This is a genomic window from Aquimarina besae, from assembly GCF_042434905.1.
GTDB lineage: Bacteria > Bacteroidota > Bacteroidia > Flavobacteriales > Flavobacteriaceae > Aquimarina.
Genome location: NZ_CP170199.1, coordinates 4588701 through 4646371, shown reverse-complemented (window position 1 = coordinate 4646371; position 57671 = coordinate 4588701). Strand labels below are relative to the sequence as shown.

The 57671-nt window shown below is 33.5% G+C and carries 57 protein-coding genes (1 of these 57 only partly in view); 34 read left to right on the top strand and 23 right to left on the bottom strand.

Annotated elements, in window-relative coordinates; genetic code table 11:
• Nucleotides 1-6: 6 nt before the first annotated feature.
• The 9 genes from ACE94K_RS20545 to ACE94K_RS20505 form a co-directional block, all read right to left on the bottom strand.
• Nucleotides 7-873, bottom strand: coding sequence for an AraC family transcriptional regulator (locus ACE94K_RS20545; RefSeq protein ID WP_378176907.1), 867 nt, complete (start codon nt 871-873; stop codon nt 7-9).
• A gap of 232 nt (nt 874-1105) precedes the next feature.
• Nucleotides 1106-1267 carry a hypothetical protein gene (locus ACE94K_RS20540; RefSeq protein ID WP_378176905.1) on the bottom strand — a complete coding sequence of 54 codons (162 nt, stop codon included), beginning with the start codon at nt 1265-1267 and terminating at the stop codon, nt 1106-1108.
• 45 nt (nt 1268-1312) lie between these two features.
• Nucleotides 1313-1438 carry a hypothetical protein gene (locus ACE94K_RS20535; protein ID WP_378176903.1) on the bottom strand — a complete coding sequence of 42 codons (126 nt, stop codon included), beginning with the start codon at nt 1436-1438 and terminating at the stop codon, nt 1313-1315.
• A gap of 580 nt (nt 1439-2018) precedes the next feature.
• Entirely contained in the window at nt 2019-2177 is a 159-nt protein-coding gene (locus ACE94K_RS20530; RefSeq protein ID WP_378176901.1) for a hypothetical protein, read from the bottom strand.
• A 38-nt stretch (nt 2178-2215) separates the two neighbouring features.
• Nucleotides 2216-2584, bottom strand: a complete 369-nt coding sequence (locus ACE94K_RS20525; protein ID WP_378176899.1) for a hypothetical protein — start codon at nt 2582-2584, stop codon at nt 2216-2218.
• Nucleotides 2585-2650: 66 nt separating this feature from the next.
• Entirely contained in the window at nt 2651-3163 is a 513-nt protein-coding gene (locus ACE94K_RS20520; RefSeq protein ID WP_378176897.1) for a GTP cyclohydrolase, read from the bottom strand.
• A gap of 13 nt (nt 3164-3176) precedes the next feature.
• Nucleotides 3177-3887, bottom strand: coding sequence for a hypothetical protein (locus ACE94K_RS20515; RefSeq protein WP_378176895.1), 711 nt, complete (start codon nt 3885-3887; stop codon nt 3177-3179).
• A 4-nt stretch (nt 3888-3891) separates the two neighbouring features.
• On the bottom strand, nt 3892-6015 hold the full coding sequence (locus tag ACE94K_RS20510) for a M3 family metallopeptidase (protein ID WP_378184338.1): 2124 nt from the start codon (nt 6013-6015) through the stop codon (nt 3892-3894).
• Nucleotides 6016-6153: 138 nt separating this feature from the next.
• Complete coding sequence (locus ACE94K_RS20505) at nt 6154-8634, bottom strand: M14 family metallopeptidase (RefSeq protein WP_378176893.1); 2481 nt, start codon at nt 8632-8634, stop codon at nt 6154-6156.
• A 208-nt stretch (nt 8635-8842) separates the two neighbouring features.
• Here ACE94K_RS20505 and bshC point away from each other — a divergent pair, with 208 nt between their 5' ends.
• Complete coding sequence (bshC, locus tag ACE94K_RS20500; RefSeq protein ID WP_378176891.1) at nt 8843-10438, top strand: bacillithiol biosynthesis cysteine-adding enzyme BshC; 1596 nt, start codon at nt 8843-8845, stop codon at nt 10436-10438.
• A gap of 31 nt (nt 10439-10469) precedes the next feature.
• Here bshC and ACE94K_RS20495 read toward each other — a convergent pair whose 3' ends face one another.
• The 3 genes from ACE94K_RS20495 to ACE94K_RS20485 form a co-directional block, all read right to left on the bottom strand.
• Nucleotides 10470-12146 (bottom strand): serine hydrolase domain-containing protein, encoded by a 1677-nt coding sequence (locus ACE94K_RS20495; protein ID WP_378176889.1) that lies wholly within the window; start codon nt 12144-12146, stop codon nt 10470-10472.
• A 120-nt stretch (nt 12147-12266) separates the two neighbouring features.
• A complete protein-coding gene (locus ACE94K_RS20490; protein ID WP_378176887.1) occupies nt 12267-12803 on the bottom strand; it encodes a helix-turn-helix domain-containing protein in 537 nt (178 codons plus the stop codon).
• 196 nt (nt 12804-12999) lie between these two features.
• Nucleotides 13000-13914: a M12 family metallopeptidase gene (locus ACE94K_RS20485; RefSeq protein WP_378176885.1), complete on the bottom strand. Its 915-nt coding sequence runs from the start codon at nt 13912-13914 to the stop codon at nt 13000-13002.
• A gap of 316 nt (nt 13915-14230) precedes the next feature.
• Between ACE94K_RS20485 and ACE94K_RS20480 the strand changes: the two genes are divergently transcribed.
• Nucleotides 14231-15241: a ThuA domain-containing protein gene (locus ACE94K_RS20480; protein ID WP_378176883.1), complete on the top strand. Its 1011-nt coding sequence runs from the start codon at nt 14231-14233 to the stop codon at nt 15239-15241.
• Here the strand turns inward: ACE94K_RS20480 and ACE94K_RS20475 are convergent.
• The gene (locus ACE94K_RS20475) at nt 15238-15783 is read right to left on the bottom strand and encodes a pyridoxamine 5'-phosphate oxidase family protein (protein ID WP_378176881.1); all 546 of its coding nucleotides are present in this window, start codon (nt 15781-15783) and stop codon (nt 15238-15240) included. The two genes, ACE94K_RS20480 and ACE94K_RS20475, sit on opposite strands and share 4 nt — an antisense overlap.
• 87 nt (nt 15784-15870) lie before the next feature.
• The gene (locus ACE94K_RS20470; RefSeq protein ID WP_378176879.1) at nt 15871-16650 is read right to left on the bottom strand and encodes an alpha/beta fold hydrolase; all 780 of its coding nucleotides are present in this window, start codon (nt 16648-16650) and stop codon (nt 15871-15873) included.
• Nucleotides 16651-16783: 133 nt separating this feature from the next.
• Here ACE94K_RS20470 and guaA point away from each other — a divergent pair, with 133 nt between their 5' ends.
• The 5 genes from guaA to ACE94K_RS20445 all read left to right on the top strand — a co-directional run bounded on the left by guaA (nt 16784) and on the right by ACE94K_RS20445 (nt 23434).
• Nucleotides 16784-18316, top strand: coding sequence for a glutamine-hydrolyzing GMP synthase (gene guaA / locus ACE94K_RS20465; RefSeq protein ID WP_378176877.1), 1533 nt, complete (start codon nt 16784-16786; stop codon nt 18314-18316).
• A gap of 60 nt (nt 18317-18376) precedes the next feature.
• On the top strand, nt 18377-20551 hold the full coding sequence (locus ACE94K_RS20460) for a LysM peptidoglycan-binding domain-containing protein (protein WP_378176875.1): 2175 nt from the start codon (nt 18377-18379) through the stop codon (nt 20549-20551).
• Nucleotides 20552-20905: 354 nt separating this feature from the next.
• Nucleotides 20906-21439, top strand: coding sequence for a hypothetical protein (locus tag ACE94K_RS20455; protein ID WP_378176873.1), 534 nt, complete (start codon nt 20906-20908; stop codon nt 21437-21439).
• Nucleotides 21440-21459: 20 nt separating this feature from the next.
• Nucleotides 21460-21684: a DUF3820 family protein gene (locus ACE94K_RS20450; RefSeq protein WP_378176871.1), complete on the top strand. Its 225-nt coding sequence runs from the start codon at nt 21460-21462 to the stop codon at nt 21682-21684.
• Between the two features lie 220 nt (nt 21685-21904).
• Entirely contained in the window at nt 21905-23434 is a 1530-nt protein-coding gene (locus ACE94K_RS20445) for an amidohydrolase family protein (RefSeq protein ID WP_378184336.1), read from the top strand.
• Between the two features lie 185 nt (nt 23435-23619).
• Here ACE94K_RS20445 and lysA read toward each other — a convergent pair whose 3' ends face one another.
• Complete coding sequence (gene lysA / locus ACE94K_RS20440; protein WP_378176869.1) at nt 23620-24852, bottom strand: diaminopimelate decarboxylase; 1233 nt, start codon at nt 24850-24852, stop codon at nt 23620-23622.
• 181 nt (nt 24853-25033) lie between these two features.
• Here lysA and ACE94K_RS20435 point away from each other — a divergent pair, with 181 nt between their 5' ends.
• The 15 genes from ACE94K_RS20435 to ACE94K_RS20365 all read left to right on the top strand — a co-directional run bounded on the left by ACE94K_RS20435 (nt 25034) and on the right by ACE94K_RS20365 (nt 39314).
• Nucleotides 25034-25669, top strand: coding sequence for an LON peptidase substrate-binding domain-containing protein (locus tag ACE94K_RS20435; RefSeq protein ID WP_378176867.1), 636 nt, complete (start codon nt 25034-25036; stop codon nt 25667-25669).
• 155 nt (nt 25670-25824) lie between these two features.
• Nucleotides 25825-27018, top strand: a complete 1194-nt coding sequence (sucC, locus tag ACE94K_RS20430; protein ID WP_378176865.1) for an ADP-forming succinate--CoA ligase subunit beta — start codon at nt 25825-25827, stop codon at nt 27016-27018.
• Between the two features lie 73 nt (nt 27019-27091).
• The gene (locus ACE94K_RS20425) at nt 27092-27598 is read left to right on the top strand and encodes a cupin domain-containing protein (protein ID WP_378176863.1); all 507 of its coding nucleotides are present in this window, start codon (nt 27092-27094) and stop codon (nt 27596-27598) included.
• Nucleotides 27599-27843: 245 nt separating this feature from the next.
• Nucleotides 27844-28350 (top strand): ferritin, encoded by a 507-nt coding sequence (locus ACE94K_RS20420; RefSeq protein WP_378176861.1) that lies wholly within the window; start codon nt 27844-27846, stop codon nt 28348-28350.
• Nucleotides 28351-28825: 475 nt separating this feature from the next.
• A complete protein-coding gene (locus tag ACE94K_RS20415; protein WP_378176859.1) occupies nt 28826-29266 on the top strand; it encodes a thioredoxin family protein in 441 nt (146 codons plus the stop codon).
• 76 nt (nt 29267-29342) lie between these two features.
• Nucleotides 29343-30248: an FAD:protein FMN transferase gene (locus tag ACE94K_RS20410; RefSeq protein WP_378184334.1), complete on the top strand. Its 906-nt coding sequence runs from the start codon at nt 29343-29345 to the stop codon at nt 30246-30248.
• A 57-nt stretch (nt 30249-30305) separates the two neighbouring features.
• Nucleotides 30306-30515 (top strand): DUF4266 domain-containing protein, encoded by a 210-nt coding sequence (locus ACE94K_RS20405; RefSeq protein ID WP_378176858.1) that lies wholly within the window; start codon nt 30306-30308, stop codon nt 30513-30515.
• A gap of 60 nt (nt 30516-30575) precedes the next feature.
• Nucleotides 30576-31817, top strand: a complete 1242-nt coding sequence (locus ACE94K_RS20400) for a DUF3570 domain-containing protein (protein WP_378184332.1) — start codon at nt 30576-30578, stop codon at nt 31815-31817.
• Nucleotides 31818-31961: 144 nt separating this feature from the next.
• The gene (locus tag ACE94K_RS20395; RefSeq protein ID WP_378176856.1) at nt 31962-32726 is read left to right on the top strand and encodes a YARHG domain-containing protein; all 765 of its coding nucleotides are present in this window, start codon (nt 31962-31964) and stop codon (nt 32724-32726) included.
• Nucleotides 32723-33484 (top strand): hypothetical protein, encoded by a 762-nt coding sequence (locus ACE94K_RS20390; RefSeq protein WP_378176854.1) that lies wholly within the window; start codon nt 32723-32725, stop codon nt 33482-33484. The genes ACE94K_RS20395 and ACE94K_RS20390 overlap by 4 nt, the downstream gene beginning before the upstream one ends.
• 215 nt (nt 33485-33699) lie before the next feature.
• The gene (locus ACE94K_RS20385; protein WP_378176852.1) at nt 33700-36024 is read left to right on the top strand and encodes a DUF2339 domain-containing protein; all 2325 of its coding nucleotides are present in this window, start codon (nt 33700-33702) and stop codon (nt 36022-36024) included.
• A gap of 4 nt (nt 36025-36028) precedes the next feature.
• Nucleotides 36029-37240 (top strand): DUF3999 family protein, encoded by a 1212-nt coding sequence (locus tag ACE94K_RS20380; protein WP_378176850.1) that lies wholly within the window; start codon nt 36029-36031, stop codon nt 37238-37240.
• Between the two features lie 76 nt (nt 37241-37316).
• Nucleotides 37317-37664: a YciI family protein gene (locus ACE94K_RS20375; RefSeq protein ID WP_378176848.1), complete on the top strand. Its 348-nt coding sequence runs from the start codon at nt 37317-37319 to the stop codon at nt 37662-37664.
• 18 nt (nt 37665-37682) lie between these two features.
• Entirely contained in the window at nt 37683-38024 is a 342-nt protein-coding gene (locus ACE94K_RS20370) for a YciI family protein (protein WP_378176846.1), read from the top strand.
• A gap of 12 nt (nt 38025-38036) precedes the next feature.
• Nucleotides 38037-39314 carry an RNA polymerase sigma factor gene (locus ACE94K_RS20365; protein WP_378176844.1) on the top strand — a complete coding sequence of 426 codons (1278 nt, stop codon included), beginning with the start codon at nt 38037-38039 and terminating at the stop codon, nt 39312-39314.
• Nucleotides 39315-39352: 38 nt separating this feature from the next.
• Here the strand turns inward: ACE94K_RS20365 and ACE94K_RS20360 are convergent, their stop codons facing one another.
• Nucleotides 39353-40285, bottom strand: a complete 933-nt coding sequence (locus ACE94K_RS20360) for a hypothetical protein (protein WP_378176842.1) — start codon at nt 40283-40285, stop codon at nt 39353-39355.
• 240 nt (nt 40286-40525) lie between these two features.
• Between ACE94K_RS20360 and ACE94K_RS20355 the strand changes: the two genes are divergently transcribed.
• From ACE94K_RS20355 to ACE94K_RS20345, 3 genes are read left to right on the top strand one after another with little or no spacing between them, the layout of a single operon-like run.
• The gene (locus tag ACE94K_RS20355; protein ID WP_378176840.1) at nt 40526-41371 is read left to right on the top strand and encodes an alpha/beta fold hydrolase; all 846 of its coding nucleotides are present in this window, start codon (nt 40526-40528) and stop codon (nt 41369-41371) included.
• Nucleotides 41364-41858 carry an RNA polymerase sigma factor gene (locus ACE94K_RS20350; protein ID WP_378176838.1) on the top strand — a complete coding sequence of 165 codons (495 nt, stop codon included), beginning with the start codon at nt 41364-41366 and terminating at the stop codon, nt 41856-41858. Before ACE94K_RS20355 ends, ACE94K_RS20350 begins: the two co-directional genes overlap by 8 nt.
• Nucleotides 41851-42459: a hypothetical protein gene (locus tag ACE94K_RS20345; protein WP_378176836.1), complete on the top strand. Its 609-nt coding sequence runs from the start codon at nt 41851-41853 to the stop codon at nt 42457-42459. The genes ACE94K_RS20350 and ACE94K_RS20345 overlap by 8 nt, the downstream gene beginning before the upstream one ends.
• Nucleotides 42460-42469: 10 nt before the next feature.
• Here ACE94K_RS20345 and ACE94K_RS20340 read toward each other — a convergent pair whose 3' ends face one another.
• The 3 genes from ACE94K_RS20340 to ACE94K_RS20330 all read right to left on the bottom strand — a co-directional run bounded on the left by ACE94K_RS20340 (nt 42470) and on the right by ACE94K_RS20330 (nt 44345).
• Nucleotides 42470-43555 carry an acyloxyacyl hydrolase gene (locus tag ACE94K_RS20340; RefSeq protein WP_378176834.1) on the bottom strand — a complete coding sequence of 362 codons (1086 nt, stop codon included), beginning with the start codon at nt 43553-43555 and terminating at the stop codon, nt 42470-42472.
• A gap of 286 nt (nt 43556-43841) precedes the next feature.
• The gene (locus ACE94K_RS20335) at nt 43842-44198 is read right to left on the bottom strand and encodes an SPFH domain-containing protein (protein ID WP_378184330.1); all 357 of its coding nucleotides are present in this window, start codon (nt 44196-44198) and stop codon (nt 43842-43844) included.
• A 12-nt stretch (nt 44199-44210) separates the two neighbouring features.
• Nucleotides 44211-44345 carry a hypothetical protein gene (locus ACE94K_RS20330; RefSeq protein WP_378176832.1) on the bottom strand — a complete coding sequence of 45 codons (135 nt, stop codon included), beginning with the start codon at nt 44343-44345 and terminating at the stop codon, nt 44211-44213.
• Nucleotides 44346-44900: 555 nt separating this feature from the next.
• Between ACE94K_RS20330 and ACE94K_RS20325 the strand changes: the two genes are divergently transcribed.
• The gene (locus tag ACE94K_RS20325) at nt 44901-45797 is read left to right on the top strand and encodes a glycoside hydrolase (protein WP_378176830.1); all 897 of its coding nucleotides are present in this window, start codon (nt 44901-44903) and stop codon (nt 45795-45797) included.
• A 215-nt stretch (nt 45798-46012) separates the two neighbouring features.
• A complete protein-coding gene (locus ACE94K_RS20320; protein WP_378176828.1) occupies nt 46013-46663 on the top strand; it encodes a hypothetical protein in 651 nt (216 codons plus the stop codon).
• 61 nt (nt 46664-46724) lie between these two features.
• Here ACE94K_RS20320 and ACE94K_RS20315 read toward each other — a convergent pair whose 3' ends face one another.
• Nucleotides 46725-47090 carry a hypothetical protein gene (locus ACE94K_RS20315; RefSeq protein WP_378176826.1) on the bottom strand — a complete coding sequence of 122 codons (366 nt, stop codon included), beginning with the start codon at nt 47088-47090 and terminating at the stop codon, nt 46725-46727.
• 553 nt (nt 47091-47643) lie between these two features.
• Here ACE94K_RS20315 and ACE94K_RS20310 point away from each other — a divergent pair.
• The gene (locus ACE94K_RS20310; protein ID WP_378176824.1) at nt 47644-48156 is read left to right on the top strand and encodes a DinB family protein; all 513 of its coding nucleotides are present in this window, start codon (nt 47644-47646) and stop codon (nt 48154-48156) included.
• A 9-nt stretch (nt 48157-48165) separates the two neighbouring features.
• Here the strand turns inward: ACE94K_RS20310 and ACE94K_RS20305 are convergent, their stop codons facing one another.
• Entirely contained in the window at nt 48166-48936 is a 771-nt protein-coding gene (locus tag ACE94K_RS20305; protein WP_378176822.1) for a phosphatase PAP2 family protein, read from the bottom strand.
• A gap of 316 nt (nt 48937-49252) precedes the next feature.
• Here ACE94K_RS20305 and guaB point away from each other — a divergent pair, with 316 nt between their 5' ends.
• From guaB to ACE94K_RS20290, 3 genes are all read left to right on the top strand, one after another.
• The gene (gene guaB, locus ACE94K_RS20300) at nt 49253-50725 is read left to right on the top strand and encodes an IMP dehydrogenase (RefSeq protein ID WP_378176820.1); all 1473 of its coding nucleotides are present in this window, start codon (nt 49253-49255) and stop codon (nt 50723-50725) included.
• A gap of 95 nt (nt 50726-50820) precedes the next feature.
• Nucleotides 50821-51900: a hypothetical protein gene (locus ACE94K_RS20295; protein WP_378176818.1), complete on the top strand. Its 1080-nt coding sequence runs from the start codon at nt 50821-50823 to the stop codon at nt 51898-51900.
• Complete coding sequence (locus ACE94K_RS20290; protein WP_378176816.1) at nt 51872-52705, top strand: tetratricopeptide repeat protein; 834 nt, start codon at nt 51872-51874, stop codon at nt 52703-52705. The genes ACE94K_RS20295 and ACE94K_RS20290 overlap by 29 nt, the downstream gene beginning before the upstream one ends.
• Before the next feature lie 66 nt (nt 52706-52771).
• On the opposite strand, the gene ACE94K_RS20285 is transcribed toward ACE94K_RS20290, so the two are convergent.
• Both ACE94K_RS20285 and ACE94K_RS20280 read right to left on the bottom strand, forming a co-directional pair.
• The gene (locus ACE94K_RS20285) at nt 52772-53278 is read right to left on the bottom strand and encodes an OmpH family outer membrane protein (RefSeq protein ID WP_378176813.1); all 507 of its coding nucleotides are present in this window, start codon (nt 53276-53278) and stop codon (nt 52772-52774) included.
• An 83-nt stretch (nt 53279-53361) separates the two neighbouring features.
• Nucleotides 53362-53601, bottom strand: coding sequence for a hypothetical protein (locus ACE94K_RS20280; RefSeq protein ID WP_378176811.1), 240 nt, complete (start codon nt 53599-53601; stop codon nt 53362-53364).
• Between the two features lie 272 nt (nt 53602-53873).
• On the opposite strand from ACE94K_RS20280, the gene ACE94K_RS20275 reads away from it, so the two are divergent.
• The 3 genes in view from ACE94K_RS20275 to ACE94K_RS20265 are tightly spaced (each overlapping or abutting the next) and all read left to right on the top strand, a layout consistent with a single transcriptional unit that may run on beyond the window.
• Nucleotides 53874-55829, top strand: a complete 1956-nt coding sequence (locus tag ACE94K_RS20275) for a peptidylprolyl isomerase (protein ID WP_378176809.1) — start codon at nt 53874-53876, stop codon at nt 55827-55829.
• Nucleotides 55830-56678: a peptidyl-prolyl cis-trans isomerase gene (locus ACE94K_RS20270; protein WP_378176807.1), complete on the top strand. Its 849-nt coding sequence runs from the start codon at nt 55830-55832 to the stop codon at nt 56676-56678. It begins immediately after the preceding gene.
• Nucleotides 56641-57671: the 5' portion of a peptidylprolyl isomerase gene (locus ACE94K_RS20265; RefSeq protein ID WP_378176805.1), read on the top strand. 421 nt of this gene lie beyond the right edge of the window; the window shows 1031 of its 1452 coding nt (coding positions 1-1031); its start codon is at nt 56641-56643; its stop codon lies off the right edge, out of view. Before ACE94K_RS20270 ends, ACE94K_RS20265 begins: the two co-directional genes overlap by 38 nt.

Genomic DNA, 57671 nt, shown 5'->3' with positions numbered 1-57671 from the left:
CGATCCTTATGGCTTTTGCTTAAAATGAGAGGGTGGATAGCCGGTGCACTTTTTAAAAAAATTACTGAAATTAGCTGGTTCAGTAAACCCTAACTCATATCCAATTTCTTTAGTAGTTTTATCTGAAAAGCTTAAAAGTCTTTTTGCGGCCACAATAATTCTGGATTGTAAATACTCTTTGGCGGTTTTTCCGATAAGTGATTTGATGGTTCTATTGAGATGATCCGGTGTAACATGTAATGCTTCTGCATACTGTTGTACCTTATGCCAATCTGAGAAATGTTCTTCGACTAAATTTTTATATTCCTTTAGGATAACAGAACCTACATGGAGCTGTTGGGGATCTTTTGGGTGAATATCACAAATGTTATTACTATAAATCAGGAATAGCTTTAATAAGGCTCCGATTGCTTCCATTTTAAACTTGGAATCGGAGTAATAGGTATCAAAAATCTGAGAACTATATGCATTCAATTGTTTTAATTGAAGTTCATTTAAAGCAAGAGGAGGAGTATGACCATAATCTTGGAATAAGCTGATATCTTCAATGAAACGATAATCGATATTGTTTTTTGCAAGAAATTGTGGGGAAAATGTAATCACCCATCCATAGGACTTTTGTTCTTCTTTAATTTGATGCACCTGTCCGGGACTAAGAAAAAAGACTTGGTGATCCTGAAGCGCAAATTCATTAAAATCAATAATATGGGTTCCTTTTGCTTCAGAAACTAATAGTATGATATAAAAATCGTGACGGTGAGGTGTGTCGACTACACCACCGGTTTTATCATAAATGTCTTCCATTTTTTTGATGTCAAAAACGATTTGGTTTTCTGTTTCATCTATTAATTTATATGTTTTTATGGAAGCCATATGTTGATTGTAAGCAGTTCTATTTTTTTTGGTTTAATATACGATCTATCTTACAACTTTTTGTAATCATAAGAATGGTTAAGTTTTAGTTTATAGATATTATATTTTGATCGTATGCTGATAAGAATACAATAAAAAAGGGAAAGCCTAAAATGGCTTTCCCTTTTTATTTATTGTTACACTCTCTTTATGAATCTAATTTATATTCAAAAAAAAAGAGGCTTGTGAGTCTTTACTGATTACCGTCTAACACAAGTTCACCATCTGTGTTATCATCTTCATTGTTGTTATCGTTATTCTCTTCATTGACAACTTGGCTTTCGATAGTTTCGTTTTCACAAGATACGAATGCAGTAGCTAATACTAATACTAATAAAAATGTAATTTTTTTCATTGTTTTTGTTTTATGATTTTTGTTTTATTTTGAGGTATTATATTCTTAGTCTCCTAATCCATGATTTTCCTCTTCGTGGATATGTATGATTGTTGGTTTGTCAGTTTCTTCACTTATCGTTTCTTCTTCAATAGAAGATTTTTCACAAGATGCAAGTACAAGTACTAGCATAAAAAGAAATGGGATTTTTTTGATCATCTTAATAAAAATTATAAATGTTTTTAATCTGGTTTTTCAAAACCGGGCGCAAATGTATTCAAAAAACTGATCCAAAATCATAAAATTATCTTAACACCCCTTTGAGTATAGGCGTTTTGAAGGAAAATGCAATGGTTAGTTCTTAAAGAAAAAGAGAAAAAAATTAATATTTAATACTGTATGGAAATGAATCTATAAAATATGTGTAATTTTTAGATGTTTGTATTAAGAATGTAATAAAAATCAAAAAAGGCATTAATTAACAATATGGTAACATTAGGCTTTTAAAATCGGTTTAGATTAAATATTTTTTAATAAAAATATATTTTTTATGAAAAATGTTTAATAAAATATGAAAGTAAAATGCATTTTTTACAGGTAAATCATCTTCTTTTTAAGTAGTTCTTATTCCCAAAATTTATAAAGGTGATTTGTTTACAGAGTTCAGTCTCATATTTTATAGAAGATTTTTAATTTCTATCGTGATATTGCATTAAATTATTCTAAAATTTTAATCATCTCTCTTTCAATACCAGCTTCAAAAGGGTGGATACTAGATTTTAATAGGTCCAAGGTGGTATAATTGTCTCCATATACATTCGGTAGCATAACGATCAGCACCTTTATCGATCAAGAAATACGTCATTTCGGGAAGATTTATCGGTGTTTTTTGTCTCCATATTTCTACTCCATTGCTGGCAGTGTAATTCAATAACGTTGCTCGATGACCATATTTTGACCTTTTTGTAATTATCGAAGGATTAATTTCGATTCGTTTTTTAATTCTTCTAAATTCCCATCGATGAGAAAGTTGACAGCTTTTTCAAAATCGTGATCATATCGATCCTGTAGTTGTTCTATCACATCCCAACTCTTAAAACCATATTCACTAGCAATAGTTGTTTTACAATCTTCCATTGTTAGATTAAGTGCTTTTAATTCATCTATAGCTCTACCCAAATAATTCGGATGATAATTATTTATTTCCTGAAAAATGAAATCGTGATTTTCTTTAATACCTATCAACATTCTCTCTGTGAATTTAGATAAGTGGTCTTTTATTAAAGGGTATTGATCCGTTTGATAAAGAAGATCACCATAAAAAGAAGTTAGCGTCATAATTTTTTTTAGTTTAAAACTCTATCATTCTTTATGTGATCTATTCTTCTATTCTACTAATTCTTATCATAAAACTGTGGGTTGTGTGCCAGAAACAATAATGCCATGTTCACTTAGCGTAGAAACTTTTTTCGGGTTATTGGTTAGCATGCAAATAGAAGCTACACCTAATTCGTTTAAAATTTTTGCAGCAGGAGAAAAATCTCTTGCATCTTTTTTAAATCCTGCTGCTTCATATGATTCAGCTTGTGATAAACCACTTTTTTTGTATTGAATACTTTTAAGCAGTGCATAATGACCGTTAGATTTACCTTCCTGATCGAGCCAAATGATAATTCCTTTGCCTTTTTTCTGTATAAGTTGTTGAGAAATTTCCATCTGTTCTTTGCAGTCACACTCTATGCTGTTAAAATGATGTGCAAAGATGCAGGAAGAATGTACTCTGCATAATACGTTTTCTTCATCATCTATATCTCCCATAACCAGGGCAAAAGATTCTTTCTGACCATCGTAAAATAAAATTTCACGATACTCTCCAAATTTGGTTTTTAGATTAGTTTCGGCTAGTTTAACGATCATTTTACTATGTGTTTTAGTTTTTATTAGGACTCGAATCGTTAAGAATAATAAGCTTTTGCCAGATTTTTCGGCTTAAACCGGTAGTGAGTGCCTCTATATCATTCACAGCGCGAACCACTGATTCATCCGGTAAGCTTTGGGAGTATAACGCAGCTACTTTGCTAACAAGTGCTGTAGCTTCAGAACAATAGTCTAGATATCTCTGGAGTTCGAACCTGGTGAAAGTTCTTTTTGGAGAATTTTCTGTTGCAGATTCGGGTAAATCGGTTAGATTAGGATCTTTGGTTAATTGATGCATATCAATTACGTGAGCAATCACTCTTAGTTCATTAAGGGCTTTTAGAGCGCGCTTTGTTTTTAATCGGGTTTCTAAAGATACCAAAAAGAAAATCGCAGCTCCTATTAAAATTATATCATTAAATATTGCTTCAGAGATAGAAACAATATTAGCAAGTGTAGTGTTTTTGATTTGTAAATCTACATAGGTAATACTGTAAATCAATCCACCTAATCCAATAAGTATTACCAGATACGCGAAAATCCTTAAGGACAGATTTGGTTTGGAGATCCAATCAATATTCTGCTTACTTGCTCGGGCAGTTTGTACAAAATCATGGCATACTTTTTTGAGACCAGAATCAGGAAATCTATCATCAATACGCTTTTCTAAAAGTGCGATAGTATGAATGATTTTTTCGGGATCCAGACGGGCGATTGTACTCATACTTTTACTTAGGAGAGGAGTCTTTTTCTGTAACAGGAAATCCGCGATCTTTCATGAGTGCTTCGATTTTAGCATCACGTCCTCGAAATAATCTGTAAGCTTCTGCAGGATCCATAGCATTTCTGGGAGCAAAAAGATATTTAACCAGTTTAGCAGCTAATTCTTTATCATAGAATCCATCAGGAGCTTGGGTAAACGCTTCTGCCGCATCAGATGTAAGGACATCTGCCCACATATATCCATAATAAGCAGTAGCGTAACCTTCTCCAGAAAATACGTGACCAAAATGTGGGGAACGATGACGCATGACCAATTCTTTTGGCATATTCAATGCTGCCAAGGTTTCTTTTTCAAATGCATCTACATCAATATTTGTTGGGTCTGCTAAATGAAATTTCATATCCATCAGTGCCGAGGCTAAATACTCTGTAGTAGCAAATCCTTGATTAAAAGTAGCTGCTTTTTTGATTTTATCAACCAATGATTTGGGAATAGGTTCTCCAGTTTTATAATGAACCAAATAATTGTCTATTACTTTATCTGTAGATAACCAGCGTTCTAACAACTGAGATTGGAACTCCGTATAATCACGAACACCACCATTAAGCGTTGGATATCTAACTTCTGATGAGAAGAAATGTAGTGCGTGACCGAACTCATGGAAAAATGTTTCTGCATCATCCCAGGAAACTAATACGGATTCTCCCGGAGCCGGTTTTACAAAGTTAGAGTTATTAGATGCCAACACGGTTTTTTTACCATTAAAAGTGGTGTGACTTCTATAAGGGGTTGCCCATGCACCAGAACGTTTACCTGTGCGGGCAAATGGATCCAAGTACCATAATCCAATATGATCTCCCGAGGTTTTGTCGTTTACTTCCCAGACTTTTACATCTTCGTGAAATACAGGAACGGTTCCTTCTGCTACCGGAGTGAATTTATAGTTAAACAATTCTCCAGCCACAAAAAACATGGCTTCTCTTAATTTGTCTAATTGCAGGTATTGCTTTACTTCATCAGAGTCTAGATCATACTTTTTCTTTCTTACTTTTTCTGCATAGTATCTGTAATCCCAAGGTTCAATAGTGATATTGTCTTTATTTGCATTGGCTACAGCTTGCATATCGGCTACTTCTTCTTTTACTCTGGCAATAGCAGCTGGCCAAACAGCATTCATTAACTTCATAGCGTTCTCAGGGTTCTTGGCCATTCGGTTTTGTAATCGCCAATCCGCATAATTATCATATCCTAATAATGCTACACGTTCTTTTCTTAACTTTAGAATTTTAGCAATGTTCTCATTATTATCTTTATCATCTCCGTTATCACCTCTGGAATAATAATTTTTCCAGACTTTTTCTCTCAGTTCTCTTTCTGTAGAATATTTTAAAAACGGATCCATTGAAGATCTTGTGTTTGTAACAGCATACATACCCTCTTTTCCTCTATCCGCTGCGGCTTTGGCATAAGCTTTTATTAATGGTTCGGATAAACCACCTAGTTGATCTTTTGTAAGATAGGTGACATATCCTTCTTCATCAGCTAAAACATTATTAGAAAAAGCAGTGTAAAGTTCAGAGAGCTCTTTATTTATTTCTGCATAACGTTTCTTTTTTTTTGCGTCTAATTCTGCACCATCCATCGCAAATTGCTCATAGGTCAATTGTACTACACGCTGCTGATCTGCTTCCAAAGGTTGTTTCTGAGCGTTATCGTATACCGTTTTTATTCTCTGGAATAAGGCTTTATTCTGAGATATTTTAGAGCGAAAATCAGATAATTTCGGTGCCATTTCTTTCTGAATCTCTCTAAATTCTTGGGATGACATATTGCTACTTAAAATACCATAGTAGGTAAACACTCTATTGAGTTCTTCTCCTGATTTCTCTAAAGGAAGAATAGTGTTTTCAAAGGTTGGGGTTTCGGGATTCTGGGTAATGGCATCGATGTCAGCTAGGTTTAATTCCATACCTTTTTCTAGAGCAGGTTTAATGTCTGCAATGTTCATCTTGTCAAAAGCTGGAATACCTCCGTAAGGTCCTGTCCATTCTGCCAACAAAACATTTGAAATTTCTTCTTTCTGATTTGAATCTTCCACGGTTTCTTTCTTTTTATTACAACTTGTCATAACAATTATTGAACAAATCGCTATAGTTTGGAGCGTTTTTGAGATGTGTCGTATATTCATCCTGTTTGTGTATTTGAGTTTCTGAATGTTTTTAAATGACTCAATTTCTGTGAGTAGAACACCGGCAAAAACCTCCAACTAAATCCTAAACTTATTATTATTAGTAAGGAAAATTGCGTTTACAAAAAACAGTTTTCCATTTTCCCAAAAAGATCTAAATAAGGGGTTGTCTACCATGTAAATGACACTTCCATCACCCATTCTGGCCTCACCAAAGACCAATGAGTTTTTTAGACCCTCAAGAGCATCTTTACCAGAAAAACCGGATACGCTTGTTGGTTCTTGCATATAAACAACATTATATCCATCGTTTAAAAATTTATATGAACTACTCCCCAGTTTCAAGCTAAAATAGGTATCTTCATATCCAAAAGCTAAAGGATGCGAAGTATCTACTTTTGTTTTGTAAATACTTCCGGTAATGAAATTTTTAACCTGCTCGCGCTCACGTTTATCATAAGGAATAAGATTACCTATAGAATCCTTTTTCTCTTCTTTTGGTTTATTACTTTTAAGGTCAAACCCATCTTTATTGGCAAAGGTGTTCACGGCATTTGCAATTGCGATGACTTTTCCTCCGTTTCGAATCCAGGTCTTCAGTTTATCTAATGTGTTCTTATCAAAATACCCTCCGTAATAACCGTTGGGGAGAATTAATACATCGTACTTATTCAAATCAGTTCTTTTGAAGTAATCCGTATCTATAGAAGTGATTGGGTATCCGAGTTGCTGTTCAAAGAAATGCCAGATTTCTCCGTAACTTAGAGATGAGGTATAGTTTCCTTTTAACACTGCGATACGTTGATTATTGATTAGCTTCACATCTGGAGATCCAAAATCTACGCCATTTGATGCAAAACTGGTAGCTGTTGTGTAGATTTTTCGATGATGCTTATTTGCAAGGTCTATGACAATTTTATCATAATCTTTGATTTTTCTATTGTCACTTTTGGTAATAATTAAACTCCCTTTTTTAAATTTTGTACCGTTATTACTAAAATCTTTTTCACTAAAACGAACTCTAATTTTATTCTTTAACAGATCCGCAAGAAACTGAGCATCATTCAAACTGTTCCATTGGGCAATATATCCTGCACCTGTTGCACTAGCGGTGTTATTGATTTGATTTGTTTTTTTTGCTCCGTTGGCGGCGATTAACTTAGTCGAAGCAATGGCATCTAATCCATATGCGTGTGGAATGCTCCAAGCGGTGATATCATAGGTAAGAGGTTCACTTAGTTTAGCATCCGGTTCGAATAATACTTTTACCATTTTACCCTTTGGTTGATCCGTGCTTACAACCAAAGCTCCTTTTCCATTTATGTTACCTTGCTTATTCTCTCTAAAGTTAAAACCGGATATTTTCTCAATATTGGCATATCCATATGTAATCTCGTGTTTGTCGAGAAGTTTGGTTAACGCATCAATTTTATCTGCTTCGCCGTTCAACACGTAGCTCTTGTATTTTAGCCCGGAGTTATTAAAGAATTTTTTGAATTCATTATTAAGTTTTGTTGCATTTTTAGATGAAATTTCGACCGTAGATAATCCCGTAGTCGTATGATGTTCCAATCTGTCTTTAAGAGTAAGTACATAACCTTCGTCAGTCTGGATACCTAATCCTGCTCGACCATGTCCGGCTTGCTCATAGGTCATACCAATGGCTCCCATAAAAGTAGGATAGGTGTCTCCATAACTTGGATATAAGAGGTCAAAACGTTCTTTTGTAAAAAATAACCAACCTTCTGCATCAAAATATTTGGCGTGGTTTTTACCAATTTGAGTCTGAAAATCTCGTTGCCAGGGTGTTATAATTTCGTGAAAAGGCTCTGCAGCAGGTGCAAAATAATAAGGTTCATTAATACCTTGTTCATGAAAATCTACGTGAATGTGCGGCATCCATTTATTATAAGCCGTTAAGCGGCTGTAGGATTCTACCTGTGTTGCCCAAGCCCAATCTCTATTTAAATCAAAAAGGTAATGGTTGGGTCTTCCACCCGGCCATGGCTCGTTATGCTCTGTTGCATTTTGGTCCGTATTATAAGGTGTAGCTTTGGTTTGATTATACCAATTAGCATAGCGATCTCTACCGTCAGGATTCACACAGGGATCCATAATTACAACGGTGTTTTGTAAACAGTCTTTTTTGGTGGTAATAAGCTCATATATTGTTTTCATAGAAGCTTCGGTACTAGAAGCTTCGTTTCCGTGAACGTTATAACTTAGCCATACAATTGCTGTTTGCGGAGTGCTGTTTCCTTTGATAATACCTGTGTTTTTAAGATGATCAAGACGAATATTTTCAATGTTTTTTTGATTCTCTGCACTGGTCACGATGGCATAGGTAAGAGGCCTTCTTTCATTGGTTTTTCCGTAGGTGTGATAGGTAACTAATTCAGAATTAGCGGCTATATGATTAAAATAATTAACCACATCTGCATGTCGCGTAAATTGACTACCTAATTCATATCCTAAAAATGCTGATGGCGATTGGATATCATTTTGTGAAAACGCATATGTTGAAGTAACAACGAAGAGTGTTAAGAGAATTTTTTTCATTGATGAGTTTTTAATTTTGGTAAAATAGCGCGTTAAATTTAGGATATAAATGGTATTAACTAAATTTTAGGATTTGGGATTATAGATATTTATGAATTTAGGAAACTAAATAATGTAGACTCCAGTTTTCTTGAATATTAAAAAAAATATAAAAAAAGTAATGCAATCACAATCCGCCGTATATTTATCGATCTAAAAAGACCTTTCTATGCCTAGTGAGCGTATTCCGTTTAGAGAAACGAATTACTTTTCATCTTTTATTTGCGATTATTTAAAAGAAAAACCAGCCCTAAAAGAATTTTATCATAGATTCCCGAAACTTGATAATTTTAAAGATCAACTCCAGGAAAAGCAACAATCTTTTCCTCCAGAAAACCGTCTGGTATTGAAAACTTCTTTGTCTTCTCAATATAGAAATGTCAATATTTCTGAAGCTACCCAAAAGAATCTAGATCTTTTGGATAAGGATACCACATTTACCATCACAACCGGACATCAGTTGAATCTATTTACAGGGCCGTTATACTTTTTGTATAAAATAGTTTCTACGATCAATCTCACTAGCATACTAAAAGAAAAAAATCCAGAATATGATTTTGTTCCCATATATTGGATGGCAACGGAGGATCACGATTTTGACGAGATCAACTATTTTAATTTTAAAGGAAAAAAGATACAATGGAATCGCAAAGGTGGTGGCGCAGTAGGAGTTTTTGATACCGAAGGATTAGACAAAGTTTTTGAGATATTTTCTTCGGAAATTGGGTCGGGACGAAATGCGGAACGATTAAAATCTCTTTTTGAAGAAGCGTATTTGAAAAATAATAAATTGGCTGATGCTACCAGATACTTAGCAAATGAGTTGTTTAAAGGATATGGTTTGGTGGTTGTAGATGGGGATGATAAAGAACTGAAAAGTCTTTTTATTCCATATGTAAAGAAGGAATTAGAAGAACAGGTTTCTTATAACAGTGTATTGCCAAAAGCAGAAAAATTAGATGCAAAAGGATATAAGGTACAAGTCAATCCCAGAGAAATTAATTTATTTTATCTGTCTGAAGGATCTAGAGAACGTATCATAGAAAAGGAGGGAAGTTATTTTGTAAACGATACTGAAATTGTTTGGAGAAAGAGTGAGATATTAAAAGAACTCTCTGAGTTCCCGGAGCGGTTTAGTCCTAATGTGATGATGAGGCCATTGTATCAAGAGGTAATTTTACCAAATCTTTGTTACATCGGTGGCGGAGGAGAGTTGGCATATTGGTTAGAATTAAAGGATTATTTTGAGGCTGTCTCGGTTCCCTTTCCAATATTATTACTGCGTAATTCGGTTTTAATTCAGACCAAAAAGCAATCAGATAAAATAAAGAAATTAAATGTTTCTGACGCAGAGTTATTTCTAAAGCAGCACGAGTTGATCAATCGAAAAGTACGACAGATATCTAATATTGATATTAATTTTGATTCTCAGCGTGAACATCTCAAAGAACAGTTTAAAGGAATGTATGAATTGGCTGAAAAAACAGATGTTACTTTTGTAAACGCCGTCAAAGCTCAAGAGATAAAGCAACTCAAGGGTTTAGATATGTTAGAAAAACGATTGCTTAAGGCACAAAGAATAAAGCTCAGTGATCACGTAAAACGTCTTACTAAAATCCAAAATGAACTATTTCCTAATCAAAGTTTACAGGAACGCTATATTAATTACTCTGAAATGTATTTGGAATACGGAGAAAACCTGATTCCAGAGTTAATTAAACAGTTGGATCCTTTATGTGGAGAGTTTATTGTATTAAAGCAGTAAATTATTACTGTTGATATAGTTTCAGGCCAACTCAATTCTTTTTGAACCAAACATTTCGAGTTCGACCATTTGAAATGTATATGCCATGCACCTTTCCGTTATGGTCTCTTTTTATCTCCAGAGTGCTAATCGGCCAATCACCTTTGAAAATATCATTAAATAAACGTATCATTTTTATTTTCCCATGTCTGACATGTTCGCAGTAAAGGTCTGAATTCTCTAATGAAATTGAATAGGTAGTTCTTAGCTCGGGACTATAATAATCACCAATGTATTCTATAGGGTCAATTATATTGTCTTTTGTAATGCTTTGATGAAATTCTAGAACACCAGGTATTTGATTTGGAATTGAGACCGTGATTTTTGGAGTAGTTGTTTTTGTGTCAAAACTGAGAAATATGTCTTCATTTGTATTCAGTATTTGAAAAGAGTTTTTGCTTACAGGAGCTAACAAGTATTCATTACCAGAAGGCCTTTTGTACCTAAGAGTATCATTCTTTAGATATATTATTCTGCCATATTTTTCCTCAGAACTCCAATAAATTCCTTCAAATTTAGAAAGGTTTTTATTAGAAAGGCTGACTTGCACTTTTTGTGATTGTTTTTCTTGCTTTTTTTCTTGTTTAATGTCCTTATTTCCTAAAACAATTTGAGTAATTTTATTTGACTTTCCATAAATATCACCTCCAGAAAAATTAGATAAAATTATGATCTTAAACTGTTCTTCTGGGTAAACCTTTACTATTGATCTAAATCCTCCAACAGCTCCTCCATGTTGAATAACTTTTCTGCCCATATGTTTTTCTACACGTACTCCAAAACCATAATTTGTGTAAAAACCATTGGTAAGAGGAGTAACAGTCAGTAATTTTTGAAAAGGTTTAGCCCATTTTTTTTCTGAGGTAATAAAATTTTGTAACCAAAGATTAAGATCGGCTGTAGTCGAATACATGTTTCCTGATCCATAATATCCCCAGTAATCTATCGCTCGTTTAATTTCTTCAGAAGAATAGTATGAAGTGGCATTATTTAGAGCAACTTGGTCATATTGATCTTGAACGTAGGTGTCTTTCATACCTAAAGGATCAAAGATGTTTTTCGTCATCCAATTTCTAAATGATGTTTCACTTATTTTTTCTATAATTTTAGCTAATAGGATATATCCTGTATTACAATACAAAAATTCTTTTCCGGGTTCATAATTAAGGTCTTTTTGATTTTTAAGAATTCTATAAATGTCTTCATTTGTTTCTACATCCATACTTCGCCATCCTGCAATTCCTAGTAGTCCGTGTATATCTCTTAATCCACTTGTATGATTCAGGAGATGACGTATTGTTATAGTTTTTCCAAAATCGGGAAGTTCAGTAAGGTGTTTCCTTATATTGTCATTAAAAGAGAGTTTGTTTTGCTCTTCTAACAGTACAATACCCATTGCGGTAAATTGTTTAGATATCGAACCAATGTTAAAAAGTGTATTGGTAGTATTGGATACGCTGTATTCTAAACTTGCTAGTCCATATGCTTTTGAAAATATTGTTGTACCATTTTTTACTACCATAATCGAACCACCAGGATGATTAGGTGCATTCCAAGAGGTAAAGAGGTTATCTATTTTTTCAATATGTTTTTTATTGTATTGAGAATAGACGGTATGGATAGAAAACGATAAGATTATTATTAGCGAAAAGAATCCTTTTGTATTCATGAAATTATGGGTGTTTTTTTTAATACTCTGTGACAATACAAAAGTCTACAATCAAGCAAACAAAGTATTAAAATAAACACGCCAAAAAGCTGCCAGAAAGCCGCCAATCATACTGTACTCTTATATAATGCTATTTTTCAAGTTGAAATAAAGAGTGTTATTTTTATTAAGTTCAATACTGTTTCTTAAAATAATACAGACGTTTGCAAAGACCAGAAGTAAAAGAAGTACTAATGCGAAGTTGCGTCCTAATTCTCCTAAATTGAGAACACTTCCGATTAGATATATTGCAATAGTCAGAGTGGACCAAAGAATTTGAATGGTTACTATTTGTTTGGTAAGCGGATTATATTGCTTTTTGAAATGTGTTATAACCAAAGGAAAAGCAATACTTAATATAGGAATGAAAACAACAAGTAAGGAGGAAAGGTTAATTATATTGGTAAGTTTATAATTAATTTGTTTTTGATCAGCCTCTCTTTTTAGCAGTTCCTTTTCATCTAAACTTAATGCTTTTGCTAAAGCTTTAAGTGTGTAGCCTTTTGGAGCTATTCCCGATTCAATTCGTTGAATAGTGCGAACAGAAACTCCCGACTTATTAGAGAGTTCTTCTTGTGTCAAATTTTGTTTTTCTCGATATACTACTAATCTAGACATTTTTTAAGTTGAATTTGATATTTTGAGCTGTGCGTACTCACGCGGTATTGTACTAGCTATAAACAGTTTTGCAGTAATCAAATTTAGTAATATTAGCGGGTTTTAGTGCTTTACATAAAAGCATATAAGCCTACTGAATAATTTCCAGAAGGCTTATATTAAATAATCTGCGTTTATTTTAATAATAATTTATGTATTAATACACCGCATTAATTATTCTAATATCATTTGTGGTCATATAACTTCGATTAGGAACGATGGTACTTCCATCAACTCTTCTCATCGATCTCCAGCCGTTATCAATTGCTTGCTGTGTTCTAAAAAAGTATGATCCATACATCATAATCGAGTTGGTATCAAGAACATCTGATATTTCCCAACCATTTGCATCTGATACTTTAAAATAGTTGAATTCTTTATCATCCAAGATATTGCTAAACAATACTTGAACATAGGCATCTCGGTTCCAATGATTTTGCTCATGAATGATTCCGGCTACGTGCAGGAATTCATGAATAGCAGAGCCTCTAGAACATCCAGAGGCTAAATTCATTCGTTGTCCAGGAAATTTTTGATTCTTGTAGCCTAGTTGAGCCGAGCAACCACTGGACTCACTGTAACCAACCCACACATAACCGGCACTGTCATTACTGTTCCATCTACGAACGGTTAAATCAGTATTATCCGTGATATAATTCGCCGCATAAATTACCTTATCTTTTGTAGCCTGTGGCATGTTATTGGAGTATCTGTAAAGAATGGTGCGATTTGGCCATTTATTCACACGTCTGTCCCAGACACCTTTCCCGATATCTGATCCATCTTTAGCATCAAAATTTTCTTCTGTCAATATCATATCACCCAATGCGTAATTTCCATCGCCTAGTGAAATTACTTTAACCTCGGTTCCAAATAAGATCTTTGATACTTTTGTACCTTGAAATTCTATTTGTTCTGCTTCTAACGTTAATTTAAGTTCTTGACTTATCTCCACTTCGTTTTCAATGGTTTGTTCCTGAATGTCAGATTCACAAGAAACTAGAAAAAATAAGAGAACGGGGCAAACCGAGAATAGTACTTTGCTTGCGTTCCAAAATTTTGTTGTTTTCATAATAAATTGGTTTAAATGTTGTTAATTAATAGTTAATTTAACACTTTTTAGTTTTAACCATCCCAGTGTATCTGCAAAATGGGTAATAAGTTATGTGTTTGTGATAATTTGGTATTACTTTATGTCTTAGGTATTGTAATTCAATGTGTTAAAATATTTTTTAGTTGTACTAAGAAAATTTGATAAAAATGCAGTTACGAAATTTTTATCCGTACTATTTTTTTTAAATAATGATTCAGTTGAAACATCTTCTCTTTTCGTTTGATTATAATTTAGGGTAGTAATTTGCGTTATGTAACAACAAACTCTTACTACCATGAAAGCTCACGTATTCTTAGTTGCCTTACTTTTCTTTATTACCTCTTATACCGTTGCTCAGGATAGGGTATTGGTGTTTACAAAGACTAATGGTTTTACGCATCCTTCAATCAGTGCGGGTGTTATGATGATCACTAATCTTGGAGATACCAATGGTCTCTGGACAACAGAGGAAACGGATAATGCTAATGATTTTAGTGCCAGCAACCTGGCGCAGTATAGTGCTGTAATCTGGTGTAACACCAGCGGTAATAATTTGCTCAATGCTTCTCAGCGACAGGCTTTTGAAGATTTTATAGCAAACGGAGGTGGATTTTTAGGGATCCATGCAGCAACAGACACGTATAGAGACAGAAGCTGGCCTTTTTATAATGAATTGGTTGGAGGTATTGTACAGACGAATCCCAATCACACGAGTAATAACTTCAATGCCGATATGACAGTTGTAAATTCTCATCCTTCTGTTGATTTTCTTGGCACTACCTGGAATAAATCTGAAGAGTATTATTATTGGAAAAATAATGGCGGACAGTTGTTTAGCGGCAATATCAATTTATTAATGGTAGAATCTACAGGTTCTAACGATTATGACGAGGCAAGACCCATATCCTGGTATAAAGAATATGGAGGAGGACGATCATTTTATACGGCTTTAGGTCATAATTCTAGCGATTATACCAATGATACTGATTTTATAAAACATGTAGAAGAAGGAATAAAATATGTGATCGGTAATACCTTGAGCGTGGGCGGGCCAAGTTTAAAAATACCTTTTCAGATTAGCCCAAACCCGGTAAGTGATGTCTTCAGGTTTACCACTTCTGATGTTGTCAGAACAAAATCATTACTCATCTATGATATTAATGGAAAATTAGTTTACGAAGGAGAAATACCTTCTGAAGTTGCTTCAACAGAGATCAATGTAGAAAATTTATCCCGTGGACTTTATATTGGTAGTGTGGTATCCGGAAGTCAGAAAAGCAATTTTAAGTTGGTGAAAAAAGATTAAGGTACGATATAGGTTCCTTTCCAGCTTCCGTTGTCTTTTTTAAAGACAACTCGTATATGACTTGGTCTTTTTAATCTCAGGTATTCTATTCTGGCCGGAATTATCTTTATAGCAGAGAAAAAATGTTTTCCCTCCAAATAATCGATCTCTTCAGGGTTTTTGATTTCTCTTCCGGGGGATAATTCTGTGGTATAGTCCTTTTTGGCTTTCTCAGGGATTTGTTTCCAGATTTGTTGTATTACTTTTTCGTTTGTAATTATTTCTGCTTTGGCCTTTACTGTAATTTGTAGTAAACGCGCTTGATCGTAGAATAATAGGCTTACTCTATTATTTGCTTGGATATTAGCAATTTTTTTAGATCTTTCGTCTGTATATATCATCATATTCAATTCATCATCTACGTTTCTTAAGACAACCGTTCTCTGTCTGGGGATGTTGTTGAAATCTGAGGTTGCTAAGGTGAAATATCTAAAAGGATGCGTTTTATTTTCAATAGCGGCCTTAAGATCAACTACAATAGAAGAAAATATAATATCAGTCATGGGTGGTTAGGTTTATTATGGATTACCTAAAGTTACTTAAATTATAGGGTAACCTCAAAAAAATATAAGATTTAAATCTTCTGCTGTTTACTGCACATTCCAGACTTCTTCTTCCATCCACGAAATACTTGTTTTTAATATTTCTTGATATTCACATGCTTTAATATGTGTTCTTCCTTTAGCTTCTACAAAAGTGATATTGCAGCCTAATGCCTTGGCTTCTGCAATACGTTTTCTGGTTTTCTTTATTGGAAAAAATTTATCCTCTGTTCCTTGTATTACATAAATTGGGATATTGAGTTTTTCTTCTACTTTGCAGTTAGATCCCATCAATACCATCCCAGAAAAAATTGTTGGATAATCTTTGGCATATTGCCATCCTGCGATAGCACCGTTACTATATCCTACCAAAATAATTTTGTTGGGATCAATTGGCCAATGCTTTTTAGCTAAATCAATAAAGTCCAGAATTCTTTTTTCAAGATAATCCAATGTCCAGGTCCGCCAAGCTCCTGAAGGACTAAAAATAAATCCCCCAGCATCTTTTAGTCCTGGAACGACCAGGCAATTACTAAATTTAGTATAGTTTTTACTTCCAACGCCACCGTGTAAAACGATAAATAGCGGAACTTTTTCGCCATCCTTGATTTTAGGAATTGTTAAGTCGTATTTCCACTCAGATTCTTTGTCATTAACCTTAATCTCACTAATTATGTTGCCCGGATTCAGCGGAATTTCTTTAAAAGAATCTTCGTCAATACTACTCGTATAACTATTAGTGCCTCTTTGGTCTAAACCACTTTTGCAGGAAATGATGGTAAAAAATATAAAGCAACGTAAAAAACGACTTAGAAATGAATACTTCATAGTTTTTCTATAAATATACTAAGTAAGTTGCTATTTTTATTGGTAATTGACAAGGTCTTCATAAAAAAACCGTTATGTTGAAAATTATATCAGTAAGGATTTCAAGGTTTTCAATTTAATTTTATTTTTGCCTATGCAAAATAACAAGGTACTTATTTTAGACTTCGGGTCACAAGTAACACAACTTATAGGACGCCGAGTAAGAGAACTCAATATTTATTCAGAAATACATCCGTATAATAAACCTCCAAAAAATATCAGTGATTATAAAGCTGTTATTTTATCTGGCAGTCCATTATCTGTGCGTGGTAATGATGTTGCACATCCAGATCTGTCAGAAATACAGGGCAAAAAACCATTATTAGGTATTTGTTATGGTGCCCAATATTTAGCACATTTTGGAGGTGGACGGGTAGCAGAATCTAATACGAGAGAATACGGTCGGGCAAATTTGTCTTACATAAGTAAAAATGAATTGTTTCAGAATATTTCTGAAGGTTCTCAAGTATGGATGAGTCATAGTGATACCATTAAAGAATTACCAGCGAACTCAAAACTTCTGGCAAGTACCCAAGATGTAGAAAATGCTGCTTTTAAAATAGAAGGAGAAGAAACCTATGCGATTCAATTTCATCCAGAGGTGTATCATTCAAAAGACGGCACACAGCTTTTAGAGAACTTTTTAGTAAATATTGCAGGTATCGCCCAAGATTGGACTCCAGATTCTTTTGTGGAGGAAACCGTAAAAAAATTAAAAGAGCAGTTAGGAAATGATAAAGTTGTTCTAGGTCTTTCTGGAGGTGTTGATTCAACAGTGGCAGCAGTTTTACTAAACAAAGCTATCGGTGATAATCTCCATTGTATATTTGTTAATAACGGGTTACTTCGTAAAAATGAATTTTCATCAGTGCTAGCCCAGTACGAAGGAATGGGGCTGAATGTAAAAGGAGTGGATGCTTCGGCACGCTTTTTGGACGCTTTGGCGGGAGAAAGTGATCCCGAAGGAAAAAGAAAAATAATTGGTCGCGTATTTATCGAAGTGTTTGATGATGAAGCTCATCAAATTGAAGATGCTAAATGGCTGGCGCAAGGAACAATATATCCGGATGTTATAGAGTCTGTTTCGGTTAGTGGTGGTCCGTCGGCTACAATAAAATCACATCATAATGTAGGTGGATTACCAGATTTCATGAAATTAAAAGTGGTAGAACCTCTAAAAATGTTATTTAAAGACGAAGTAAGGCGTGTTGGGCGATCATTGGGTATTGATCCCGAACTGTTAGGAAGACATCCATTTCCCGGTCCAGGATTGGCAATTCGTATTTTAGGAGATATTACTCCAGAAAAAGTTAGTATTTTGCAAGAAGTTGATGCCATCTTTATTAACGGTCTAAAAGATAATGGTCTGTATGACAAGGTTTGGCAAGCAGGAGCAATGTTGCTTCCAGTACAAAGTGTTGGAGTTATGGGAGATGAAAGAACGTACGAAAAATGCGTGGCTTTAAGAGCAGTGGAGAGTACGGATGGGATGACTGCAGATTGGGTAAATCTGCCATATGAGTTTTTACAAAAAACTTCTAATGAAATAATAAATAAGGTAAAAGGCGTTAATAGAGTAGTGTATGACATTAGCTCCAAACCACCGGCAACGATAGAGTGGGAGTAATATAACAAAACCATAAAGCTGTTGATTTTTATAAAATCAAATTCATTAAAATTAAATCGAATGAAAAAAATATTGTTGTTCTTATTTGTGCTCTTTGTAACCAATTTTGGTTTTGCTCAGCAATATAAAAGTCACAAAGTTGCTAAGGGAGAGAATGTATTTAGAATAGCTAAACGCTATAATACAACTCAAGAGGCAATATTTAGAGTAAATCCTTCGGCAAAAGAAGGGATTAGAGAAGGACAAATCTTGGCTATCCCTGTTATTGATGATCAAGAATACAAAATCCACGTTGTTGTTGAAGATGATACTGTATATAGTTTATCTAAGAAATACAACACAACCCCAGAAGCGATTTATAATTTAAATCCGGATGCGATTAATGGTATCAATTTAGGGCAAATTTTACGGGTCGGTAAATTGGATAAGAAAGATGCTGATATGGCTAATACTACCGAAAATGTGAGCGATCCTATTCTGGATAGTATAAAGCCGTTAGAAGAGATAAGACAGATTGTTCGATTTAAGACACATAAAGTTAGAAGAAAAGAAACCTTACCGGAAATTGCTGAGAAATACAATATAACTATTGATGAAATCAAGAAGCATAATAAAAGATTATATTCGGAGCAAATCCGAAAGCGTGATAAAATAAGAATACCGGTTTTTGCAGATAATGCAGTTAAAGAAACTAAAACGCCAATAGATTCATTAGGAAGTAGAATATCTACCACGACAAAATATGTTGTTAAACCCAAAGAAACTAAATTTAGTATATCCAGAAGACACGGAATTACAGTTTCTGAATTAGAGCAATTAAATCCAGATATGGATCCTAATTTTCCTTATGGAATGGAGATCGTCGTTCCTACAACTATTGTAGTTCCACTGGAAGAAATGATCGATACAGATAAGTTTGAATTGTATGAGGTTCAACCTAAAGAAGGTTTCTTTAGTGTTTTAAGAAGAGCTCAAATTTCTTCGGATTCCTTGTTTAGCTTAAACCCATATGCAAGAAATGGTCTAAAAATCGGAATGGTACTTACATTGCCCAAAAGGGATGCCATTGATTCATTAACAATGGACGTTTCAAAAAGCAAGATGTTAAAATTAGAAAATATGTTATCTAATTTTAAAACAAAGAAATTAGCAATAATGCTTCCGTTTGCATTGGATACTTTAGATCTTAATGCAAGAAAAGAAACTGAAGATTTTTTGAAAAGCAGAAGCAGAAGAGCTCGAGCTACACGGGTAGCTTTGGATTTTTACAAAGGGGTGCAGATGGCTGTGGATTCTGCTAAAAGTAGAGGTCTTAGTGTCGATCTAACGGTGTATGATACTCAAAGAAATAATAATACAGGCCATATTAAACAACTTATTAATCAAAATAATTTTGATGAAATGGATGCGGTAATTGGGCCATTATATCAGGCAAATGTAGAAGCTGCTGCGGAAGAATTAAAAAAATACGAGACACCAGTGTTTTCTCCTATTTCTAATAGAGAATCAAAACTTTATAGTAATTTTTTTCAAACAAGACCGACAGATCTCATGCTTCAGGATAAATTGATCGCATATGTAGAAAAGGATTCTACTGACAAAAATATAGTTATCATTGCACAACAAGGAAAAAAGAAATATGAAGAAATAAAAAATAAGTTAGTAACCAAGTTTCCAGAAGCAAAAATAGCAAAGATAGAAGAAGGTAATTATCTATATGAAGTTCACCTAAATAAGGTCTTGGCGAAAGATAAACCAAATTGGGTGTTTTTGGAGTCGGATGATGTAGCAATGATTAGTAATGTTACTACATTGCTAAACGCCAAAGCAGAAAGTCATCAGATTACTCTATTTACTACTAATAAGGATGATGCATTTGGTGATGATAGTATAAAAAATGAATATTTATCTAAATTACATTTGCATTATCCATCAATAGATAAAGAGTTTGATAACTATGACGAAAATAGTATGACCCCTTTAGTAGAAAGGTATAAGAGAGAGTTTGGTACAATCCCAAGTAAATATGTGGTTAGAGGTTTTGATATCACCTATGATATTTTAATGAGACTAGGTGCCGCAGATGACTTGTATCACGCTGCAACTTTTGAAGGAACAACAGAATATGTAGAAAATAAATTTAACTATGCAAAAAAGTTATTAGGAGGCTATTATAATAAAGCATCTTACATCATTAAATTTGATGATGAGCTGAAACTTACAGTGATAGAATAAAATTTATTTCATCAATAATCATTTTTAAAGCTGATTTTAAAATCATTTTTTTTATTTTTAAAAGCTGAAATTATTTTGTTGGTAAATGTAAGGGACAAAATAATGAAAACTTTGGGCCTGATTTGGAATGTTTAAGGGTCATGGCATGAAAATTGATATACCATTGATAACAGTTTTCATAATTCAAAGTTTTGAATACATTGAAAAAAAAATTGTTTCAATTGGAATAGATATACAATAATTATATCTTAGATAATAAACCTATTTTAGTGAAGATTATCAATACTTAGCCCCGTATTTGATATTTATCTGAAATAGAAAAAACAACTTTAGCCGGGCATAATTATTGCAATTATGGGTAAATTTTTTACTATTCTCTTAGTTTTAGTTTTTGCTAATCATGGATATGTAGAGCGTTTTTCTTATGCAGAAAAGAGTACGTTAGACTGGTCGGATTTTAGAGGAGAACCTAAATTGGACAGTAATTTTGATGCTAGTGTAAATACCGGTATAACGTATCAATGGTCTATAAGTAAGGATTACGGAAAAACTGAATTAAAGTATGAAGTGGATAGCTTTTGTTACCCGTCATTATCTTGGGTGAAAAAAGGGCAGTCGACTCAATACTTGCTACTTCACGAGCAACTGCATTTTGATATTTCAGAGTTGCACGCAAGGATTATGCGCAAGAAATTAAAGGAGTATAGACCAGGAAAAAACGTTCGCAAAGAATTGAATAAAATGTACAAAAGGGTGGAGCGGATGAGAGTTAACATGCAGGAGTTGTATGACACAGAAACAGATCACTCTAAAAATAAAGTGAGTCAGGAAAAATGGGAAAAGAAGGTAAAGAACTTGATGTGGTACTATAGAGCCTATGCTAAATAGACAATTTTTTCTGTAGTCGTATGGATATTCAATTCCAAAAGGATTTTTTAATTAAACTTGCCAATACCAAAATGCCTTTTGGTAAATACAAAGACAGATATCTAATAGATCTCCCAGAGTACTACATTGTATGGTATCATAATAAAGGTTTTCCCAAAGGAACATTAGGTCACCAGATGCAGACCGTTTATGAACTAAAATTAAACGGGTTAGAGTACCTTATTAGAAATATAAGGAAGCTATAATGCTGCAGACTATTTATATTCACAGTAAAACAAAAAGATATATTGATTATATACTAATTCTTACTTCTTTCGCTTGATTTATATTTGTTGCTCGTTCTTTCCACAAACAGAACAATAGAAGGTTTTATTTTCTAAAAGATATCGTATTTTGTGCTACATCACATAAATCATCCATTATATGAAAATGTACAAATTATGCATTGGAATTTTTATTTGTTTTATGGTTTTTCAAACCAAAATTCATTCGCAAAATTTCAGTGAAGGGCCATTCTCCCAACTTATTATCAGAGGTGTTACTTTAATTAATGGAAATGGAGCACCGCCCAGAGGACCGGTAGATATCGTTGTAGAAAATAATAAGATCAAGAATATTGTAGTAGTAGGGTACCCGGGAGTTGAGATAGACGATACAAAACGACCAAAACTAAAACCAGGTGGTAGAGAATTAGAAGCTAAAGGAATGTATCTTTTACCAGGTTTTGTGGATATGCACGGGCATATCGGTGGGGTAGCCCAGGGAGCAGATGCAGATTATGTATTTAAATTATGGATGGCTCATGGAATCACAACTGTTAGGGAGCCAAGCGGAAGAGGAATCGACTGGACACTGAAGCTTAAAAAAGCAAGCGAAAAAAATGAAATTATTGCGCCTCGTATTTTTGCGTACACGGGATTTGGACAAGGAAATAAGAATCCAATTAGCACTCCGGAAATGGCCAGAACTTGGGTGCAGGAGAATGCAAAAAAAGGGGCAGATGGGATAAAGTTTTTTGGAGCCGCTCCAGAAATTATGAAAGCAGCTCTTGATGAGAATAAAAAATTAGGATTAGGTTCTGCCTGTCATCATGCACAAACCGATGTTGCGCGTTGGAATGTGTTGCACTCGGCTAGAGCGGGATTAACAACTATGGAACATTGGTATGGTTTACCAGAAGCATTATTCGATGATAAAACAGTGCAGCATTATCCTCTTGATTACAATTATCAGAATGAACAACATCGGTTTGAAGAAGCGGGAAAGTTATGGAAACAGGCAGCTAAGCCCTATTCTGATCATTGGAATAAAGTAATGAATGAGCTCTTAGCATTAGATTTTACACTGGATCCTACTTTTAATATTTACGAAGCTAGTAGAGATCTACACAGAGCGCGACGAGCAGAGTGGCACGAAACGTATACATTGCCTTCTTTATGGAAGTTTTATCAGCCTAGCAAGATTTCACACGGATCCTATTGGCACGATTGGGGAACCGAACAGGAGGTTGCCTGGAAAGAAAATTATAGATTATGGATGACTTTTATCAATGAATATAAAAATCGCGGAGGAAGAGTTACCGCAGGATCTGATTCTGGTTTTATATTTCAATTATATGGTTTTGCATACATCAGAGAGTTAGAGCTTTTGAGAGAAGCGGGTTTCCATCCTTTAGAAGTAATTCGAGCAGCTACATTAAATGGTGCTGAAGCTCTGGGAGCATCAGACAAAATAGGATCTGTAGAGGTTGGTAAATTGGCAGATTTTGTGCTGGCAGATGAGAATCCTCTTAAAAATTTAAAAGTGTTGTATGGTACGGGTGCAATAAAACTAACTGAGGATAATGAGGTAATACGGACAGGAGGTGTTAAATACACCGTAAAAGATGGAATTATTTACAATGCAAAAGAATTACTGGCTGATGTAAAAAAAATGGTTGATACAGCTAAGAAAAATGAGAATTATAATATATCTCAACCGGGACTAAAAGAATAAGCACGTTTTAATTCTGTTTGATCAAAATAGAAAATCGTTTGAAATACTATTTATATGTTCAACCGGTCATTCAGAGGGCACTTAAGAATAATATAATAATTTATCTGTCACATTGAGTGTAGTCGAAATGTGACAGATAAATTATCTTTTCAGTTTATTTTCAATGTACAGCTGTTCTGATGTTTCTAAGAAGCAGGTTCAGTAACTTTGGAAAAAATATCGACATCTACCTGATTTTTGGTTAGATCTTCAAAGGTTTCCCGTCTACGAATCAGATGTGCTTCATTATTATGCCATAGTACTTCTGCCGGGCGAAAACGTGAATTATAATTACTGGCCATAGAAAAACAATAAGCACCAGCATTTTTAAACGCTATGACGTCACCTTCTGTGATTTCCGAAATCCTTCTGTTAGTAGCAAAAGTGTCAGTTTCACAGATATATCCAACAACAGAGTAAAAACGCTCTCGTCCTTTGGGGTTCGAAATATTTACAATATGGTGGTATGAATTATAAAACATAGGCCTGATCAAATGATTAAATCCACTATCGATTCCCGCAAAAACCGTAGAGGTGGTTTGTTTGACTACATTTACTTCAGCCAGAAAATAACCAGCTTCACTTACTAAAAATTTTCCAGGTTCAAAACCGAGCGTTAATTCTTTGCCATACTCTTTGCAGAAAGCATTAAAACGCTTTGTGAGCTTTTTACCAAATTCTTCAATATTTGTTTCAATATCGCCCTCTTTGTAAGGAACTTTAAAACCACTTCCAAAATCTATAAAATCCAAATTCTTAAAATGCAGCGCAGTTTCAAACAATATTTCACTAGCATATAGAAATACATCGATATCTAAAATATCACTTCCGGTATGCATATGGATACCATTAATATTCATTCCTGTGTTTTCTACAATTCTTAGAATATGCGGTATTTGATGAATCGAAATACCAAATTTACTATCGATATGACCAACAGAGATATTACTGTTACCTCCAGCCATTACGTGTGGATTGATCCGAATGCAAACGGGAACATCCGGATGTTTAGTTCCAAATTGTTCCAGAATGGATAGATTATCAATATTGATTTGAACACCCATTTCTGAAACTTTTTCAATTTCTCGCAAAGAAACACCATTAGGAGTAAAAATTATATTTTCTGGAGCTACACCAGCGAGCAAGCCAAGTTTGACCTCCTGAATAGATACAGTATCTAAGCCGGCACCTAACGAATTCATTAACTTTAAAATCGCAACATTAGATAATGCTTTCACAGCATAATTTAACTTTACATGTTTCACCTGTTTAAAGGCACTAGTAAGACGCTCATACTGTGAAACAATTTTTTCGGAGTCATATACATATACAGGGCTCCCAAACTCTTTTGCGATTGCCAATAAATTTGCGTTTTCCATTTTAAATAAAATTAAGCATACGAAATTACTATTTTTACTATAGATTATCTCTAAGAGGCGCGTAATTAGTATAAATTTATTTAAACCTGAAAAAAATGAGCTTCAAATAACGAATTTTTCATTTTTGAACAGATATTATACAGATAGTCGCCATATTATTTAGTATTTTTAAAATAAAAACATGTTAGCACTTTTTCCTTTACAACTGGTGGTATATCCAGGAGAACGCCTGCCACTGCACATCTTTGAAGAAAGATATCAGCAATTAATTACTGATTGCCAAAGTGAAGGAATTTCGTTCGGTGTTCCGACTTATATTGATAAAAAACTGGAATATGGTACAGAGGTCACTTTACAAAAAGTAGAAAAAAAATACCCCAGTGGCGCTAGTGATGTTGTTTGTTTAGGGACCAAGGTTTTTAGGATTAAAAGTTTTTATCCGCAAATGCCTGGTAAATTGTATGCTGGCGGAGAGGTTGAATATTTGGAAGATAGTGAGAATGGAGTAGAAGAACTACAGGAAGAACTATTAAAGAATATCGCCATACTATACGTAGAGCTGACTATTGAAAAACCTCCTGTTTTTAATATTCCATTTGTGAGCTATCAGGTAGCACATAAAGTTGGATTGGCATTACATCAGGAATACCATTTATTAAAACTGCGTAGCGAATTAGAACGGCTTAATTATCTTATTGGTCATCTTAAAATAACCATTCCGGTTGTTAGAGAAATGAATCGAGCTAAAGAAGTAATTAAAATGAATGGGCATTTTAAGAATTTTGATCCGCTGGATTTCGAAGATTTTACATTATAAGAGTATCGTCATTGAGTTTTCAGATAATTACGTTTGCTAATTTTTAATTATGCAGCAGGTCATTGATGAATGATTTTTTTACCGGAAAAGATTGGCACAGTAACTTCACTTTTCCTATTTTTGGGACTCCTATTCAAAAGGTTAAAAATAAGACTATGAACTTACACGAATATCAGGGTAAAGAGATATTAAATAGCTTTGGTGTGCGTATCCAACGTGGTATTGTTGCACAGAATGCAAAAGAAGCAGTAGCTGCTGCAAAACAATTAACCGCAGAGACAGGTACCGGATGGCACGTAATCAAAGCACAAGTACATGCAGGTGGTCGCGGAAAAGGTGGTGGAGTAAAACTTGCAAAAAATCTTCAAGAAGTAGAAGAAATTGCCGGACAGATTATAGGTATGAACCTGATCACTCCGCAGACATCTGCCGAAGGTAAAAAAGTACATCAGGTATTGGTTGCAGAAGATGTATATTATCCTGGAGATAGTGAACCGGATGAATTTTATATGTCTGTATTATTAAATCGTACTACGGGTCGTAATATGATTATGTATTCTACAGAAGGAGGGATGGATATCGAAACAGTTGCAGAAGAAACTCCTCATTTAATTTTTACAGAAGAAATTGATCCAGCTGTTGGATTATTACCATTTCAGGCCAGACGTGTTGCTTTTAACTTAGGTTTGAGCGGTACAGCGTTCAAAGAAATGACCAAGTTCGTAATGGCTTTGTATACCGCTTATGTAAAATCAGATTCTTCTTTATTTGAGATTAATCCTGTTTTAAAAACCAGTGATGATAAGATCATGGCCGTTGATGCAAAGGTAACTATAGATGATAACGCACTATACCGTCATAAGAATTATGTCGATATGAGAGATATTCGTGAAGAGAATCCTATTGAAGTTGAAGCTAATGAAGTTGGACTTAACTATGTAGACCTTGATGGAAATGTGGGATGTATGGTAAATGGAGCAGGTCTTGCGATGGCAACAATGGATTTAATTAAGCAAGCTGGAGGAGAACCTGCTAACTTCTTAGATGTAGGAGGAACTGCGGATGCTAAACGTGTAGAAGAAGCTTTTAGAATCATTTTGAAGGATCCTAATGTAAAAGCAATACTGATCAATATCTTTGGAGGAATCGTTCGTTGTGATCGAGTAGCTCAAGGTGTTGTAGATGCATATAAAAATATGGGAGACGCTATCAACGTTCCTATCATTGTACGTTTACAAGGAACAAATGCAGATATCGCTAAAGAATTAATCGATAATAGTGGATTGGATGTGCAAAGTGCTGTAGAGTTTCAGGAAGCTGCTGATAAAGTACAGGCAGTAATAGCATAGTTTCGCTAGTTAAATAAAATATTCTGAAGCGATCCACTATTGGGTCGCTTCTTTTTTTACTAAAACCTAAAGTATGGACCAAAAGGTTAAAGAAATAGTTAATAAATTACATTTGAAACCACATCCCGAAGGAGGCTTTTATAAAGAAACATATAGAAGTGATGGTGTAATTCCCAAAGAAGTTCTAAAGGGTGGATTCTCAGGAGATCGTAATTATTGTACTGGGATTTACTTTTTACCTACTTCACATAATTTTTCAGCTTTTCATCGTATTAAACAAGATGAGATGTGGCATTTTTACGGAGGAAGTTCATTATATGTTCACGTGATTACAACAGAAGGAGAGTACATTAATCACACAGTAGGAATGAACCTGGATCAGGGAGAAACTCCGCAAGTAGTCGTTCCGGCTGGTTGTTGGTTTGCGTCTAGTGTTAAGGATGCAGAAAGATATTCTTTTGTTGGATGTACGGTTTCGCCTGGATTTGATTTTGAAGATTTTGAGCTGGCAGAAAAGGAAAGCTTATCTGATACGTACCCTGAGCATAAAAAAATAATTTCTCAATTCACTCGTAAATGATCATATCTTTTTAAGGTTTCCATAACTAAATTAAGCCGGATAAATCTTAAAGAATTGATTATTAAATAGTCTGGTTTTAAATTAGCTCGAAACCCCTATGAAAACTATTGAATGGATGGAAAATTGCGTATTTTTAGTTAATCAAAACAGATCATTATAAACTTTGCGACACCTAAAAAAGATCTGCTAAGAAAGTTCTTCGCAAAAACTTAATGTATAGTATAAATACCTGAAATTAAATAATTATGATACCTGAAATAGAGAAATCATTAAATGATCAAATAAAATATGAAGCCAAAGCGTCTGCACAATATTTATCTATGGCTTGTTGGGCAGATATAAACGGATATAATGGTATAGCCGAGTTTTTTTATACGCAATCTGAAGAGGAACGTGTACATATGACTAAGTTGGTTAAGTTTATTAATGAAAGAAATGGTAAAGCAGTAATTCCAGCGATAGAGAAACCTAGAGATGATTTTGAATCGCTAAGAGAATTGTTTGAAATTTTCCTGGAAAGTGAAGAATTTGTAACCGCTCAGATTAATAATGTTATTTTTCAATGTTTGCAGCATAAAGATTATAATGTGCATAATTTTATGCAGTGGTATGTATCTGAACAGTTAGAAGAAGAAGCGGTGGCAAGGACACTACTAGATAAATTAAAAATTATAGGTGAGGATAAATCAGGACATTATTTGTTTGATAGAGATATCAACACTTTTCAGATAAGTAACTCGCAAGAAGAATAGGTAACTTATTGTTAATAAGTCATTAAATAAAACTAAAAGATTCTTTTTTCAAGAGTCTTTTTTTTATATTTTTGCTCTTTATTTAGATTCAATAAAAATTATATTATAGTGCAAAGTTCAGATATACCTTCCTTATATTCACCGTGTGCTTCATTAAATTGCGAGGTTAGTTGTGGCGGCAAGAAGAAAAAATGTTGTAAGAAATACAAGAAAAAAGGTAAATCAAATTGTAAGAGATGTCCTAAATTATAAGAGGATTTTTTAATAGTATAGTCTCATTACAAAAAAGCGAATATGTCTCAGATATATTCGCTTTTTTGTCAATGGTGATATCTTTTATTTCTTGTCATATTATTTTTATACTTTTAATTGGTGATCGTGCTCGTATTTAATGATTTGTGTTAATCATATTTTTATCAATGGCTTTTAATACTAATAATTTATTCTAATAGTTATGATTAGGTATGTATATCCTATGAGAAAAATTATATTTATAATGATTCTGATGTTAATGGGTTTGGGTTCATTGACTGCACAAGAGTGGTTAACTGATTTTAATGAGGCTAAAAAAAATGCTTCTGATACTAATAAGCATATAGTTCTAGTATTTGCCGGATCTGACTGGTGTGCGCCCTGTATAAAGTTGGAAAGACAAATCTTGAATACTGAAAAATTTCTGCAATATGCCAAGGAGAATTATATTCTGGTAAAAGCAGATTTTCCAAGGAAAAAGAAAAATCAATTACCTAAGGAGTTACAAGAACAAAATACGTTACTTGCAGAAGCTTATAATAAAAGTGGTGGTTTTCCATTGGTGGTACTTTTGGATAAAGAAGGAAAAAAACTTGGGGAAATAGGCTATAAAAAGGTAACACCCGATGGATATATAGAGATATTAAATAAAATGATCCGATAGATTGAGATTACATATTGCATTATTACTTTACTGTTTCTTTAATTTTTCTTTTTCACAAGAAATCTATAAGCGAGGCATGTTATTAATGGGAAGCGACTTTGAGATTACAATGGTTGCAAAAGATGATGTTACTGCTGATCAATACATGAACATAGCAATTTCAGAAATTACTAGAATTGAAAGATTAATTTCGTCATGGGATTCCAATTCGCAGACTTCTTTAATTAATCAAAATGCCGGGATAAGGCCTGTAAAAGTAGATAAGGAACTCTTAGAATTAATTAAGAGAGCTATCCAAATTTCAAAATTAACGGATGGGGCATTCGACATCAGTTATGCTTCTATGGATAGAATATGGAAGTTTGATGGTAGTATGAAACAAATTCCACCTGCAAAAGAAATAAAAGCATCTGTATCTAAGGTCGGATATGAAAATATTCTATTAGATGTCAAAAAATCTACTGTGTTTCTTAAACAGAAAGGAATGAAGATTGGTTTTGGAGCGATTGGTAAAGGATATGCAGCCGACAAAGCAAAGTTGCTACTAATGAATAAAGGAGTAGAAGCCGGGATCATTAATGCTTCTGGAGATATGAATACCTGGGGTAAGCAACCTGACGGAAGTGATTGGAAGGTGGCCATTACCAATCCTTTAAATAAAAATAATGCTTTTGCTTTATTACCCGTTATTAATGGAGCAGTAGTCACTTCTGGTAATTATCAAAAGTATGTGGTTTTTGATAATGTTCGCTATACTCATATCATTGACCCGCGAACTGGCTATCCTTCTAGTGGAATCTTAAGTGTAACAGTTTTTGCTCCAAAAGCTGAATTAGCTGATGCACTGGCAACCTCTATATTTGTTATGGGAAAAGAGGTAGGAATTAATAGAATAAATCAGTTAAAAGGTGTTGAATGTATAATTATCGATGAAAATGGAAATATACATACCTCTGATTATATAAAAATCGATAAGAAATAATAAAGTCTAGATTATATAAATAGATTTGTGATGGATCTTTAAACAATAAAACAGAAGATGAAAAAAATAATAATGAGTATTGTGATATCCACTTTTTTTGGTTCTTGCGCTTCGGTAAAAGAATATGAAAAAGTAAATATTAACGACCCGGATATGCAACTAGCTTCTAAGAAGATCGAACGCTTCGAAACAAATTTTCAAGTATATCGAGAATCTGCTGCCGGTGCTAATGGAGGAAAAACAGGAGGTGGTTGCGGTTGTAACTAATACATACCTAAAAGTTTTAAAATAATAATATATGACACAGAACAATTCAGGCTTTTGAAAATAAAATTTTTACTATTGGTATTGATTTCGACGATCACATTATTTGCTCAAGAAAAGCAGCAAGACTCAATTCGTGCTTTTAAAAAAAGAGTTCTTGAATCCACAGAAATAGATTTTTTAATGAGTTATTACACTCAGGAAGGAAATAATGCTGCAGTAACAGGTGGAATTGGTACAGAAGAGTTGACTGATATCACTCCGACAATTGTGGTTTCCATTCCATTAAATGATGATGATGTACTAACTATAGATGCAGGAATATCGGCATACACATCTGCCTCTTCCAGCAATGTAAATCCTTTTGATGGGGATGGGCCTGCAGATCCTTTTGTAGCATCTTCTGGTGCATCCGGAAAAGATGTGTTAGCAACTTTTTCCGGTTCTTATAGTCATAGCAGTGACGATAGAGATAATATCTGGGCTGCTAATGTTTCTTTATCAAACGAATACGATTATTTTTCTTTTGGTTTTGGAGGAAGTTATACCAAGCTATTCAATGAAAAAAATACAGAATTAAGTGTCAATGCGAATATCTTTCTTGATACCTGGAATGCTATTTATCCATCAGAACTTCGAGATAATCCAAACTTTGTCCCACACTCTGATGAATCCCGTAATTCATATTCGTTGGGATTTGGTTTTTCTCAAATTCTCACTAAGAAGTTGCAAGCTTCATTAGTTTTGGATTTCGTGCGGCAGGAGGGATTGTTATCTACTCCTTTTCAACGAGTACAATTTTCTGATATCGAAGATGTTGTGGTTCAGCAATTTACTTATGGTGATGATATAGAGCGATTGCCAGATTCACGATTTAAAATAGCAGCAGGAGGCAGATTACATTATTACGTAAATGAGATATTTGTGGTGCGCACCTTTTATAGATACTATACAGATGATTGGGGAGTTAATTCTCATACTGCGAGTATAGAAATACCTATAAAAATCACGGATAGATTTACGCTATATCCCAGTTATCGATATTATACACAGACAACGGCAGATTACTTTGCTCCATTTAATCAACACCTCTCCACTCAGGAATTTTATACTTCTGATTATGATTTATCCGATTTTGATGCCAATCAATATGGATTCGGTGTAAGTTATACTGATATTTTTGCTAATTTTCATATATGGAAGTTTGGTCTGAAAGCTATAGACCTTCGTTTTAATCAGTATGAACGAAGCACAGGGCTTAGTGCCAGTATTGTATCTGGGGGTTTTAATTTTATTATGGATTAAGAATTGACTTATACCGATTGTGTAAATTGTTTTTGATTTCAAAAAACGAAAAACCTCTTTACTATTAAAGAATCTTTTTTAGCTTTGTACTTCTTCCCAAACATAATTTAATAGCCTACATATTACATATAACAAAACGATTCTATGATTAGATATGTGGTTTTCTTAACTATTTTTTTTTCTTTATTTTCCAATGCGCAGGAAAGTGATTTTGAAAAACTTCAATCCTTGTTTACTCAATCCAGAAAACAGATTCCAGAAGATCTTGCGTTAAAATATTTTGATTTTAAATCAACAGAAAGGGCTAATGGCTTGCTAACAGGGGCAATAATTGTCAAGGCAGCTGACTATATTATTTTTTCAACTATATTAGGATGTAATATGGGTGGCAGTTGCGAACAATCTTCTCTCACTTCGTTTAACAAGATAGGAGAAAGGATAGATACTATAGCGTTTGAACGGACAATGGCAGATTGTTCTTTTGATGATAAAAGAGCAGCTGTTTTTATTGCCGAAAACTTATTGGTTTTTAAGGAAATCAGAACAAAACTAGATTGTTTAGGAGGTGGTAAACAAATTGGTGAGAAAGTATGGTTAGAGTTTCAACCTATCAAAGATGACGGTAGTTTTTCCAAGCCGTATTCCGATTTCAAAGCTATCGAACGCGAAAATTATATTTTTTCACATAGAGTTTTTTCAAAAGAAGAGCTGGATGATAGAACTATGGACGAGCTAGATGTAATCAAGAATGAGATTTTCGCTTCTCACGGGTATGTGTTTACTAAGAAAAAATGGCAGGATTATTTTGAATCAAAAACGTGGTATATTCCATCAGATACTGATGCGGTTCATAAACTAACAGAAATCGAGAAGAAGAATATTGAAGTAATTTTAAGTATGAAACAATGAAGGTAATAACCCTACTGATTAGCTTATATTTTTCTATGATTTCCTTTGGCCAGACAAAAACTATTCACATTTTCGTTGCATTGTGTGATAATGTAAACCAAGGGATTGTTCCTGTTCCTGAAAAGATCGGAAATGGTCAGGATCCAAAAAATAATTTGTATTGGGGAGCAGGTTATGGTGTTAAAACGTTTTTTAAAGTTAAAACCAAAGATTGGCGACTTGTAAAAAATATTCCATCTGAAAATAAAAATATCTTAGAAAGAATGTTATTTAAACATGCCACAAAAGATGTTTATATACTAGCTGATGCCTATGACGGTGCTAAAATTAAAACTAGTATTGAAGATTTTTTGAAAGCATCTAATGGTCAGATTCCTTTACAAATAACAGAAAAAGAGAAGACCTTAGGTTTTGGTGGAGCATCAGATTTGTTGGCGTATGTTGGACACGATGGTTTAATGGATTTTGGTGTGGATATAACTTACGAAAATAGTGTGTCCACTACTCGTGATGTTATGATCCTGGCTTGTTACAGTAAGGCCTTTTTTTCTCCAGAAATTAGCAAAGCAAAGGCAAATCCAGTTCTTTGGACCACTCACTTGATGGCGCCTGAAGCCTATACTTTAAAAGCGGCTATAGATGGTTGGCTTATAGGAGAATCCGGTAAACAAATAGATGAAAGAGCTGCGCAATCTTATCATAAATACCAAAAATGTGGTATTCGAGGGGCTAGAAATCTATTTACGACCGGTTTTTAGGTTTTTATAGTTCTCAAAATTTAGATTCTTGGTTTTAAGTTACTACAAACCACTTATGTAATTCCCTTTTTTCAGGGGATAAATCTATTTCTTTTAGTGGTATTTTTGAATAGTAAAAGGCAGAAGTTGTTTTTTGCACTGTTGCAATGCTCTTTTTTGCCTATATTTCTGTGATGAATACCTGTTTGTCGTATTCATTTTATACCTAAACAACAATGGCTGACAATAAAGAGTATGTGAATGAACTTCTTCAGAAAGTGGAGATTCTTTCAAAAAAACAAGAAGTTTTTTATAGAGAAATATTAGAACTCAAGCAGGAAATTATCCGTCTAAAAAATATCGGAGAATCAAGAGAAAAAGTAATTACAGATGAGAAAATAGTTTCGCCTGTTGCAGAACCACCTTCAAAAAACCAGGAAGATATTGCCAAAACTTTTGAACCGGCTTTGCAAAAACAACCTGTGGTGTCTGATTCTAAACCACTCCTAAAACAAGTTCCTAAACCAAAACCCAAATCTAAATCCAATATAGAAAAATTTATTGGTGAGAACCTTATCAGTAAAATTGGAGTCATCATACTAATTATTGGAGTTGCTATTGGAGGGAAATATTCTATTGATAATGATCTAATCAGTCCATTAACTAGAATAATTCTGGGATACCTTACAGGAATTGGTTTGATTACCGTAGGAATGAAACTAAAGAAAAAGTATGAGAATTTTAGTGCTGTGTTGGTCAGTGGAGCAATGGCGATTTTATATTTCATTACTTTTCTTGCTTATAGTTTGTACGATCTTTTTCCACAGGTAATAGCGTTTGGCTTGATGGTTATGTTTACCATTTTTACTGTTTTTGCAGCTATACAATACAACAAACAAGTGATTGCTCATATCGGATTAGTTGGCGCATATGCTGTTCCTTTTTTATTGAGTGATGGATCCGGTCAAGTAGGAGTTTTATTTAGTTATATGTCTATCATCAATATTGGGATTTTAATGCTGTCACTAAAAAAATATTGGAAACCATTATATTATTCCTCATTTATTCTTACTTGGCTAATTTATTTCAGTTGGTATGCAATCCGATATGAAACGGATGAACATTTTATATTAGCATCTACCTTCTTATTTCTGTTTTTTATTACCTTTTATAGTATTTTTCTGGCTTATAAACTTCAAAGGAAGGAGAAGTTTGGAACCGGAGATGTTTTGCTTCAGTTGATGAATGCTTTTGTTTTTTATGGAATAGGATTTTCCATACTAAATAATCATCCCACAGGAGAACATTTGCTGGGTGTGTTTACTTTAGTAAATGCTGTGATCCATTTTGGTGTAAGTGTCTATATTTATCGATTAAAATTAGCGGATCGTAATTTGTTTTACTTTACATCAGGGATGGTTTTGGTTTTTATTAGCATTGCTTTTCCTGTTCAATTAGATGGAAATTGGGTAACACTGTTATGGGCTGCAGAAGCATCGCTATTGTTTTGGATTGGCAGAACCAAAAAAGTATCAATCTATGAAAAGATTGCATACCCGATAATTGCGCTCACATTTTTTAGCCTGCTTCAGGATTGGTGGATGTATTATGGCGAGTATTTGTACGGCTTAGGAACTTCGGAAATTTCAGTAACGCCATTCTTTAATAGTACGATGCTTACTTCTTTGCTATGTGCAGCGTCTTTTGGATATGTTCTATATCTTCATACAAGCAAAGAAAATCCATTTCCCTGGCCTAAGTACAATACTTGGTTTCACTTGATTTCTTTATGGATTTCCGGAATGTTTTTGTTTATTCTTTACGTTGCCTTTTTTCTGGAAATATCGGATTATTGGGAAATTATGGAATTCGATAAAAGGGAATTTAAGGCAATTTGGTTAGTTAATTATACGCTTATTTTCTTATCTGTTATATCCTTTGTAAATATCACTAAAATTAAAAATATAGTTTTCGGGTATATCAATATGGCACTTAATTTATTGGCTTTATTCATTTTCCTGACCGCAGGTCTCTATACCTTAAGTACATTACGAGAGTTTTATTTAGATCCAACACTTCTGGAATCCGGAGAGGCTGGTTTTTATTATATTGGTATTCGATATATTTCTCTGGTTTTTTGTTCACTATTATTAGTTCTGTGTTATAAATATGTAAGACAGCAATTTTTGAAAGATAGTTTTAAAATAGTTTTCGATGTAATATTACAAATTGCTGCCATTTGGATCCTAAGCAGTGAACTTATTCATTGGTTAGATATGGCAGGGTATATTTCTTCAGACAAACTTGGATTAAGCATACTCTGGGGCGTGTATTCATTAGTATTGATTGTTGTTGGGTTTTGGAAAAAGATAAAGCATATTAGAATCATAGCTTTTGTGCTTTTCGGAATCACTTTAATCAAACTTTTCCTATATGATATAGCACATCTTAATACGATTTCTAAGACTATCGTATTTGTTTCTTTAGGATTACTATTATTGATTATTTCATTCTTATATAATAAGTACAAACATATTATTACTGATGAGGTTAAAGAGTAAAACAATGATTTTGGGATTATTCCTGATCTGTTCATCGATATATGGACAGATGAATACATATGATTATAAAAGACCGTTATCAGGGATAACAGATAATTGGCACGTCGTTGAATTACCTGATGAAATTTTTAAAAAAATATCTTCGGATTTTTCAGATATCAGAATTTTTGGAATTACTAAAGAAATTGATACCATAGAAGCTCCTTTTCTTCTAAAACAAAATCAACCAAAAAACTACAGTAAGAAAATTGATTTTGAAATGATCAACAGATCTAAGAATACTCAGGGTACTTTTGTGACTTTCAAAGTGCCTATAGATCAAACGATCAATCAAATTAGATTGTTTTTTCAGGAAATGAACTTTGACCGACTACTTGCTTTAGAAGGAAGTCAGAATTTAGACAATTGGTTTACTATTGTGGATAATTATCGGATTTTATCTATCCAAAATGAGTCTGCTACTTATGATTTTACAACAATTAACTTTCCAAATTCTAAATATCAGTATTATAGAGTTTTTGTAAAAGGTAGTGATGCTCCACAAATAAATAGCGCGCAAGTGACCCTTAAAGAAGAGGTAAAAGGGAATTATAAAATATACAATATTAAATCAGTAAATACCCAAGAAGAAAAACAAAGCAAACGAACCGTAATAGACATTGAATTAGATAATCATGTTCCCGTTAGTTATCTTAAAGTAAATATCAAAAACAATTTTGATTATTATAGATCATTTAGAATTGAATATTTACAGGATAGTATACAGAAAGATAATGGATGGAGATATGATTATAGAAATATTACTTCAGGAATCTTAAATTCTTTTGAGAAAAATGAATTCAATTTCCGAAGTATTATAACAAATAGACTGAGATTAACCATCGATAATCAAGACAATGAAGCATTGGACATTGAAGCGATAGAGGTAAAGGGATTTAGCCACGAATTGCTCGTGAGATTTACTACTCCTGCTGATTATTTTCTGATCTATGGTAATAAAAATGTATTAAAACCTTCTTATGATCTGCGATATGTAACAAAAGTAGTTCCTGAAAAATTGACAAAAGTTAGATTAGGAGCAGAAGAAAATATTCCGAAAAGCCCGAAAGAAATTGTGGAACCTCTCATTAAAAATAAAGTTTGGTTGTGGGCCGTAATGGGAGTTGTTATTTTGTTATTAGGTGGTTTTACCCTTATGATGATGAAAAAAAAATAATTTTTATCAAAAAGATTGTCCAAATCTTTTGAACAGATTCGTCATAGAACTATATAAACCATAAATAAATATGATTATGAAACAATTTATGTTCCTTTTTAAGGGAGGAGACGAAGTTTGGGAAGCTAAATCTGCAGAAGAGCAAAATGCACATATGGAAAAGTGGATGCAGTGGATCGGGAAATTTTCTGAACAAGAAAAATATGTTGGAGGAGAACGTCTTTATCCTGCGGTTAATACGATTCATCCAGGTGGAACAAAGGTTACCGACAGATTTCTTGTAGAAGCAAAAGAAATAGTAGGAGGCTATATTATTGTAAAAGCAGAATCCATGGAAGAGGCAACCGAAATGGCAAAAGGATGTCCGGGATTAGAATGGGAATCTTCTGTAGAGGTAAGAGAGATTTGGCCAGATGAGGCTTAATTAAAAACAATAAATAAGATGAAAGAGTTTTTAATACTTATCAGAGGTGGACAGGAAAAATACAATACTGTATCTCCCAACGACATGCAGAAACATATGGAACATTGGCAGGAATGGATGGGTAGATTGGCAAAAGAAAATAACTTAGTAGGCGGACAGCCTCTGGTCAATGAAGGAAATACAATGACAGAAGGAGGACGAAAAGTTACAGATCGCCCCTTTGCGGAAGGTAAAGAATTGGTGGGAGGATATCTTTTGATCAAAGCAGATTCTTTGGGTCACGCTACAGATATTGCCAAAGGATGCCCAAGTTTTGAGTACAACTGTAGTTTAGAAATCCGTGAAATTGCCCCCATGTGATATTTGCAACAATTGAAATCAAAAGACCATATCGATCATACGCTAAACCATCTTTTCAGGCAAGAATCCGGAAAGATGGTAGCTGTTTTGATTAAAATTTTTGGTATCGAGAATATGCAAATGGCCGAAGATGTGGTACAGGATGCTTTGGTAAGTGCTTTAGAAACCTGGAAATTTAGAGGGGTTCCTGATAACCCAAAAGCTTGGTTATATAGAACCGCCAGAAACAAAGCTATCGATATTATAAGAAGAGAAAAGCATAGTAAAACTATTGATTTTTCAGATCCCGAACGCAAACTCTTAACTTCAGAATATACATTAAGTAACACAATCGATAATTTCTGGAAAGAACCATACATTCAGGATGAGTTTTTAGCAATGATGTATGCCTGTTGTCATCCAGATATTTCCTCAGAGAATCAGATTACCTTTATACTAAAATCTCTCTGTGGATTTAGCACAAAAGAAGTAGCGAAAGCTTTTATTACTTCAGAAGATACGATATCTAAACGATTATATCGTACCAAAGAATATTTTAGAAAGCGTAAAATACGTCCTAAAATACCTTTGCCAAATCAGATGACAGATAAAACCAAAGTGGTGTTAAGTACTATTTACTTGTTATTCAATGAAGGATATAATGCCACACACGATGATCAGTTGATCCGAAAAGATTTAATTTTTCAGGCAATGTGGTTATGTCATTCTTTACTGGATCATAAACGTACAAAACTCCCAGAAGTATATGCTTTAATGGCTTTAATGCTTTTTCATACTGCACGAGTGGATAGCCGTATCAATGAAAAAGAAGAACTGATACTTTTATCCAATCAGGATAGAAGTTCCTGGAATGAAGAATTAATATCTCAAGGGTATCATTATCTAAATCAATCGGCTTTTGGCGGATCACTATCTACATATCATTTAGAAGCAGCCATTGCTTATGAACATTGTATAGCAAAAAGTTACAAAACCACTAATTGGAAAGCTATACTTGGATATTATGATTTATTATTAAAAATAAATTGGGATCCTGTTGTTTTTTTAAATAGATGTTTAGTGATATTGGAACTGTACGGGCCAAAAGAAGCCTTACGAATGATGCAACGAATAAAAAATCATAAATCACTAAAAAAATACTATCTATACTATGCTATTTTAGGAGAAATTCATGAACATTTAGTAAAGCCAAAAGATGCAGTAGCATATTATAAAGAGGCTATAGGACTTACAGATTCTAAAATAGAGAAAAATCTATTACTTAAAAAAATAGAGAAAATTCTAAATTGAATCGATTATTCATATTAGGCCGTTTTCTAAATTACTAATTACTGACAATCCTTCATGGATTCATAATAACTACGATATTCATCGTAACTCACTTTTTTTCTTCCTTTTTCAAGTATAAAAGTATCCTGATTGGAAAAATCTGAAAAGGGAACTATTTTCTTAGGAAACTTGTCGATAACGATTTCAAAATAACTATCTGATGAGATTTTATTACTATCAATTTCTATACTAAACTTGCCGTCATAATCCGTAAAAGCATATGCACAAGAAGTCTCTGAGAGCTGTAATTTTACAACCGCAATGGGTACGATAGATCCGTCGGGTTTTTGAACCGTGCCCTCCAGGGTTTGCTTGCTTGGTATAGTTGTAGCAGTGCCTGTAGCAATGGGATTATTACCTTCTGATGCTGTTTTAGTATTGCCGGCAAGATCTTCAATGGTCCAGTTATCAAGTTTTTCTCCTTTTTTATAGGCTCCTTTTACGATTACACCAGAAGCGTCTTGTCTCCAATAATCGCCGTGTTTCTTTCCGTTTTTATAATTTATTTTCTCTTTAGAACCACTTTTAGTTACATTCCAAAGGCCTTCCTTTTCACCTTTTTCATAATATCCTTCTTCCGTAAAAGTAAAACCGTTGTCAGAGTTATAGTAATATCCATTCCTTTGACCATTTTCATAATTTTCTATTGTAGATAAATCCAATGTTCCTTTTTTTCTAAAAATCAAAAAATGCAACCACTCTCCCTCTTTTTTTCCTTTCCGATATTCAATTTTATGGATACCCACTAGTTTATCGTCTTTAAATTCCCTTACGTAATACTTACCATCCAATTCATTTTCCTGATTGGTCTTTGAAAGGTCATTATAATCTTCTTGGCTAAGTTGAATATATCCTCCTTCAATAGGTGATTGTCCTTGCATTACCGCAGAAAAAAGTAATACGAGTATAACTAAAAATCGAGTGTTTCTCATGATGTTGGTGCGTTCAATTTGTGTAATATCTTTCCCTCGGTGATATCTAAAGTTAAGCTATTTTAATTGCTTTTCAAATAGTTATTGTTGTTAAGAGATTTTATCTTGTTTTAAGATCAAAAACAATACCATTTTGTTACCTTTTTTTGCCTGTGTGTAATCTTTTTGTGTTTTTTTTTGGGTACAGGTGTAACAATTCATGATCTTTTGCATCAAAGGGGAAATCAAAAACAAAATATCATGAAAAATTTTAAGATTACACTCGTATTATTTGCATTTTTTCAATTAGTATTTAGCCAGGCTCAGGCTCCTGCAATTTCTGTAGAAGTATCAGGAACCGGAAATCCGGTTTTATTTTTACCAGGCTTTACAAATCCCGGATCTGTTTGGGATGAAACAGTAACACATTTAAAAAAGGACACAGAGAATCACCTAGTCTCTTACGCAGGATTTGACGGTAATGCACCTATTGCGATGCCTTGGTATGATACTATTAAGAAAGAATTGATACGGTATATTAACGATAAGAAATTTACGAATTTAGTAATTATCGGACACAGCATGGGAGGAAATCTAGCTGTAGATCTTGCCGCTGCGTTACCAAATACGATAAAAAAACTGGTTCTGGTTGATTCGATCCCTTGTATGAGAGAATTAATGATGCCAGGTGTTCCAGAGAGCCAGATTCAGTATGAAAGTCCCTATAATAAACAGATGTTAGCTATGAACGATTCTCAGTTTAAACAAACAGCGATGATGATGGCTCAAAATATGACAAATAAAAAAGAAAAAGTAAACATTTTAATGGATTGGATTTTAAAAGCTGATCGCGAGACGTATGTTTATGGGTATACAGATCTTTTGAAATTAGATTTAAGAAAGGTATTAGATAAGGTGACGGCAGAAACTTTAATCCTTGGAGCAGCTTTTCCAACAATAGAAATGGCAAAAACAAATTATGAAAAACAATATGCAGCCTTGTCTAACAAAACCATTGACATGATAGCAGATAGCAAGCATTTTATTATGTTTGATCAACCAGAACTGTTCTATAAAAAAGTAAATACTTTTCTAATAAATGAGTAAACAGAATCAAGAACTTTTTCAAATGATATATCATCAATGTTATGCTATGGTATTACAAATGTGTATGGGTTATATGAAAGGAGATACAGATATGGCTAAAGATTTATCTCAAGAAGTATTTATAAATATTTGGAATGCCATGGATAGCTTTGAAGGAAAATCTACTTATAAAACCTGGGTGTATCGTATTACCGTAAATACTTGTTTGCAATTTATCAGAAAAGAAAAAAACAAGAAAAAAGTATCTATAGAAAAATTAGAATACGTAGTTAGCGAAGAACCCCAAGAATCCATTTCGGATCAGAATCATACTTTGTATAGTGCAATCGGAGCATTAGAAGAAGTAGACAGATTGCTGATTATGATGGTGTTGGATGGACAAGATTATGATACAATCTCAGAGGTAATGGGAGTAAAGCCAACCAATGTAAGGGTTAAGATACATCGAATTAAAAAAAGACTAAAAAAAATATTAGATCATGAGTAACGAATTTGAAGCATTGCAAAATCAATGGCAAAAAGATAAAAGCAGTATCGAGGAAGAATCGCAAGATATCGAAGAGATTTTATTATCCATCAGAAAAAAGAAAACCTGGACTACCCGTTTTCATTATGGAAACATTCTTGTTTTATTCATAGTTTTGATAGGGATTATCGCATTTTTTTATTTCGTTGCTCCTGTAGAACATCTTTTAAGTAGAGTTGGAGTAGGACTAATGTTAGGAGGATTATTAGTAAGAATTATTATTGAACTCATCAGTGTTTCCAGGGCAAAAGCAATCAACTTGACGGATCACGCTTTGCAAACGACTAGTGATACTATTACTTTTTATAATTATAGAAAAAACATTCACGGACCGATAACTCTTGTGATTTTGGGTTTGTATACAGTGGGTTTTTATATGATAACACCAGAGTTTAGCTTGTATTTTAGTACCTGGAAAATGATTTTGATCGACGTTTCTTATGTTGTAGGAGCTATTTTTCCTTTCATTTCAATTCGGAAAAATATTAAAAAGGAAATAAGAATTTTGAAAGAAATTATTGAATTAAAAAAGAATATGACATTGCCTCAGGATATGGTCTAGTCTCAAAAGTTTAGTTGATGATATAAATGAGTCGGCCATCCATATGATCGGCAACTTTGCCATAGGCAATTAAAGAAGCACCAAGAGTCCAGCGTTTTGATGAACCTAGGCTATACCAAAAAGAATATCGTTGATATAACCAATTCTTTTGAATGTTTTTTGGGCGAGTGATATAGAATCCAAATTGCTGTAAGAAATAAAAGTTACCAATAGAAAAGTGATGTCCGGCCGTAATGGCAGAAGAAAAAGCTGAATCACTGATTTCTTGTTGTCGTGCTATTTCTCGATCAGAATAATCATACCACAACTCAATACCAGCATTTAGTCCATTGATACCAGAGACAGGTTTCAGAATTCCACCCATTAATCCAATCAAAAGATGATTGGTGGCTTCGGCTTCTCTATCTGAGGATCTAAGACTTGCAAATGCTCCGGTGTAATAATCTAAAGATGTATCGTAAGACCTTAAAGATTTTGGTTTTCTTTTTAATTGTGTGTTATTAATTACTTTGTCCACACCTAAAGAAAGTGTTGGGAAATTCATTCCTTTATTAGGCTGTTTTTGTCCTCCATTAGAAATGTGGTTGTAATTAGCAGAAAGATTGATAGAATAATCAGTATTGATCTGATAATTGAGATGAAGGGATAAAGCTAGAAAGAAGCTAAAATTTGTACTAAAAAGTACGTTTTCTGGATTTGTTTCTTCATCAAATTTTTTGGTGAGATAGGTGGCTCCGATCGAACCTCTTAAAGAAAATTTTAAGGGGCCTTGATACGTAAAATAAGGTTCTACGAAATAAATCAAGTTGTAAGAACTCCCTAATACATCACGATTGGCATAATTAAAATAGGCAAACGAGAAACCAGATCTGCCATAACAAAAACAGGTTTTCCAGGCTTTATCACTGGTCTTTAACCAACTGTAATCCAATTGTATTCCATAGGGATTTGTTTGGGAAATAGGTTTTAATTCTGGCGAATGTGCAATTATAAAACCATAATGAGATTTTACACCGTAAAACCTGGGATTGTTTTGTGCACAAACAAAACTACTGGTAAATAGCAATATTGAAAATCCTAAAATCTTTTTCATCATAAAATCAGTAGCTTATTAAAGTACTGAAAATTATAATGAGTTAAACAAGGCCAGCACAAGATTATTTAGTTTCTTTGGTTCTTCTGCTTAATACCTCTTCCGGAAATGGAAAAATCATAGTAGAATTCTTCGCTGCTGCAATATTTGACAAGGTTTGATATCATCTTAATTTTATCGCCGAGAGAGATTTATCTATTAGTTTACCGGCTTCTAATAACTTACCGGCGGCTTGTTCTTCTGCAAGTGCTAAAATGATTCTCGCTCTTCTGGACCGTTCTGCTTCTGCCTAATTAGCCATCATCCTACGCATATTTTCAGGTAACTGAATATCCTTTATTTTTACATCCATGATTTCAATACCCCATTCTTTGGTTTCTTGCTCTACAATATTTTTTATATTCTTTCCCATTTCCTCACGTTTTGATAAAATTGTATCCAGTTCCACTTTACCACAAACATCTCTTAAAGCGGCTTGCGATAGTTGAGAAATGGCAAACTTGTATTCCTCTGCTTCTTCTGGATCATTAATTTTAAAAAAGACTACACCATCAATACTACAAGGTACATTATCTTCTGTCATTACTTCCTGAGAGATGATATTTATCGTAATTACACGAATATCTACCACTTGAATAGTTTCTATGATCGGGATGATTCATCTAAAACCTGGTTCTAGGATTTTGATACATTTTCCAAAACGGAATTTTAATGCTCTTTTATATTCGAAAACGATTCGGATTCCGGCAAATAAAAAAATGAATATAGTGCCGGCAATTTTTATTGAGTTCATTTGATTTGTGTTTTAAATTAAGTTTTTACAATTTTTAAAAAGTGCTAAATCATTAAGGAGGAAAGGTTGGCTTTTTAAGATCCAAAAAATGTAACATAAAAAGAAAGTAAAAGACTTTCGTTTTGTTTTAGAGGTTCTTCTAAAGTCACAAAAAATAGAAAGGAGGGCAAAGAATCAATCATAGTATGTAGCAGACTTTTGATGTAAGAAAACTGATTGTTTACTAAGTAAAGAAAAGATGTATTTGTCTTTTTCTTAGAATATAGAATTAGATATGAGCTTGATTTTGAGTATTTTTAATGTTAAAACATCTTAAATTTTTCTTATGTTTTAAAAAATTAATAAAAAAAATCCTAGGGAAATTACGAAAACGTTTGCGTAAGCAAATTTTTTGTAATGCCATATATAGTCAAAGGTTAAAGCATCTTCTGCATTTTTGATTTGTTAAAAAAATAACATTATTATAACGGTTTTAATATTTTTTAATCAGTTTTTTTATCAAAGCGTCAATTAGCTTATTAATTTGGTATCATATTGTTAACTAAATCTAATATTATGAGAACACTTGTCAAATTTTTAGGGCTTTTATTCATATGCTTGGTATTTTCTTGTGAGACTGAAGATGCCATAGTTGAAGAAATTTCTGATGATCTGGAAAATAAAGATGAATTAATAAGTGCAAAAGGACCTTGGAGTAGGCAATTTACTGATAACTTTAACGCTAATGGCAATTTGAATAAATGGGAGAGAACGCATAATAGAGCAGATTATAATTCTAGTCGTTGTACTTATAAAAATTGGAATGCTGAAATAGCTAGTCTTGATGGTCGTAGTTGCTTACGTCTGCAAGCTTATAAGTCAGGTAGTAATTCTTACGAATCTGGTCACGTGAAATCTAATTTTGATTTTCATCCGGCAAGAAATGAAGAATACAGATTAACCGCTAGGATTAAACTACTTGCAAAAGAAGGGAATAATTATAAAGGATTTGCTGAGACCTATGGAGCTTGGCCTGCATTCTGGACTGTTAATGAAAGAGCAAATACCTGGCCTACTCGTGGAGAAATTGATATTATGGAGGGATATTCTTTTGGTAATTCTGCAAGATTTGCCAGTAACTTGTTTTATGGTGAGAACTATTTGCAAAATCAGTTAGGTACAAATGCAGAAAGAGGTTACAGTGTTAGCGAAGGATGGCATACGTATCAACAAAGATGGATCAATAGTAACGGGAACGTGACCGTACAAATATATGTGGATGGTAGCCGTGTTGCAAATTACACGAATAGTGTGGATAACGATCTAAAGCTTGAGAATTTTAGAGATCACAATATCATATTTAATTTAAATGTAGGTTCAGATACTGGTATTTTTGATAATTCTAGAATAAATATTTTCTGGAATACTTATATGTATGTAGATTATGTAAGATTAGATAAGAGAAGTATCTAAGATAATAATGCAGTTAAAACAAAAAAACCGTTTCGTTATTGTTTCGAAACGGTTTTTTATTTTACATTTTTGAAAGAGTCGAGTCTAAAACAAAATAGTTATACAGTACGTTAACTAAATAAACTACATGCATAACTAAGTCAAAATAAGGTTTAACAAATTATGGTTTTTATAAAGCACATGAATAGATAGTTTTGGAGTAAAATTTAAAGACCATGGATGTAAAAAATAGTATACTGGCTTCTTTGTTATTCATATGCTTTGCGTATGCCAATGGTCAGGAATTGAATTGTCTTGATGTACCATATAAACTTCGAGGATATTTTTATGCAGGAAGTGGTATAATCGATACAGAAGCTCCTGGAGGTTTTTATGAAGCAAGTAATAGACCAAAAAAAAATGATCAATTTATCAGAAAAATTGGAAATAATTCAGATCTTCAATTAGTTGTTAAAACGGACTCTATAGTTGAATTTAGGGATGGAGTGAAAGGGTTCAAAGTATTTCTGATAAATAGTACCGATTCTATATATCTATTATCAGCTCAGGACAGCAGAATTTCTGTGGTTAGACAAGTTTATTATAAAAATGAATGGCAAGATGTTGAATATCTACCAAGCAGTTCGTGTGGTAATAGTTATCATTCGGTATATATAAAACCAAATGAATATTGGGATTTCACCGCTCCTTGTATGGAAGGAAAAATTAAATCCAAATTTAGATTTAATTTACACATAGGAGTGACTAAGGATTTAGCCATTAAAAATCTTTATTCGAATGAATTTGAAGGAAGTTTTAATAAAGAGCAGCTTAAAAGAGAACAGGGACATGAATCTATTAATATATTGAATCCCTACAATAACTAAATGATTTTAAAAAGGGTTAGAAATAGTATCAAATATTTGCTAACCCTTTTGCGGCTGGTTATTAAGGTCGCTGTATAGTCAGATCTGTGCTATCACTTTCTGCACAGTTATTAGTTTTTTGAGTGATTGATAATACATCTCCGATTCTGGCATTGGATTGACCAAATGGAGCAAAAAAGCTTCCGTCATTATTTGCAGTTACTGTAGTAGATATTCCTGCAGCGTCTGTAATGATTACAGTAGCCACCGGTTTTACAGATCCCTCAGTACCGTTGATTGCCAATCCTCCGGCGGCTATGGTGATGGTTGCTGTCATATTTTCTGCATCCGGTTTCGGGCATTTTTCTTTCCCGCAGCTAATCCAAAGAAATGAAATAACAAGTACAACAAGAAAACTTATAATTCTTTTAAAATGTATAGTGCACATGAGGATGCAGTTTTAGTTTTTAAATAAATATCAGGCAAGTAGGCTGTAAAAGAAAAGATTTGGTATAAAGAATTTTTAATTTTTTTTGAAATTCAATTTTACAAAAAAGCCTAAAAAACAATAACCACATAGTTTTGAATACTTCCACTGTTGTCAGAAATGTATACAATTACATTTATCTAGTTTTTTTATTACCCTCGGTTCTGACTGGCCCATATTCAAAGAGAGAGTTTTTGGCGTTGTAATTTTTTAGGCTTTTTGTTTATTCCGTATACTGAATTTTGGCTAACTCAAATATTTATAAGAATTTCAATATTGTTTATCAAAAGTAAGTAATACTACTATATACGTAAAGAGGCAAATAACTGATTTTTTAAGGGGTTTGTTACCCTTTGTGCTATGATTCTTTATGTTAGATTGATTGTGTCCTTTAGAAAGAAATGTAGAAGTAAATTGACCACCTAGTATTATGAACTTGTTTTTCTTTTGCAATTATCATTTTATGCTATATTGTTGGTTAACAAAAGAATTTAGAAATGATATATTAAATATAATGATGAATCATAAAAAAATAATAGAGGAGCTATCAAGAAATGAACAGATTTTCAAACAATTATTACAAGGTATCTCCAAAGAAGCATATAGTTGGAAAGATAAACCCGGTCGCTGGTGTCTATTGGAGATCGTTTGTCATCTTTATGATGAAGAGCGGGAGGATTTCAGAAAAAGAACAAAGCATTTACTTGAGACTCCTAATCAAGAGTTTATACCTATTGATCCAGAAGGATGGGTTAAAGACCGAGAGTATATCCAACAAGAATATGATATAGTCTTAAATAATTTTTTAGAAGAACGAAGAGCATCTCTAAATTGGTTATATTCTTTAGGAACTTCAGGTTGGAACAATATATCAGTACATCCTGATTTAGGTAAGATGACTGCTCAACAATTTCTTGCTAATTGGTTAGCTCACGATTATCTTCATTTTAAGCAAATCACAAATTTAAAGCTGGATTATTTGAAATATACTTCAGGAGAAGATTTTTCGTATGCTGGTGGTTGGTAATAACTAAATTTAAAAAGATTTAGAAAAATACAACCCGACACTATCTCCTGTAAAATGAGGAGCAAAGGCAATATCTTCTGAGTTTTTAAAAGGATTCCAAGATATAAGGTGTTCATAATGATATACCAATCTCGTAGTAAGGATACCAATACCTGCTCCAACCAAAACATCAGAGAGGTAATGCTTGTTATTCATCATTCGTAAACTACCGGTGGTCACGGCAAATAGATATCCACTATAGGCTAAAAGAGGACTTGTATCGATAAACTCTTCGTACAATACCGCAGCAGAGACAAAAGCCATAGAAGTATGTCCGGAAGGAAAAGAGTTAAGCTGGGTAGGATCTCCGGGTCTAGGTTTACCAACTTCTTTCTTCAAAAATGTTGTTGCGGCACTTGTTACTAATGATGATATCAAAAGGTTTTTAGTTTGATCAAACCAATGATTTCTGGATTTCACACCAAAAATATCAGCAGCATACATCTGCAGGATTGGAGCATATCGTGTATAATCGTCAATGCCAAGATAAAAATCATTCCCTACAGAACTTCGAATATCTTTTTGTAAGGATTTTTCAAAATCACTAGTAGACAAAAGAATTCCTGACGCAATTAAAGTTATGGGCACCACCCTTTTTGAAAATAAATTCTTTTTGGGTTTCTTACGTTCAGTCTGTTTAGTGTTTTTAAGCTGATCTTTAGCTAGGGGTGATTCTGTAAACTGGGCATTTGTAATATTGATACAAAGACATATCAATAGCAGGCTAATACTAATTTTCATAGGTTATTCTTTTTTGCGTAGGTGATTTGGGATCAACCATTCCGAAATATACTATTTAAATATTAAAAAAATGTTAAATTAAAAGATATCTTATGAACGGATTTTTTAAAAATTATTACGTAATTTTTTTGCAAGAAGCTTAAAACTAGTGTTTAAGGGTGGTTCACTTAGTTTTTGATATTTAATAGGAGAACCAATAATTCTTTAAAATATACCGAAAATTAGGATCGAGCATAAAAAAGGATATTACTCTTACTGTTTTATAGGATTCGTTCAAAAAAGACTTATATTTGCACGCAATTAAATCTTAATTGCAATGACAGCACACGAATCCAAAATAGTTGGAGAAGGTCTTACCTATGACGATGTACTTTTAGTTCCTGCATTTTCTGAAGTGTTACCACGAGAAGTAAGTATTCAAACAAAATTTACAAAGAATATAACAATTAACGTCCCTATAGTTTCTGCAGCTATGGATACCGTTACAGAAAGTCGTATGGCAATTGCTATGGCACAAGAAGGTGGTATTGGAGTATTGCATAAAAATATGACGATACAGGAACAGGCGATGAAGGTGCGTAAAGTTAAAAGAGCAGAAAGCGGAATGATTATCGATCCTGTTACTTTACCATTAGATGCTAAAGTAGCTGATGCTAAAAATAATATGCGAGAGCATAGTATAGGAGGCATACCTATCGTTGATGAAAACCATAAACTATTAGGAATCGTTACCAATCGTGATTTACGTTTTGAAAAAAATAACGACAGACCGATATCCGAAGTAATGACTAGTGAGAATTTGGTGACTGTTGCCGAAGGTACTTCATTACAGGAGGCAGAGGTAATTTTACAGGATAATAAAATCGAAAAGTTACCGGTAGTTAATAAGGACAATACCTTGGTAGGTTTAATTACTTTTAGGGATATTACTAAACTTACCTTAAAGCCAAGTGCCAATAAAGATAGTTTGGGGCGTCTTCGTGTTGCTGCTGCAATTGGTGTTACGGGAGATGCTGTTGATCGTGCCGAAGCATTAGTTAATGCTGGAGTAGATGCTGTAGTTATTGATACAGCACACGGACATACAAAAGGAGTAGTTAGTGTCCTAAAAGAAGTAAAAAAGAAGTTTCCGGATCTGGATGTCATCGTAGGTAATATTGCTACAGCAGAAGCAGCTAAGTATTTAGTAGAAGCAGGTGCAGATGCGGTAAAAGTTGGAATTGGACCTGGATCTATATGTACAACGCGAGTGGTTGCTGGAGTTGGATTTCCGCAGTTTTCGGCCGTATTGGAAGTTGCATCTGCAATAAAAGGATCTGGGGTTCCAGTTATTGCAGATGGAGGGATCAGATATACAGGTGATATACCAAAAGCAATTGCTGCAGGAGCGGATACAGTGATGCTAGGTTCTTTATTAGCAGGAACAAAAGAATCTCCCGGAGAAACGATTATATACGAAGGAAGAAAGTTTAAGTCGTATCGTGGAATGGGATCTGTTGAGGCTATGAAACAAGGTTCAAAAGACCGTTATTTTCAGGATGTAGAAGATGACATCAAAAAATTAGTACCTGAAGGAATTGTGGGTCGTGTAGCTTATAAAGGAGAGCTTTATGAAAGTATTCATCAGTTTGTTGGGGGATTACGTGCAGGGATGGGATATTGCGGAGCAAAAGACATCAAAACACTTCAGGATACCGGAAGATTCGTAAAAATTACAGTAAGTGGGATACACGAGAGTCATCCGCACGATGTAACCATTACTAAAGAAGCACCTAATTATAGCAGGTAATCTACAGAATTAGATATAAAAAAACTAAAGCAATATGGTAACGTATTGCTTTTTTTGTATGTTTATTTAAACTCAAAATCAATCAAGTAAGAATAATGAAAATAAAATGGGCTATTTTTTTTCTAAGTTGCATTTGTATAGGGTGCTCTAATCATCAAAATCCTTCATTTAATAAGGTAGATACCCAAGGCGAATGGTTAGTACAAGCAATTCATATGGATAAAGACTATTATAAACCAAATACCGTAATTATGGAGTTTAGTGGAGATAGCCTTTATTATAAAAATTTGGATGAAGAAAGACAATTAGCAAAAAGAAAATTAACATATTCTAAAGATTCAATAGCTATAGATACTGTTCAGATTCCGATAAATAAGTTTAAAATTGATAATGATCGTCTTCAATTTATAAATAGTATAGCACATAAGATTCTTCCAACAGATTCAATCAATATAAACAACGTAAGAGATGTTTTATTCTCACAGAAATGGGAAACTGATCAAGGGGTTTTTATATTTGAAAAAAAAGGTGATAGCTTGAAGTTTATTCCAAAAAAAATAAAAGAATACAATCGTTATTGCTTTGAAATATTGTCTTATAAGAATGCTGTTTTTTTGCTTAAAAAAGGTAATCAAATGGCTTGTAATAGAGACTACCAGTTTATTGAACAGATTATTTCTGTTTCCGAAAAAGAGATAGTCACTTTTGGGTTTGTGGATGGGGTTTTTAAAAACATTGTATATAAAGCTTCAAAAGTACAAGAAAATGTAAAACCAGCAGTGTTTCAATTGTGTAATAGATATATAAATAAGAATAATCCAAGAGATCGATATTATTATCAAGGAACCGAGTATAAAGGAGGTTTGTATCACATCAGAAAAATTGTTGATCAACAATATAATGCACCAGAAGGCTCTACAGAATCTGGAATTTTTCAAGTAAGGTTTGTAGTTAATTGCGAAGGAAAAGCTGGGATGTTTGAATATCAAGCTTTTGACTATGATTATAAACTCAAAAATTTCTCAGAAGCGATTGGTAATCAGATTTTTGAAATCGTAAAAGGAATGCAAGATTGGATTCCTGGAAGACATCCAAAGACAGACCAAATTATTGACACATATATTTATTTAAGTTTTAGAATAAAAGATGGAAAAATCATTCGCATATATCCTTAATTGCATTCTGTTTATAACTTTTTATTCTTGTCAAGAAACAAAAAAACAAGATTTTGAAAACCTGACGGCAGAAGAAAGGGTTTTAAGAACCAAAGAGCTAGAATATCAAAGAGGATTTCATTATCAAGCTAGTTCGTTTCGTCAGGCTTATACAGATTCTTTAATTGCATTGAATCCAGAAAATGCTAGTTACTATCAAGGTAAATCGATAGGCCACAGCAAAATAGGGGATTACCATATTTCATTTCCTTTGTTAGAAAAAGCAATGAAACTCGATCCCAAAGAAACATTGTATTATACATCTTGGCTGATGACCGATTTATATAAAGATTATGATCGTGCCATAGAATATCTTAATCGATATGATGACTATACTCCCGGACAAGTAGATTATGCCTGGGGGAATAATGTAAACTTTCTTAAAGGAGAAGTTTTGCAGGCATTAGGAAGACATGAAGAAGCAATAGCGGAATTTACAAAAGCAATAAATGAAGAAGGGATGGAATATATAGATCCTTCTGCATTTCCATATAGAGGGATTAGCTATATGGCATTGAAAAAATATAAAAAAGCGATTGCAGATTTCGATTTAGGTATTAAGGTTTATGACAAATCTTCATTGTCATACTATTATAAGGGAATCGCATTATTGGAGATGGGTAAAAAAAATGAAGCTCTAATACATATAGAAAAAGCCAAAGAATTAGTATCCAAAGGATTTAAAAAATCAGATCCTTATAAAGAAGTGTATAATGAAATATACTTAATGCAGATAGAGGACAAGCTAAGAGAAATAGGTGAATAATTGAAAAGCCTTAGGTATTATGTAATACCTAAGGCTTTTCAATTATTTTTTGATGGATCTAATCTATTATTGCAGAGGAATACCCAGTTTTGTCATTACTGTTTTTGTAAGATCAAATTTTGGATCAACATAGGCTAAGCCACTACTGGTAATAGTTAATACTTGCGTATATCCTTCAGCTTTGGCAACTTCTTCTAATGCTTTGCCAATTTTATTGTATAAAGGTTGCAATAATTTATTTTGCTCCAGTTGAACCAATTGAGAGCCATTCTGACGGAATTTAGCAATGTCATTTTCTAAATTGATAATTTCTTCCTGCTTTGTCTTTTTCATAGGCTCAGTCATAGTAGCCACTCCTTCTTGATATGCTTTTACTTTTGCTTGGTAATCATCTACCTTCACTTTTAAGTCAGCTTCTAATTTAGTATTGTAAGCCTTTAGATCTTCTTGTACTTTAGTAAGTTCAGGCATTTTAGAAAGTATAAAATCCGTATCAATAGTTCCTACCTTAGATTGTGCAATAGTTTGTGCACTGATAAACAATAATAGAATTGGAAATAATATGTTTTTCATCGTAACTTCTTTAATTGTAAATTTTTTGCAAATATATAAGGTCTAAAACAATATACGTGCCAAGACCTATATTTTTTAAAAATCTATTCTTCAAACAGTTGACCACGATGAGGTTTTAAGGCATCTCTTACAGTTTTCATTTCAGAATCTGTGACCACCATAAATGCTATACTGTGCATCTCATTAACGTTTTGATGCCCCGTGATATTTATAGATAGTTTTTCTAAAGTGATGTATTCTTTAAGATGAATTTCGTGATGCTCTGCTGTTTTACTTGCAGCCGGACCTCTAAAATCCCAGATAAGTTTTAGTTTTCTTTCCAATTTTATATAATTATGTTTACTAACATTTTTCTAATACACTACTTCCCTCTTCTGCAAAAGCCTAATTTCTAAGCAGTAAATTTTGATTTTGTGAGTGTATTAAATAATTATTGATTTATAGTTAGGATATAAAATGCCAAGATAAGGAGATCGATAAAATTTAAAAAGCTATTTCATACTATATTGGCCATATCATTCGTTACAAGAAAGAGCTTGTAAAACGCATTAATATTGTTATTTTTGTCCGATTGGGGACTTTATTAAAGAGAACTATGCACAAAAAATCTATTCTATTTTTTTTAGGAGTAATGTTTTACTCCTTGGTATTCGGTCAGCAAAAGGATTCTGTACTTCTTACGATTAATAACTCACCGGTGTATACATCAGAGTTTAAAAGAGTTTACCTTAAAAATATTGACTTGGTAAAAGATGAATCCCAAAAAGACATTGACGAGTATCTGGAGCTTTTTATCAATTATAAATTGAAACTGGAGGAGGCTAAAGAACAAGGACTCAATAAAAAAGAATCTTATATAAAAGAATTAGAAGGATATAAAAAACAATTGTCCGCAGGATATCTTACAGATACAAAAGCGACTGATGCTATGGTTAAAGAAGCATATGATCGTTTACAAGAAAGAGTAAATGCTAGTCATATTCTGATTCAGGTGCCATCTGGCGCATCTCCAAAAGATACTTTAGCAGCCTATGAGAAGATTACTGAAGCCAGAAATAAGATTGTTAACGGTGCTGATTTCAAAGAGATAGCCATTCAGTATAGTCAGGATCCTTCAGCAAAGAAAAATGGTGGTGATTTAGGCTGGTTTTCAGCGTTCAGGATGGTTTACCCTTTTGAACAAGCAGCTTTTACAACCCAGATTGGAGAAGTATCAAAACCTTTTAAAACACGGTTCGGATACCATATTGTTAAGGTAAATGATAAACAAAAATCATTAGGAGAAGTTACCGTAGCGCATATAATGGTTGCTTTTAATAAAGAAAGAACAGAAAAAGAAGCAGAAATTAGAATCCGAGAGATTGGTTCACAGCTTTCCCAAAATGCCTCTTTCGAATCTCTGGCAAAACAATACAGTGACGATCGCAATACAGCCATCAATGGGGGTAAAATAAATCGTTTTGCACAAGGCGCATTGAATTCAGAGGATTTTGAGAAAGTAGCTTTTGCCTTGAAAGAGCCTGGTGAATTATCAGAACCTGTAAAGACCAAATACGGTTGGCACATTATTAAACTTATAGAAAAGCACCCGCCTAAATCTTTTGGCGAGGTACAAGGAGAGCTGACTCAGCGAATTAAAAAGGATAGCAGGTCTCAACTCATTACAGAGTCTTTTATAAACTCGCTAAAAGAAAAATATAATTTAAAACGAAACGAAGAAGCAATAGAACATTTTAATAAAATGGTGCCGACGTCAATATTCAGTGAGAAATGGGAAATTCCTGCCGATGATATGATGGAAAAACCAATATTTTTGATCGGTGATGAGCGTTTTTTCTACAAGGATTTTGCAAGTTTTATACAGCAACGAAGTGGTCGTAAAACGAAAGTTTCTGATATTTCAGTTTTCGTTGATACATTGTATGATGAGTTTGAGTCTTCAAAACTACTTCAGTATTACGAAGAGCACTTAGAAGATGACAATCCGGACTTTGCCAATGTCATTTCAGAATATAGAGACGGCTTATTGTTATTTGATTTAATGGAATCTAAAATTTGGAATGCAGCGAAAAACGATTCCGTAGGACTTGAAAAATTTTATGAATCCAGAAAGAATACGTATCTAAAAGAAGAGAGCTTTAAGGTTATTAAGGCGTCTTCTTCTAAAAAGGAACTTATAGATAAAGTTAAGCTTCTCCTGGAAGATGGGAAATCGATTGAAGAAATTAAAAAAGAAGTAAACACTTCTGATACGGATAAAGTAATATTTTCTGAAGAAGAGATCACAAAGGGAGAGAACGAAATAGCGAACGATTTTTCTGGTAAAAAAGGACAGCTGATCAGTGTGAACCAAGATGACTATATTACACTATTTAAGGTATTAGAAGTAATGCCGGCTAGAGTAAAAACTTTTGAAGAAACGAAAGGGAAAGTTATTAATGATTTTCAGGAAGACTTAGAGAAAAAATGGTTAAATGAACTTAGGAAAAAGTATTCAGTTGAAATAAATAATAAAACGTTGAAAAAAATCAAAAAAGAACTTTCTATATAAATGCGATATATCTCAATCATAGTGCTGTTTCTTTTTTATATTTCTTGTGATAAGGTAAATCGTCAGTCAGATAAAGAGGTCGTAGCAAGAGTTAATGACTCCTATCTTTACAAAGACGAGATTAAAGATCTTGTTCCGGATGGAGTATCCAGAGAAGATAGTACCAATATTGTAAACAATTATATAAATATTTGGGCTACTAGGCAGCTGTTTATCGATCAATCCAAACGCAATTTGACCGAAGTAGAACTTCAAGAGTTTGACCAATTAGTGGAAGATTATAAGAGTACTTTGTATATCAATGCTTACAAAGATGCAGTGATTAACAAATCCATTAATATGGAGGTCACCGAAGATGATCTGACATCCTATTATTCAGAAAATTTAGAAAATTTTAATCTTAATCAAGAATTGGTAAAGTTACGTTACTTACATTTGCCACCTGATTATAATAACATTGTTGCAACGCAAACACGTTTTAATCGTTTTAATGAAGAAGATGAAGAAGATTTGCGCAGTAAAAGGTTAGAGTTTGTAACCTTTTCTTTTGCTGATTCTATCTGGGTTCAGTTTGATCAGGTGTTAAATAAGATACCAGTGCTTAAGAGTCAGGATAGGGATAAAGTGCTTAAAGATGGCAAATATGTGCAATTAAGGGATTCTTTAGGAGTGTATATGTTTAAGATAGAAAAAGTCCTAAAGAAAAACGAAACTGCACCTTTGTCTTACATAAAACCAACAATACGACAGATAATTCTGAATAAGAGAAAGCGGGAATTGATAAAAAAATTAGAAAAGGATATAACAAAAGATGCTATTAAAAACAAACAATTTGAAATCTACAATTAAAAACATCACCTGTTTTATTACATTACTACTATTGGGTACAGGAAGTCAGATATGTGCTCAGGAAATTATTGAAGATGTCAAAAAAGAAGCAGTACAGAAAGAGGATTCGGTAAAAACGTTTGAGAAAATCAAGATAGATGGAGTTGCAGCAGTTATTGGAGAGTATGTAATTCTGGATAGTGATATTACCATCGCATATCAGCAATTGATAAGTGAGGGAGTATCTGCATCTGATGTAAGTCGCTGTGAACTGGCAGGAAGCCTATTTGAAAATAAATTATACGCGCATCACGCAGTACAGGATAGTGTACTTGTTACAGATGCAGAGGTAAACTCTATGGTAGATCAGCAATTAAGCTATATGACCAGAGAGATAGGAACTATGGAAAAAGTTCTGAAATTTTACAGAAAAGATAGCGAATCAGAATTTAGAAAAGAACTTTTTGAAATTAATAAGAGTAACCGATTGGCAGAGCAAATGCGTTCTAAGATTGTAGAAGGTGTAGAGATTACTCCAGAAGAAGTAAGAGAATTTTTTGATGAGATCCCTAAGGATGAGCGACCACTTTTTGGTACTGAGCTAGAACTTGCTCAGATTGTGATAGAACCAAAAATACCTGAAGAAGAAGAACAGAAGGTAATTGATCGGCTAAAACAGTTTAGAACAGATATTGTAGAGAATGGAAGTAGTTTTGCAACAAAAGCTGTATTGTATTCGCAAGATCCTGGTTCCAAATCAAAAGGAGGTAAGTATACCCTAAACCGTCAAACACCTTTTGCAAAAGAATTTAAAGATGTAGCATTCAGTTTACAGGTTGGTGAAGTAAGTGAACCTTTTAAGACTGATTTTGGATGGCATATCATACAACTCGATAAAGTAAGAGGAGAAGAGATTGATGTAAGGCATATTTTACTTGTGCCGGATGTAACAAGAGAAAGTGTAGAAACAGCTCAAAAACTTGTGGATTCGGTTCGTAGTGCAGTAGTCTCAGG

What these genes read in the sequence shown, in the direction of transcription:
- ACE94K_RS20545 (WP_378176907.1), bottom strand. Translation starts at nt 873, where the DNA reads ATGGCTTCCATAAAAACATATAAATTAATAGATGAAACAGAAAACCAA.
- ACE94K_RS20540 (WP_378176905.1), bottom strand. Translation starts at nt 1,267, where the DNA reads ATGAAAAAAATTACATTTTTATTAGTATTAGTATTAGCTACTGCATTC.
- ACE94K_RS20535 (WP_378176903.1), bottom strand. Translation starts at nt 1,438, where the DNA reads ATGCTAGTACTTGTACTTGCATCTTGTGAAAAATCTTCTATTGAAGAA.
- ACE94K_RS20525 (WP_378176899.1), bottom strand. Translation starts at nt 2,584, where the DNA reads ATGACGCTAACTTCTTTTTATGGTGATCTTCTTTATCAAACGGATCAA.
- ACE94K_RS20520 (WP_378176897.1), bottom strand. Translation starts at nt 3,163, where the DNA reads ATGATCGTTAAACTAGCCGAAACTAATCTAAAAACCAAATTTGGAGAG.
- ACE94K_RS20515 (WP_378176895.1), bottom strand. Translation starts at nt 3,887, where the DNA reads ATGAGTACAATCGCCCGTCTGGATCCCGAAAAAATCATTCATACTATC.
- ACE94K_RS20510 (WP_378184338.1), bottom strand. Translation starts at nt 6,015, where the DNA reads ATGACAAGTTGTAATAAAAAGAAAGAAACCGTGGAAGATTCAAATCAG.
- ACE94K_RS20505 (WP_378176893.1), bottom strand. Translation starts at nt 8,634, where the DNA reads ATGAAAAAAATTCTCTTAACACTCTTCGTTGTTACTTCAACATATGCG.
- bshC (WP_378176891.1), top strand. Translation starts at nt 8,843, where the DNA reads ATGCCTAGTGAGCGTATTCCGTTTAGAGAAACGAATTACTTTTCATCT.
- ACE94K_RS20495 (WP_378176889.1), bottom strand. Translation starts at nt 12,146, where the DNA reads ATGAATACAAAAGGATTCTTTTCGCTAATAATAATCTTATCGTTTTCT.
- ACE94K_RS20490 (WP_378176887.1), bottom strand. Translation starts at nt 12,803, where the DNA reads ATGTCTAGATTAGTAGTATATCGAGAAAAACAAAATTTGACACAAGAA.
- ACE94K_RS20485 (WP_378176885.1), bottom strand. Translation starts at nt 13,914, where the DNA reads ATGAAAACAACAAAATTTTGGAACGCAAGCAAAGTACTATTCTCGGTT.
- ACE94K_RS20480 (WP_378176883.1), top strand. Translation starts at nt 14,231, where the DNA reads ATGAAAGCTCACGTATTCTTAGTTGCCTTACTTTTCTTTATTACCTCT.
- ACE94K_RS20475 (WP_378176881.1), bottom strand. Translation starts at nt 15,783, where the DNA reads ATGACTGATATTATATTTTCTTCTATTGTAGTTGATCTTAAGGCCGCT.
- ACE94K_RS20470 (WP_378176879.1), bottom strand. Translation starts at nt 16,650, where the DNA reads ATGAAGTATTCATTTCTAAGTCGTTTTTTACGTTGCTTTATATTTTTT.
- guaA (WP_378176877.1), top strand. Translation starts at nt 16,784, where the DNA reads ATGCAAAATAACAAGGTACTTATTTTAGACTTCGGGTCACAAGTAACA.
- ACE94K_RS20460 (WP_378176875.1), top strand. Translation starts at nt 18,377, where the DNA reads ATGAAAAAAATATTGTTGTTCTTATTTGTGCTCTTTGTAACCAATTTT.
- ACE94K_RS20455 (WP_378176873.1), top strand. Translation starts at nt 20,906, where the DNA reads ATGGGTAAATTTTTTACTATTCTCTTAGTTTTAGTTTTTGCTAATCAT.
- ACE94K_RS20450 (WP_378176871.1), top strand. Translation starts at nt 21,460, where the DNA reads ATGGATATTCAATTCCAAAAGGATTTTTTAATTAAACTTGCCAATACC.
- ACE94K_RS20445 (WP_378184336.1), top strand. Translation starts at nt 21,905, where the DNA reads ATGGTTTTTCAAACCAAAATTCATTCGCAAAATTTCAGTGAAGGGCCA.
- lysA (WP_378176869.1), bottom strand. Translation starts at nt 24,852, where the DNA reads ATGGAAAACGCAAATTTATTGGCAATCGCAAAAGAGTTTGGGAGCCCT.
- ACE94K_RS20435 (WP_378176867.1), top strand. Translation starts at nt 25,034, where the DNA reads ATGTTAGCACTTTTTCCTTTACAACTGGTGGTATATCCAGGAGAACGC.
- sucC (WP_378176865.1), top strand. Translation starts at nt 25,825, where the DNA reads ATGAACTTACACGAATATCAGGGTAAAGAGATATTAAATAGCTTTGGT.
- ACE94K_RS20425 (WP_378176863.1), top strand. Translation starts at nt 27,092, where the DNA reads ATGGACCAAAAGGTTAAAGAAATAGTTAATAAATTACATTTGAAACCA.
- ACE94K_RS20420 (WP_378176861.1), top strand. Translation starts at nt 27,844, where the DNA reads ATGATACCTGAAATAGAGAAATCATTAAATGATCAAATAAAATATGAA.
- ACE94K_RS20415 (WP_378176859.1), top strand. Translation starts at nt 28,826, where the DNA reads ATGAGAAAAATTATATTTATAATGATTCTGATGTTAATGGGTTTGGGT.
- ACE94K_RS20410 (WP_378184334.1), top strand. Translation starts at nt 29,343, where the DNA reads ATGTTATTAATGGGAAGCGACTTTGAGATTACAATGGTTGCAAAAGAT.
- ACE94K_RS20405 (WP_378176858.1), top strand. Translation starts at nt 30,306, where the DNA reads ATGAAAAAAATAATAATGAGTATTGTGATATCCACTTTTTTTGGTTCT.
- ACE94K_RS20395 (WP_378176856.1), top strand. Translation starts at nt 31,962, where the DNA reads ATGATTAGATATGTGGTTTTCTTAACTATTTTTTTTTCTTTATTTTCC.
- ACE94K_RS20390 (WP_378176854.1), top strand. Translation starts at nt 32,723, where the DNA reads ATGAAGGTAATAACCCTACTGATTAGCTTATATTTTTCTATGATTTCC.
- ACE94K_RS20385 (WP_378176852.1), top strand. Translation starts at nt 33,700, where the DNA reads ATGGCTGACAATAAAGAGTATGTGAATGAACTTCTTCAGAAAGTGGAG.
- ACE94K_RS20380 (WP_378176850.1), top strand. Translation starts at nt 36,029, where the DNA reads ATGATTTTGGGATTATTCCTGATCTGTTCATCGATATATGGACAGATG.
- ACE94K_RS20375 (WP_378176848.1), top strand. Translation starts at nt 37,317, where the DNA reads ATGAAACAATTTATGTTCCTTTTTAAGGGAGGAGACGAAGTTTGGGAA.
- ACE94K_RS20370 (WP_378176846.1), top strand. Translation starts at nt 37,683, where the DNA reads ATGAAAGAGTTTTTAATACTTATCAGAGGTGGACAGGAAAAATACAAT.
- ACE94K_RS20360 (WP_378176842.1), bottom strand. Translation starts at nt 40,285, where the DNA reads ATGAGAAACACTCGATTTTTAGTTATACTCGTATTACTTTTTTCTGCG.
- ACE94K_RS20355 (WP_378176840.1), top strand. Translation starts at nt 40,526, where the DNA reads ATGAAAAATTTTAAGATTACACTCGTATTATTTGCATTTTTTCAATTA.
- ACE94K_RS20350 (WP_378176838.1), top strand. Translation starts at nt 41,364, where the DNA reads ATGAGTAAACAGAATCAAGAACTTTTTCAAATGATATATCATCAATGT.
- ACE94K_RS20345 (WP_378176836.1), top strand. Translation starts at nt 41,851, where the DNA reads ATGAGTAACGAATTTGAAGCATTGCAAAATCAATGGCAAAAAGATAAA.
- ACE94K_RS20340 (WP_378176834.1), bottom strand. Translation starts at nt 43,555, where the DNA reads ATGATGAAAAAGATTTTAGGATTTTCAATATTGCTATTTACCAGTAGT.
- ACE94K_RS20330 (WP_378176832.1), bottom strand. Translation starts at nt 44,345, where the DNA reads ATGAACTCAATAAAAATTGCCGGCACTATATTCATTTTTTTATTTGCC.
- ACE94K_RS20325 (WP_378176830.1), top strand. Translation starts at nt 44,901, where the DNA reads ATGAGAACACTTGTCAAATTTTTAGGGCTTTTATTCATATGCTTGGTA.
- ACE94K_RS20320 (WP_378176828.1), top strand. Translation starts at nt 46,013, where the DNA reads ATGGATGTAAAAAATAGTATACTGGCTTCTTTGTTATTCATATGCTTT.
- ACE94K_RS20315 (WP_378176826.1), bottom strand. Translation starts at nt 47,090, where the DNA reads ATGTGCACTATACATTTTAAAAGAATTATAAGTTTTCTTGTTGTACTT.
- ACE94K_RS20310 (WP_378176824.1), top strand. Translation starts at nt 47,644, where the DNA reads ATGATGAATCATAAAAAAATAATAGAGGAGCTATCAAGAAATGAACAG.
- ACE94K_RS20305 (WP_378176822.1), bottom strand. Translation starts at nt 48,936, where the DNA reads ATGAAAATTAGTATTAGCCTGCTATTGATATGTCTTTGTATCAATATT.
- guaB (WP_378176820.1), top strand. Translation starts at nt 49,253, where the DNA reads ATGACAGCACACGAATCCAAAATAGTTGGAGAAGGTCTTACCTATGAC.
- ACE94K_RS20295 (WP_378176818.1), top strand. Translation starts at nt 50,821, where the DNA reads ATGAAAATAAAATGGGCTATTTTTTTTCTAAGTTGCATTTGTATAGGG.
- ACE94K_RS20290 (WP_378176816.1), top strand. Translation starts at nt 51,872, where the DNA reads ATGGAAAAATCATTCGCATATATCCTTAATTGCATTCTGTTTATAACT.
- ACE94K_RS20285 (WP_378176813.1), bottom strand. Translation starts at nt 53,278, where the DNA reads ATGAAAAACATATTATTTCCAATTCTATTATTGTTTATCAGTGCACAA.
- ACE94K_RS20275 (WP_378176809.1), top strand. Translation starts at nt 53,874, where the DNA reads ATGCACAAAAAATCTATTCTATTTTTTTTAGGAGTAATGTTTTACTCC.
- ACE94K_RS20270 (WP_378176807.1), top strand. Translation starts at nt 55,830, where the DNA reads ATGCGATATATCTCAATCATAGTGCTGTTTCTTTTTTATATTTCTTGT.